Annotated in this window: 54 protein-coding genes and 1 riboswitch (1 of these 55 running past the window's edge); of the genes, 29 read left to right on the forward strand and 25 right to left on the reverse strand. The window is 68.6% G+C overall.

Features of this window, described 5'->3' with window-relative positions:
- Window positions 1–237: 237 nt before the first annotated feature.
- Window positions 238–870: a TetR/AcrR family transcriptional regulator gene (locus ACFORO_RS41555; RefSeq protein ID WP_377870412.1), complete on the reverse strand. Its 633-nt coding sequence runs from the start codon at window positions 868–870 to the stop codon at window positions 238–240.
- Window positions 871–901: 31 nt separating this feature from the next.
- Between ACFORO_RS41555 and ACFORO_RS41560 the strand changes: the two genes are divergently transcribed.
- From ACFORO_RS41560 to ACFORO_RS41575, 4 genes are all read left to right on the forward strand, one after another.
- Complete coding sequence (locus ACFORO_RS41560) at window positions 902–2,119, forward strand: erythromycin esterase family protein (RefSeq protein WP_377870411.1); 1,218 nt, start codon at window positions 902–904, stop codon at window positions 2,117–2,119.
- A 524-nt stretch (window positions 2,120–2,643) separates the two neighbouring features.
- Window positions 2,644–3,576, forward strand: a complete 933-nt coding sequence (locus ACFORO_RS41565; protein ID WP_377870410.1) for a S8 family peptidase — start codon at window positions 2,644–2,646, stop codon at window positions 3,574–3,576.
- A gap of 142 nt (window positions 3,577–3,718) precedes the next feature.
- A complete protein-coding gene (locus tag ACFORO_RS41570; protein ID WP_377870409.1) occupies window positions 3,719–7,096 on the forward strand; it encodes a pyruvate carboxylase in 3,378 nt (1,125 codons plus the stop codon).
- Window positions 7,097–7,215: 119 nt separating this feature from the next.
- Window positions 7,216–8,013 carry an arginase family protein gene (locus ACFORO_RS41575; RefSeq protein WP_354739341.1) on the forward strand — a complete coding sequence of 266 codons (798 nt, stop codon included), beginning with the start codon at window positions 7,216–7,218 and terminating at the stop codon, window positions 8,011–8,013.
- 146 nt (window positions 8,014–8,159) lie between these two features.
- Here the strand turns inward: ACFORO_RS41575 and ACFORO_RS41580 are convergent, their stop codons facing one another.
- The gene (locus ACFORO_RS41580) at window positions 8,160–8,546 is read right to left on the reverse strand and encodes a GntR family transcriptional regulator (protein WP_377870408.1); all 387 of its coding nucleotides are present in this window, start codon (window positions 8,544–8,546) and stop codon (window positions 8,160–8,162) included.
- Window positions 8,547–9,275: a hypothetical protein gene (locus ACFORO_RS41585; RefSeq protein ID WP_377870407.1), complete on the reverse strand. Its 729-nt coding sequence runs from the start codon at window positions 9,273–9,275 to the stop codon at window positions 8,547–8,549.
- A 347-nt stretch (window positions 9,276–9,622) separates the two neighbouring features.
- On the opposite strand from ACFORO_RS41585, the gene ACFORO_RS41590 reads away from it, so the two are divergent.
- On the forward strand, window positions 9,623–10,921 hold the full coding sequence (locus ACFORO_RS41590) for a PucR family transcriptional regulator (RefSeq protein WP_377870406.1): 1,299 nt from the start codon (window positions 9,623–9,625) through the stop codon (window positions 10,919–10,921).
- A 353-nt stretch (window positions 10,922–11,274) separates the two neighbouring features.
- On the opposite strand, the gene ACFORO_RS41595 is transcribed toward ACFORO_RS41590, so the two are convergent.
- Window positions 11,275–12,819, reverse strand: coding sequence for a DUF6801 domain-containing protein (locus ACFORO_RS41595; protein ID WP_377870405.1), 1,545 nt, complete (start codon window positions 12,817–12,819; stop codon window positions 11,275–11,277).
- A gap of 229 nt (window positions 12,820–13,048) precedes the next feature.
- Between ACFORO_RS41595 and ACFORO_RS41600 the strand changes: the two genes are divergently transcribed.
- Window positions 13,049–13,999 (forward strand): RCC1 domain-containing protein, encoded by a 951-nt coding sequence (locus ACFORO_RS41600; protein WP_377870404.1) that lies wholly within the window; start codon window positions 13,049–13,051, stop codon window positions 13,997–13,999.
- Between the two features lie 47 nt (window positions 14,000–14,046).
- Here the strand turns inward: ACFORO_RS41600 and ACFORO_RS41605 are convergent, their stop codons facing one another.
- The 15 genes from ACFORO_RS41605 to ACFORO_RS41675 form a co-directional block, all read right to left on the reverse strand.
- On the reverse strand, window positions 14,047–14,658 hold the full coding sequence (locus ACFORO_RS41605) for a DUF6801 domain-containing protein (protein ID WP_354739353.1): 612 nt from the start codon (window positions 14,656–14,658) through the stop codon (window positions 14,047–14,049).
- Between the two features lie 330 nt (window positions 14,659–14,988).
- On the reverse strand, window positions 14,989–15,624 hold the full coding sequence (locus ACFORO_RS41610; RefSeq protein ID WP_377870403.1) for a hypothetical protein: 636 nt from the start codon (window positions 15,622–15,624) through the stop codon (window positions 14,989–14,991).
- 34 nt (window positions 15,625–15,658) lie between these two features.
- Complete coding sequence (locus ACFORO_RS41615) at window positions 15,659–16,129, reverse strand: hypothetical protein (protein ID WP_377870402.1); 471 nt, start codon at window positions 16,127–16,129, stop codon at window positions 15,659–15,661.
- Window positions 16,130–16,902: 773 nt separating this feature from the next.
- Complete coding sequence (locus tag ACFORO_RS41620) at window positions 16,903–17,571, reverse strand: hypothetical protein (protein WP_377870401.1); 669 nt, start codon at window positions 17,569–17,571, stop codon at window positions 16,903–16,905.
- Complete coding sequence (locus ACFORO_RS41625) at window positions 17,550–18,755, reverse strand: MCE family protein (RefSeq protein WP_377870400.1); 1,206 nt, start codon at window positions 18,753–18,755, stop codon at window positions 17,550–17,552. Before ACFORO_RS41625 ends, ACFORO_RS41620 begins: the two co-directional genes overlap by 22 nt.
- Entirely contained in the window at window positions 18,755–19,807 is a 1,053-nt protein-coding gene (locus ACFORO_RS41630) for an MCE family protein (RefSeq protein WP_354739363.1), read from the reverse strand. The genes ACFORO_RS41625 and ACFORO_RS41630 overlap by 1 nt, the downstream gene beginning before the upstream one ends.
- Entirely contained in the window at window positions 19,804–20,802 is a 999-nt protein-coding gene (locus tag ACFORO_RS41635; protein ID WP_377870399.1) for an MCE family protein, read from the reverse strand. Before ACFORO_RS41635 ends, ACFORO_RS41630 begins: the two co-directional genes overlap by 4 nt.
- Complete coding sequence (locus ACFORO_RS41640; protein ID WP_377870398.1) at window positions 20,799–21,782, reverse strand: MCE family protein; 984 nt, start codon at window positions 21,780–21,782, stop codon at window positions 20,799–20,801. Before ACFORO_RS41640 ends, ACFORO_RS41635 begins: the two co-directional genes overlap by 4 nt.
- Window positions 21,779–22,780, reverse strand: coding sequence for an MCE family protein (locus ACFORO_RS41645; RefSeq protein ID WP_377870397.1), 1,002 nt, complete (start codon window positions 22,778–22,780; stop codon window positions 21,779–21,781). The genes ACFORO_RS41640 and ACFORO_RS41645 overlap by 4 nt, the downstream gene beginning before the upstream one ends.
- On the reverse strand, window positions 22,777–24,018 hold the full coding sequence (locus ACFORO_RS41650; RefSeq protein WP_377870396.1) for an MCE family protein: 1,242 nt from the start codon (window positions 24,016–24,018) through the stop codon (window positions 22,777–22,779). Before ACFORO_RS41650 ends, ACFORO_RS41645 begins: the two co-directional genes overlap by 4 nt.
- Window positions 24,015–24,857 carry an MlaE family ABC transporter permease gene (locus ACFORO_RS41655; RefSeq protein WP_377870395.1) on the reverse strand — a complete coding sequence of 281 codons (843 nt, stop codon included), beginning with the start codon at window positions 24,855–24,857 and terminating at the stop codon, window positions 24,015–24,017. The genes ACFORO_RS41650 and ACFORO_RS41655 overlap by 4 nt, the downstream gene beginning before the upstream one ends.
- Window positions 24,857–25,630 (reverse strand): MlaE family ABC transporter permease, encoded by a 774-nt coding sequence (locus ACFORO_RS41660; RefSeq protein ID WP_009074192.1) that lies wholly within the window; start codon window positions 25,628–25,630, stop codon window positions 24,857–24,859. The genes ACFORO_RS41655 and ACFORO_RS41660 overlap by 1 nt, the downstream gene beginning before the upstream one ends.
- A gap of 290 nt (window positions 25,631–25,920) precedes the next feature.
- Window positions 25,921–26,733 carry an alpha/beta fold hydrolase gene (locus tag ACFORO_RS41665; protein WP_377870394.1) on the reverse strand — a complete coding sequence of 271 codons (813 nt, stop codon included), beginning with the start codon at window positions 26,731–26,733 and terminating at the stop codon, window positions 25,921–25,923.
- The gene (locus ACFORO_RS41670; protein WP_354739377.1) at window positions 26,733–27,728 is read right to left on the reverse strand and encodes an LLM class flavin-dependent oxidoreductase; all 996 of its coding nucleotides are present in this window, start codon (window positions 27,726–27,728) and stop codon (window positions 26,733–26,735) included. The genes ACFORO_RS41665 and ACFORO_RS41670 overlap by 1 nt, the downstream gene beginning before the upstream one ends.
- 40 nt (window positions 27,729–27,768) lie before the next feature.
- Entirely contained in the window at window positions 27,769–29,892 is a 2,124-nt protein-coding gene (locus tag ACFORO_RS41675; protein ID WP_377870393.1) for a HelD family protein, read from the reverse strand.
- Between the two features lie 125 nt (window positions 29,893–30,017).
- Here ACFORO_RS41675 and rsmD point away from each other — a divergent pair, with 125 nt between their 5' ends.
- From rsmD to mutM, 8 genes are all read left to right on the forward strand, one after another.
- Window positions 30,018–30,584, forward strand: coding sequence for a 16S rRNA (guanine(966)-N(2))-methyltransferase RsmD (gene rsmD / locus ACFORO_RS41680; protein ID WP_354739381.1), 567 nt, complete (start codon window positions 30,018–30,020; stop codon window positions 30,582–30,584).
- Between the two features lie 52 nt (window positions 30,585–30,636).
- Complete coding sequence (coaD, locus tag ACFORO_RS41685) at window positions 30,637–31,119, forward strand: pantetheine-phosphate adenylyltransferase (protein ID WP_344285825.1); 483 nt, start codon at window positions 30,637–30,639, stop codon at window positions 31,117–31,119.
- 156 nt (window positions 31,120–31,275) lie between these two features.
- The gene (locus ACFORO_RS41690; protein ID WP_354739384.1) at window positions 31,276–31,995 is read left to right on the forward strand and encodes a ribonuclease domain-containing protein; all 720 of its coding nucleotides are present in this window, start codon (window positions 31,276–31,278) and stop codon (window positions 31,993–31,995) included.
- 152 nt (window positions 31,996–32,147) lie between these two features.
- Window positions 32,148–32,873, forward strand: a complete 726-nt coding sequence (locus tag ACFORO_RS41695; RefSeq protein ID WP_377870392.1) for a DivIVA domain-containing protein — start codon at window positions 32,148–32,150, stop codon at window positions 32,871–32,873.
- A 281-nt stretch (window positions 32,874–33,154) separates the two neighbouring features.
- Window positions 33,155–33,772: a YceD family protein gene (locus tag ACFORO_RS41700; protein ID WP_377870391.1), complete on the forward strand. Its 618-nt coding sequence runs from the start codon at window positions 33,155–33,157 to the stop codon at window positions 33,770–33,772.
- A 74-nt stretch (window positions 33,773–33,846) separates the two neighbouring features.
- A complete protein-coding gene (gene rpmF, locus ACFORO_RS41705) occupies window positions 33,847–34,029 on the forward strand; it encodes a 50S ribosomal protein L32 (protein ID WP_009074209.1) in 183 nt (60 codons plus the stop codon).
- A gap of 14 nt (window positions 34,030–34,043) precedes the next feature.
- Entirely contained in the window at window positions 34,044–34,784 is a 741-nt protein-coding gene (gene rnc, locus ACFORO_RS41710) for a ribonuclease III (protein ID WP_182892148.1), read from the forward strand.
- A 110-nt stretch (window positions 34,785–34,894) separates the two neighbouring features.
- On the forward strand, window positions 34,895–35,755 hold the full coding sequence (gene mutM / locus ACFORO_RS41715; protein ID WP_377870390.1) for a bifunctional DNA-formamidopyrimidine glycosylase/DNA-(apurinic or apyrimidinic site) lyase: 861 nt from the start codon (window positions 34,895–34,897) through the stop codon (window positions 35,753–35,755).
- 185 nt (window positions 35,756–35,940) lie between these two features.
- Here mutM and ACFORO_RS41720 read toward each other — a convergent pair whose 3' ends face one another.
- Complete coding sequence (locus ACFORO_RS41720; RefSeq protein WP_377870389.1) at window positions 35,941–36,903, reverse strand: ketopantoate reductase family protein; 963 nt, start codon at window positions 36,901–36,903, stop codon at window positions 35,941–35,943.
- Window positions 36,904–36,993: 90 nt separating this feature from the next.
- Here ACFORO_RS41720 and ACFORO_RS41725 point away from each other — a divergent pair, with 90 nt between their 5' ends.
- Complete coding sequence (locus tag ACFORO_RS41725) at window positions 36,994–37,563, forward strand: TetR/AcrR family transcriptional regulator (RefSeq protein WP_377870388.1); 570 nt, start codon at window positions 36,994–36,996, stop codon at window positions 37,561–37,563.
- Between the two features lie 30 nt (window positions 37,564–37,593).
- Here ACFORO_RS41725 and ACFORO_RS41730 read toward each other — a convergent pair whose 3' ends face one another.
- Together ACFORO_RS41730 and ACFORO_RS41735 are read right to left on the reverse strand one after the other, a co-directional pair.
- Complete coding sequence (locus ACFORO_RS41730; protein WP_377870387.1) at window positions 37,594–39,042, reverse strand: nitrilase-related carbon-nitrogen hydrolase; 1,449 nt, start codon at window positions 39,040–39,042, stop codon at window positions 37,594–37,596.
- Window positions 39,026–39,607 carry a TetR/AcrR family transcriptional regulator gene (locus ACFORO_RS41735; RefSeq protein WP_377870386.1) on the reverse strand — a complete coding sequence of 194 codons (582 nt, stop codon included), beginning with the start codon at window positions 39,605–39,607 and terminating at the stop codon, window positions 39,026–39,028. The genes ACFORO_RS41730 and ACFORO_RS41735 overlap by 17 nt, the downstream gene beginning before the upstream one ends.
- 159 nt (window positions 39,608–39,766) lie before the next feature.
- Here ACFORO_RS41735 and ACFORO_RS41740 point away from each other — a divergent pair, with 159 nt between their 5' ends.
- Window positions 39,767–40,090, forward strand: coding sequence for a PadR family transcriptional regulator (locus ACFORO_RS41740; RefSeq protein ID WP_354739400.1), 324 nt, complete (start codon window positions 39,767–39,769; stop codon window positions 40,088–40,090).
- Between the two features lie 46 nt (window positions 40,091–40,136).
- Window positions 40,137–41,375: an HAAS signaling domain-containing protein gene (locus ACFORO_RS41745; RefSeq protein ID WP_377870385.1), complete on the forward strand. Its 1,239-nt coding sequence runs from the start codon at window positions 40,137–40,139 to the stop codon at window positions 41,373–41,375.
- A 169-nt stretch (window positions 41,376–41,544) separates the two neighbouring features.
- Here the strand turns inward: ACFORO_RS41745 and ACFORO_RS41750 are convergent, their stop codons facing one another.
- Window positions 41,545–42,066, reverse strand: coding sequence for a general stress protein (locus ACFORO_RS41750; protein WP_377870384.1), 522 nt, complete (start codon window positions 42,064–42,066; stop codon window positions 41,545–41,547).
- 238 nt (window positions 42,067–42,304) lie between these two features.
- Between ACFORO_RS41750 and ACFORO_RS41755 the strand changes: the two genes are divergently transcribed.
- The 10 genes from ACFORO_RS41755 (at window position 42,305) to ACFORO_RS41800 (ending at window position 54,900) form a co-directional block, all read left to right on the forward strand.
- Window positions 42,305–43,669, forward strand: a complete 1,365-nt coding sequence (locus tag ACFORO_RS41755; RefSeq protein ID WP_377870383.1) for a glutamine synthetase family protein — start codon at window positions 42,305–42,307, stop codon at window positions 43,667–43,669.
- Entirely contained in the window at window positions 43,650–44,363 is a 714-nt protein-coding gene (locus ACFORO_RS41760) for a gamma-glutamyl-gamma-aminobutyrate hydrolase family protein (RefSeq protein WP_377870382.1), read from the forward strand. The genes ACFORO_RS41755 and ACFORO_RS41760 overlap by 20 nt, the downstream gene beginning before the upstream one ends.
- Window positions 44,360–45,724 carry an aldehyde dehydrogenase family protein gene (locus ACFORO_RS41765; protein ID WP_377870381.1) on the forward strand — a complete coding sequence of 455 codons (1,365 nt, stop codon included), beginning with the start codon at window positions 44,360–44,362 and terminating at the stop codon, window positions 45,722–45,724. The genes ACFORO_RS41760 and ACFORO_RS41765 overlap by 4 nt, the downstream gene beginning before the upstream one ends.
- 6 nt (window positions 45,725–45,730) lie before the next feature.
- The gene (locus ACFORO_RS41770; protein WP_377870380.1) at window positions 45,731–46,498 is read left to right on the forward strand and encodes a 3-oxoacyl-ACP reductase; all 768 of its coding nucleotides are present in this window, start codon (window positions 45,731–45,733) and stop codon (window positions 46,496–46,498) included.
- A gap of 152 nt (window positions 46,499–46,650) precedes the next feature.
- A riboswitch (glycine riboswitch) is annotated at window positions 46,651–46,743 on the forward strand.
- A 140-nt stretch (window positions 46,744–46,883) separates the two neighbouring features.
- Window positions 46,884–49,715, forward strand: a complete 2,832-nt coding sequence (gcvP, locus tag ACFORO_RS41775; protein ID WP_377920776.1) for an aminomethyl-transferring glycine dehydrogenase — start codon at window positions 46,884–46,886, stop codon at window positions 49,713–49,715.
- Between the two features lie 35 nt (window positions 49,716–49,750).
- Window positions 49,751–50,839: a glycine cleavage system aminomethyltransferase GcvT gene (gene gcvT, locus ACFORO_RS41780; protein WP_377870378.1), complete on the forward strand. Its 1,089-nt coding sequence runs from the start codon at window positions 49,751–49,753 to the stop codon at window positions 50,837–50,839.
- Window positions 50,840–50,854: 15 nt separating this feature from the next.
- A complete protein-coding gene (gcvH, locus tag ACFORO_RS41785; RefSeq protein ID WP_067589411.1) occupies window positions 50,855–51,232 on the forward strand; it encodes a glycine cleavage system protein GcvH in 378 nt (125 codons plus the stop codon).
- On the forward strand, window positions 51,232–52,509 hold the full coding sequence (gene glyA / locus ACFORO_RS41790) for a serine hydroxymethyltransferase (RefSeq protein WP_354737404.1): 1,278 nt from the start codon (window positions 51,232–51,234) through the stop codon (window positions 52,507–52,509). The genes gcvH and glyA overlap by 1 nt, the downstream gene beginning before the upstream one ends.
- Entirely contained in the window at window positions 52,506–53,510 is a 1,005-nt protein-coding gene (lipA, locus tag ACFORO_RS41795; RefSeq protein ID WP_377870377.1) for a lipoyl synthase, read from the forward strand. Before glyA ends, lipA begins: the two co-directional genes overlap by 4 nt.
- A 16-nt stretch (window positions 53,511–53,526) precedes the next feature.
- Window positions 53,527–54,900, forward strand: coding sequence for an L-serine ammonia-lyase (locus tag ACFORO_RS41800; RefSeq protein WP_377870376.1), 1,374 nt, complete (start codon window positions 53,527–53,529; stop codon window positions 54,898–54,900).
- Between the two features lie 31 nt (window positions 54,901–54,931).
- Here ACFORO_RS41800 and ACFORO_RS41805 read toward each other — a convergent pair whose 3' ends face one another.
- Window positions 54,932–55,132: a hypothetical protein gene (locus ACFORO_RS41805; RefSeq protein ID WP_377870375.1), complete on the reverse strand. Its 201-nt coding sequence runs from the start codon at window positions 55,130–55,132 to the stop codon at window positions 54,932–54,934.
- Window positions 55,132–55,716, reverse strand: a complete 585-nt coding sequence (locus ACFORO_RS41810) for a winged helix-turn-helix domain-containing protein (RefSeq protein ID WP_377870374.1) — start codon at window positions 55,714–55,716, stop codon at window positions 55,132–55,134. Before ACFORO_RS41810 ends, ACFORO_RS41805 begins: the two co-directional genes overlap by 1 nt.
- Window positions 55,717–55,787: 71 nt before the next feature.
- Here ACFORO_RS41810 and ACFORO_RS41815 point away from each other — a divergent pair, with 71 nt between their 5' ends.
- Window positions 55,788–56,510: a FadR/GntR family transcriptional regulator gene (locus tag ACFORO_RS41815; protein ID WP_354737396.1), complete on the forward strand. Its 723-nt coding sequence runs from the start codon at window positions 55,788–55,790 to the stop codon at window positions 56,508–56,510.
- A 52-nt stretch (window positions 56,511–56,562) separates the two neighbouring features.
- Window positions 56,563–56,840: the 5' portion of a transglycosylase domain-containing protein gene (locus ACFORO_RS41820; RefSeq protein WP_377870373.1), read on the forward strand. Its footprint extends 1,546 nt past the window's final position; the window shows 278 of its 1,824 coding nt (coding positions 1–278); its start codon is at window positions 56,563–56,565; the stop codon falls past the right edge of the window.

Below are 56,840 nucleotides of genomic sequence, written 5' to 3' on the forward strand. Positions count from 1 at the left end.
GCCGTCAGCGACCCGATCTTGGTCCATCCGCGGCTTACACGGTTGTCATGACACGGCCCTCCGCTGTCGTCGTTTGGCGGTGAGTGCCGAGCTGGCTCGTCTGCCAGCTTTGCTCCACTGTCGCAGTTCGCCACGCCATCGCCGTCGCGCGGCGAATGCCAAGCCAGCTCACTTATCAACCCCGACTCCACCCGTCGCCGTTTTCCGGCAACAAGCCTCCCTCACTCCAACCGGGAATCACCCCCCGTCGCCACTCCCCGGCAACCGCCTGCCCAACACTCCCGCCCGAGCCGCCGCGGCCCCCGCCTCCGCCGCGACCCCAGCCGTCTCCTCCGACACCGGTTCCCGCGACACGAACAGCCGGTAAAACACCGGCCCGCACACCGTCCGAGTCACCTCGTCCGGGTCGGTGTCGGCCGGCACCTCGCCGCGCGCCACCGCCCGCTCCACGATCACCGCGGCTCGGGCATGCCGGTCCTGGTAGAACTCGCGCAACGCCTCGGCCGCCCGTTCCGAGTGGAATGCCGCCAGCACCGCGGCCGTCGGCAGCTCCCGTTGCTCCGGCAAGGTCAACGCGCGCACCACGTCCAACGCCAGTTGCCGCAAATCGGCGACAAGCGAACCGGTGTCCGCCGGACTCCACGGTTCAGCAGTGCCGAATCGCAACGCCGCCGCGACCAGTCCTTCGCGCGACTCCCATCGCCGATAAACGGTCGTCTTGTGCACGCCCGACCGCTCGGCGACGGCCTCGACCGTCAGCTCGGTGAACCCGACCTCCGCCAGCAGATCGAGCGTCGCCCGCAAAACGGCGACGCGCGTGCGTTCCGTGCGCCCGCCCGGCCGGCTGGTCCCCGGTAACTCGGTTGTCAATCGCTACCCCTGTTGCATTAGTGTCCTCAGTATGACACCGCTGAGCACCCGTTCGCCCCTGGACGGCGACGTCGCCTCGATCACCGACCTGATCGGCGACGCGCGCATCGTCGCGATCGGCGAGAACAACCACCACATTCGCGAGTTCGGCGAACTCCGCACCCGGTTGCTCCGCCGGCTCGTCGAGGACCACGGGTTCACGGTGCTCGGTTTCGAGTCGGGATTCGCCGAGGGCGATCTGGTCCAGCAGTGGCTGAGCGGTGGTCCCGGCGATGTCGCCGATATCGGGCGAGAAGGATTTACCTTCTCCCTCGGCGAGTCGGCCGAAGTGCACGAAATGCTGACCTGGATGCGCAGCCACGGCGGCGTCCGATTCTCCGGCCTCGACCTGCCCAGTTCGGCCGGTTCGCCGCAACCAGCGTTGCGGATTGTCCGCAGCTTCGTGGAGGACGTCGATCCGGAGGTGCTTCCGCTGGTCGACGCCGCGATCACCGCATCCGAGCCGTACTCGGCAGTCAGCAGCGCGGTCGCGCCTGGCCGCTATGCGGCAATGACCACCGCAGACCAGGACGCCGCGACGGCCGCGTTGACGACTCTCGTAGCGCACCTTCGTTCCCTGTCACCAGTTTATCGGCAACGGAGCGAGCCAGCCCGGTACGCCATCGCCGAACACCACGCGGTCGGCGCGCTTCGTGTCGACACGTACCTGCGCGAACTCAGCGCGATGATGGCGGGAACAGCACCGTCGCTCCAGGGGTCGTCTCGCGACACGTACATGGCCGCCACCGTGAAGCTGCTTCGCCAGCTACACGGCGAAGGCGAGAAAATCGTGGTGATGGTCCACAACGGACACCTGCAGCGAGTGCCTTTCGCCGCTCTGCCGACCATGACGTTCCCTTCCGCCGGGACTCACCTCGCCGCGGAGTTCGGCGACGACTACTTCGCTCTTGGCCTGACCGCCGGCACCGGCACGACCACTGGCCTCGAGCCGGACGAGAGCGAACGTCTCGGCTTCCGGGTCTATGGACAGGAGCTGGAACCGCCCGTCGAAGGCAGTGTCGAAGCGGCCCTGGCAGGTTCGGATCCGTGCGTGGTCGATTTGCGGCAAGACCGAGCGCAAGGCCTGACCGGACCGTCGAGCCTGCGGCACGCGCACATGTTCACCAAGGTCGACGTCGCGCAAGCCTTCGACGCGCTGGTCTACCTGCCGACGATGTCGGTGAGCGCACACGTCCCAGCCGCGAAGTAGCCCTCGGCCGTCCAGCGGCTCGCCACCTAACGGCGAAACCTGCCGGTCTGGCCAACGCTCGCCGCTTAGTGGCGGAAATCTGCCGGTCCGCCAACGCTCGCCACCCAGCGGCGAAACCCGCCGGTCTGCCAACGCTTGCCATCCGGTGGCGAAACCTGTCGGCCTGCCAGCGGTTGGCCGCTCAGCGGCGAAACTCGTCAGTCTTCCAACGCTTGGCCGCGTAGTGGCGAAGCGTGTCGTTTGGTCAACGGTCGGCCGCCGAGCGGCGAAACCTGTCGGTCTGCCAGCAGTTGGCCGTCCAACGGCGAAACCCGCCAGCCGGTCCACGGCTGGCCACGCATCGGCGACACCTGTCGTTCGGCCACCCGTTAGCCACCCAGCGGCGAAACATCGATGGGCGCAGTTCATCGTCCCCCTTATCGGTCGCTTACTAGTGCGTCCGGCCGGGCGGACATCGGACAGGGACCAACCCATCGTGTGACGTCGAGTTGCCGCCCGGTGGCGACCGGGATACGACCGCAGGCATGCGGAACCGAGCGGCTCGTGGCCTTTTTTCGGCAACACTGACATTCCTGCTGGTCGCCGGTGTGCAACCGGCCGCGCTGGCGGCGAGCGGGACGCAGGCCAACCCGCCGAGTTGGGCGCTCGACCGGATCGACCAGCGAACCGGCCTCGACCAGAAGTACCACTACGACTCGGACGGTTCCGGAGTCACCGTCTACGTGATCGACAGCGGCGTCGACGCCAAACACCCGGATCTGCAGGGCCGGGTCATGCCGGGCAAGGATTTCCTCACCACTGGCACGGACACGTCGGACACCAACGGCCACGGCACGCGAGTCGCGGGAATCGTTGCGGGACACAGCTACGGCGTCGCCAAGGGTGCGCAGATCTTCCCGGTCCGGGTGCTCGACAAGGCTGGCGGCGGCGCGACCGACACGATCATCGCCGGCCTGAACTGGGTCGCCCAGAACGCGCACCAACCAGCGGTCGCGGTGCTGGGCATCGGCGGAGTGCCGAACGAGCAGCTCGACAACGCGGTCAAGGGTGTCGCCGCGTCGATGCCGATCGTGGTCCCGGCGGGGGAGGGCAGCACCGACGCCAGCCAGACCTCGCCCGCCCGCGTGCCCGACGCACTCACCGTGGGTGCGACGGACGTCCAGGACCAGGTCGCGCCCTTCTCGAACTTCGGCACGTCGCTCGACCTGTACGCACCGGGCGTCGACATCCCCGCGCCGATCGCCGGAACCGCCGATGTCGGGACCCTGTCCGGCACCTCGATGGCAGCGGCGGTGACCGCCGGCGCGGTGGCCCTCTACCGGTCTTCGCACCCGGATACCGCGCCCAATGCGGTCAGCGAAGCAATTGTGCAGGACGCAACGCAGAACGTGGTCAAGAATGCGCCCTCCGGAACTGCGAATCGGCTGTTGTGCACACTGCCTGCGGGAACGCCCTGACGGTTGCGGGACGACGGCTCGGCCAGCATCATGCATGCAGGTCGGCGTGCATGATGTCCATCACCTGGACTACGGCTCCCGCACCGCGGGACGAACCGGGTAACGTGCCTTCGATACCGATCCGAAAAGGGAAGGACCGGGCATGTTCCGCAAAGTGCTGGTGGCCAATCGCGGCGAAATCGCGATCCGGGCGTTCCGCGCAGGCTACGAACTGGGCGCGGGCACAGTCGCTGTGTTTCCGCACGAAGACCGCAACTCTCTGCACCGGCTGAAGGCCGACGAGGCCTACGAGATCGGCGAACCGGGCCATCCGGTCCGCGCCTACCTCTCGGTCGAGGAGATCGTCAAGGCCGCCAAGAAGGCGGGCGCGGACGCGGTCTATCCGGGCTATGGCTTTCTGTCGGAGAACCCCGACCTGGCCAAGGCCTGCGAAGAAGCGGGGATCACCTTCGTCGGCCCGAGCGCCGACATCCTCGAACTGACCGGCAACAAGGCGCGCGCGGTCAAGGCGGCGCGCGAGGCCGGCGTGCCGGTGCTCGGTTCGTCGCAGCCGTCCAGCAACGTCGACGAGCTGGTCGCGGCGGCCGACGAACTCGGCTTCCCGGTGTTCGTCAAGGCGGTCGCGGGCGGCGGCGGCCGAGGCATGCGCCGCGTCGAGGACCCGGCTTTGCTGCGCGAGTCGATCGAGGCCGCCGCGCGCGAGGCCGAGTCCGCGTTCGGCGACCCGACCGTGTTCCTGGAGAAGGCCGTGGTCGAACCGCGGCACATCGAGGTCCAGATCCTCGCCGACGGCGCGGGCAACGTGATCCACCTCTTCGAGCGCGACTGTTCCGTGCAGCGTCGCCACCAGAAGGTCGTCGAGCTGGCCCCCGCGCCGAACCTCGACCCCGAGCTGCGCGACCGCATCTGCGCCGACGCCGTGAAATTCGCCCGGCAGATCGGCTACCGCAACGCGGGCACCGTCGAATTCCTGCTGGACCGCAAGGGCAAGCACGTGTTCATCGAGATGAACCCGCGCATCCAGGTCGAGCACACGGTCACCGAAGAGGTCACCGACGTCGACCTCGTGCAGTCCCAGCTGCGGATCGCGTCCGGGGAAACCCTCGACGACCTCGGCCTGTCGCAGGACAAGATTTACCTGCGCGGCGCCGCCCTCCAGTGCCGCATCACGACCGAGGACCCGGCCAACGGTTTCCGCCCGGACATCGGCATGATCAGCGCCTACCGCTCGCCGGGCGGTTCGGGCATCCGGCTCGACGGCGGAACCGCGTTCTCCGGCACCGAGATCAGCGCCCACTTCGACTCGCTGCTGGTGAAACTCACCTGCCGCGGCCGTGATTTCCGCACCGCGGTCGGCCGCGCCCGCCGCGCGGTCGCCGAGTTCCGTATCCGCGGAGTGGCGACGAACATCCCCTTCCTTCAGGCGGTGCTGGACGATCCAGACTTCCGCGAGGGCAACGTCACTACGTCGTTCATCGAGGAACGGCCGCATCTGCTGACCGCGCGCCACTCCGCCGACCGCGGCACGCGCCTGCTCACTTACCTCGCCGACCAGACGGTGAACCGTCCGAACGGCGAGCGCCCGCGCACGCCCGAGGCTGCGGCGAAGCTGCCGAAACTGCCTGCGGATCTCACTCCTCCGGACGGCTCCAAGCAGAAGCTGACCGAACTCGGCCCGGAGGGATTCGCGCGCTGGCTGCGGGAAACGCCGCAGCTCGGCGTCACGGACACCACCTTCCGCGACGCCCACCAGTCGCTGCTCGCGACGCGCGTCCGGACGAAGGACCTGCTGGCCGTCGCCCCGGTTGTCGCCGCGACTGTGCCGCAGTTGCTGTCCCTGGAGTGCTGGGGCGGCGCGACCTACGACGTCGCGCTGCGGTTCCTTGCCGAGGACCCGTGGGAACGGCTGGAGCGGCTGCGCAAGGCCGTGCCGAACATCTGCCTGCAGATGCTTCTCCGCGGCCGCAACACCGTGGGCTACACGCCTTATCCGACCGAGGTCACCACGGCCTTTGTCGAGGAGGCCACCGCGACCGGCATCGACATCTTCCGCATCTTCGACGCGCTCAACGACGTCGAGCAGATGCGGCCGGCCATCGAAGCCGTGCGCGCCACTGGGACCGCGGTCGCCGAGGTCGCGCTCTGCTACACCTCCGATCTGTCCGACCCGAACGAGAAGCTCTACACGCTCGACTACTACCTCAAGCTCGCCGAGCAGATCGTCGGAGCCGGGGCACACGTCCTGGCCATCAAGGACATGGCCGGCCTGCTCCGCGCGCCGGCCGCGGCTCGGCTGGTGACCGCGCTGCGCAAGGAATTCGACCTTCCGGTGCACATCCACACGCACGACACCGCCGGCGGTCAGCTCGCCACCTACCTGGCCGCCATCCAGGCTGGTGCTGACGCCGTGGACGGTGCCGTGTCGTCGATGGCGGGCACCACGTCGCAGCCGTCGCTCGGCTCGATCGTCGCGGCGACCGACCACTCCGACCGCAGCACCGGCCTCGACCTGCACGCGATCGGCGACCTGGAGCCGTACTGGGAGAGCGTCCGCAAGATCTACGCCCCGTTCGAGGCTGGTCTCGCGTCGCCCACCGGCCGCGTCTACGACCACGAGATCCCCGGCGGTCAGCTCTCCAACCTGCGCACGCAGGCGATCGCGCTGGGCCTCGGCGACCGGTTCGAGGACATCGAGGCCATGTATGCCGCGGCGGACAAGATCCTCGGCCACCTCGTGAAGGTCACGCCTTCGTCGAAGGTGGTCGGCGACCTCGCGCTGCACCTCGTCGGCGCCGGCGTCTCCCCGGCGGACTTCGAGGCGGAGCCGAACAAGTTCGACATCCCCGACTCGGTGATCGGGTTCCTGCGCGGCGAACTGGGCGACCCGCCCGGCGGCTGGCCGGAGCCGTTCCGCACCAAGGCGCTCGAAGGCCGTTCGGCGGCCAAACCGGTCGGCGAACTGTCCGAAGAGGACCACAAGGAACTCGCCGACAACCGCCGCGGCGCGCTGAACCGGCTGCTGTTCCCCGGGCCCACCAAGGAATTCCTCGCGCACCGCGACGCGTACGGCGACACCAGCGTGCTCCCGAGCAAGGACTTCTTCTACGGTCTGCGCCCGGGTGAGGAGTACTCGGTGGACCTCGAACCCGGCGTCCGGCTGCTCATCGAGCTGGAAGCCATCGGCGAGGCCGACGAACGCGGCGTGCGGACCGTCATGTCCACGCTCAACGGCCAGCTGCGGCCGATCCAGATCCGCGACCGTTCCATCGCCTCGGACATCCCGGCCACCGAAAAGGCCGAGAAGGGCAACCCGAAGCAGATCGCCGCGCCGTTCGCGGGCGTGGTGACGCTGCAAGTGGCCGAGGGCGACCAGGTGGCGGCCGGAGCGACCGTGGCGACGATCGAGGCCATGAAGATGGAAGCGTCGATCACCGCTTCGGCGGCGGGCAAAGTCGGTCGGCTGGCAATCACCTCCGTTCAGCAGGTAGAGGGCGGAGACCTTCTCATCGTGCTCGAATAACCTGCTTTCGCGCCACTTTTTACCGCGCGAGGGGTCCCCTCGCTCCGAAACGGAGCGAGGGGACCCCTCGCACTATTTAAAGCTCGCCTTTTCCGGGGTGTTCGCGCTAGCGTCGATGCATGCTGATCAACGCGGTGCCGCAATGGCAGGGCGCGCTCAGCCCCGGGGCAAAGGGGCTGATCGAGGGCTGCCGCGCACTTTCCGAACTGGCCGGGCACGTGCTCGGCAAACCGGTGCACCACGTGCGCCAGGACGCGGCGACGTCCGATGTCGTGACCGGGATAGCCAACCGGGCCGTGCTCACGGGCACGAACCGGCAGCTGCAGCTCGCCGCGCTCGAAGCGCCGGAAGGCCCGGTGCTCACGATCGGCGGCGACTGCGGCGTTGAGCTCGTCCCGGTCGGCGTCGCGCGTTTCCGTTACGGCGCAACGCTTGGCGTCGCGTGGTTCGACGCGCACGCGGACTTGAACACGGCGGATTCTTCGCCGTCGGGCGCGTATCACGGCATGGTGCTGCGGTCGCTGTTCGGCGAAGGCGACAAGGATTTCGCCGCGAGCCCGGCGCTCGAACGAGGCCGGGCGGTGCTGTTCGGCACCCGTTCGCTCGATTCCGCGGAAGAGGAAGCCATTGCCGGCGGCCTCGTTGTGCGCTCCGACGATGTCGCCGGAGCGCTGAACGCGGCGGGAGCCGACCGCGTTTATCTGCATGTGGATTTGGACATTCTTGATCCCGAAGAGTTCCCCGGAGTGAATTATCCGGAGCCCGGCGGGCTCACGATCGCCGAATTGGCCGAAGCAATCGACGGACTTTCCGGAATGGACGTCGTCGGTGCGGGCATCACGGAATGCGTCGGCACGGAAGTCGCCGCGCTGGAACCCGTGCTGGCCGCGGTGGGGAGGGTGCTGATGGAGGGCTGAACCTCCGCATTGAGGCGGGATGATCCGCGCCTCGTCCGGTGGGTGGACCGCGGGAACGCACGGGCAAGAAGGAGGTGTGCCCGAGACCGTGCGGAAGACGGTTCACAATACGGCGATAACCGCGTCGGCCGGACGAACGCCCGGATTCACCGCAGCGGTGCGTCCAGGCTCGCCAGAGCCACGCGCACGGCGTCGACGGCTTCGTCCGGCGCGACCCCGAGCTCCCGGCTGTGCCGGGCGTATTCGGCGGCTGCGCTGCGAAGCAGGGTGCCCGGGTCCGGTCGTTCGGCCGGGCCGGTCACGACGGTTCCGCGTGCTCGTGCGGTGGTGACCCAGCCGGCGGCCTCAAGCTCGCGGTACACGCGGGCGACGGTCCCGGAGGCGAGCCCGAGGTCCCTCGAAAGCTGACGGATCGGCGGCAGACGGGCCTCCCTGGCAAGGGATCCGGTCGTGATCGCGCGGACGATTTGGTCGTGCACCTGACGCCAGGGCGGAATCCCGCTGTCGGCGTCGACCACTACTCGCAGCGGCATCTACCGCGCTGCCGTGGTCGTTGCGCGCTGCTTCGGCGGCGGGCCGACGATCGCGAGGAACGCGGCGACGGTGACCACGAACGCGAGGAACGTGGAGAGGTTCCCGATCGTCGTCCAGCCGAGTGTGGCAGCCGTTCCGGTGCCGAGCCCGAGAGCGACACGGGCGCTGCGGATGCGTAGTGCCAGGTCGACTTCCGGATCGCCGGCGGCCGGACGCCGCACCGCGAGGAGCACGATGATCCACGACACCGCGGCCGCGCCGACGGTCACCGCGAGCGGGCCCCATTGCCGCAAAACGGCGAGATGCACGACGGCGGCGACGGTGGCCAGCCCGGAGACGATGACCGTCCACAACGGAGCGAAATCGAGCACGCCGCGTGGTGCGAGCACGGCTTCCCTGCGGGATTCCCGTGAGGGACGCTGCGCGAGAATTTCGGCGGCGAGCCCGCCGAGCAGCACCACGAACACCAGCGAGTTCGCGTTCCGTTCGCCGACCAGATCCGTCGCGCCCGGGATGAGCGGGAGACCGAGGAACAGCCACGGGTACCAGAATCGCCGACGACGCAGGTAACGCACGGCTACCGACACCTGGTCGGCGGTCGGGTTCCGCACGCCCCATTTCGCGAGCAGCCGAGCGCCTTGCTTCTCGCCTGGCCACAACGCGACGAGGATGATCAGCCCGAACAGGCCGGTGATGCCCGCGACGGCGAGCGCCGAGTCGAGTTGCATCGTGGACCCCTCCCTCTTGTATCAAGTACATGCTACAAGAGGGCTGTCGGCTCTGCCGGGTGACGCTCCGTGGTCGTCTTCGCTGCCCGCTGGGTCGCCGCTGAAGGCAGGCGCCCAGGTTCGCCCGTTCGTACGCACGGCGTAGCGCGCCTGGTGGTGTGTTGTCGCGATGTGCCGCTATGACCTCGTGAACTTGTCACGAACGTGACAAGAAATCGGTTTCTTCGGCGACTCGTGACACATTTGGCGTTGGTTTTTCGATGTGCCGGGTGTCACCCCTCAATGGATGCGGGGCTTCTGGCGGTGCTGAGGCGCCGCCGGGGACCGGGCGGAGCGAAGGAGCTGCGATGTCGGTGGAGCGGGGACTCGATCACGCTGTGCCGCCGGCTGCGCTGCCGCGCAAGCTCGCCGAGATCCTGCGGCCCGAGCTGGCGAGCCTGTCCGCCGAGATCGTCGACGAAATACGCGCGACGATTCCCGCCTACGCACGACCGCTCGACGGTCCGTACGGGAGATCGATCCGTGCGGGTGTCGAGTACGCGATCACGCTGTTCGTCGCGCAGATCGCTGACCCGCGGGCGTCGAAGGAACAGTCGCACGAGGTGCACCATCGGCTAGGGCAGAACGAGATGAGGGAAGGACGGAGCCTCGACACCCTGCAGTCGGCCTATCGCGTGGGCGCGCGCGTCTCGTGGCGCCGGATCATGCGCGTCGGACGGCGGGCTGGTCTTTCGTCGGCAGTGATGTCGCAGTTGGCTGATGCCATGTTGGCGTTTATGGACGAATTGGCTTCTGTGGCGCTGGATGGCTACTTAGAGGCGAAAGCCCGCACTGCCGGCGCGTTGGACACTTGGCGGCGACGGCTGCTCGGCGTCTTGCTGGAGGTGCCAGCTGCTCCGCCGAAGGCGATTGCGGAGCTGGCGCAGCTCACCGGTTGGGCTGTGCCGGAGCAGGCGTCGCCGATTGCCGTCCATTCGCCACTGAACGGCAGGGCCCGCCGGCATGCGACGTTGGACTCCGACGTCCTGGCGGAACTGGACTCCGCCGAGCCGTGCATCGTCGTTCCCGGCGCGGTTAATGGTGCGCGCCTGGCGACACTTCAGGCAGCGCTGCCGAATTACCGGTTGTCCGTCGGGCCGTGTGTGCCGTTGGCCAGCCTCGCCGATTCCCTGCGCTGGGCGCGCCGGACACTGGTTCTCGCCGATAGGGGGCGAATCCCGACCGAACGAGTACTCCGCGCCGAGGACCACCTTGCCGCGCTGCTGGTGCATTCGGACGGTGCGCTGACGGAGCTCCTTCGTGCCCGGCTGTTCGCTCCCCTGGCGGACATGACCGACAAGCAACAGGATCGTTTGCTCGAAACGTTGCGTGCGTGGCTCGACAGTCAGGGGAACGTCGTCGAGATCGCCGAGCGTCTGAAAGTGCATCCGCAGACGGTGCGGTATCGCATGCGCCAGTTGCAGGCGACGTTCGGCGAGCTGTTGCGCGATCCGGCTGCGCGGTTCGAGATGGAGCTGGTCTTGCGTGCGGCCGCGTCCGAGAACCTGCGGGCAGAACTGCTTTGGCCGACACCGCTCAAGAGCGCGAGCGTGGTGCCGGCCAGTCGACGGCCCAGCTCGTACGAGGATGCGAAAAGTCACCGGTGACCAGCGGATACGGGCTGTTGCCGAAAAATGGCGAAACGTCGGCGAGCGCCTTTCGAAGCCGAGTTGACGTGCTTCGGACCGGCCGTGGCTGAGTTGGTGTAATGCGGACTGGCTGCGGCTGAGTTGGCGGCAGTTGGTTATGTCGCTGGTTCGCCGACGGTGCGGTGGATAGCGATTAGCCAGGTCTGCGCAGGGAGAGGGTGTCGCTGGTTTGGCGGTTCAGCGTCGAATGGGCGAGCGGCCGAACCAGCGTTGTGTGAGGTGTTGTCTGTTGGCGGCGAGGATTCGCCGTTCCGCGGCCAAAGCCCGTCAGATCATTGTGGTGACGCGGCGCTGGATTAAGGCGGTGTTTGTCAGTTCGGTCGGGTAGACGGGGAGACGGCCGTAGCGGGATGGTTCGTCGTGGGGCCGGGGGTTGGCGAGATTGTCTCTGGCCCGGTGTTGAGCGTCCGCCCGGTGTTTGGCGCGGTGTTCGGTTTGGGGGTCGAGCCCGGCGGGGTCGGGGGTGGCGGGCACTGGGTGTGGTTCGGCTTGGTGCATTCGCCGAAGTTGACGGCGACGACCTTGGCCTGGTTGATGTTCGTCGTGGTGGAGGCCATGCCGGTCAACAGGGGGTTGAGCGGTTCGGCGACGCCGCAGTGGACGAACGGGGGCAACGTGAAACCGCGGTAGTCGGGATCCGGCGCGTTCGGGTCGGTACCGACGGTGCCGCCTTGCAGTGCGTTGTACGGGCCGAAAAGATTGAGGGAAATCGGCGAGGCGGAGACGCAGTCCGGGCCGAGGTCCAGGGGGACGCCGTTGACCGTGGCGTTGCTCATCCTGGCCATGACCTTGACGTGAGTGGTCAGGATGGTCTCGCCGGGCGGTGCGCTGAGCTGCGCGTTGAGTTCGATCAGCTTGGCGTTGTGGTAGTCGGCGGGGAGGAACTCGACCGTGGCGCTCACCGGCACGAAGCCGAAACCCAGGAAGGTCGCCGTGACCGGCTTGAAGCCGACGGACCCCGTGATCGTGCTCGGATCGTGCTGGATGCCGTTGTCGTCCAGCACAATCGTCCAGACTCCGTTGAGCAGGCCGGTCGGTTTGCTGGTGACGGTCGCGCCCACCCGGTAGATCGACGAATTGGCGACGATCTGCACCAGGTTCAGCGGCGTCACGATGGTGAACCCGCCGCTGTCCTGCGGGGCGGCTTCACCGCGCGGCGCGGCGGGCGGCGGAGTGTCCGGGTTGCTTGCGCTTGGTTTGGCGGGAGCTGGGGCGACGAGGATCGAGGCCAGCGCGGTCTTCTGGTTCGGGGCCAGGGTGCACCGGACTGGCGTAGCCTCGGTGGTGGCTTCGGTCGCCGGTTTCAGGGCGATGGCCGGGGCACCGACGTCGAAGGTGACTTCGCCGGGGACGGTGATCGCCTGGTCCGGCAAGTCCGCGGTCGCGGTGAACTGGACGTCGCCGTTTTCCGGCAACGGCGTGGGGGCAATCGTGAACGGCGCGGGGATCGCGGTGCTCTTGTCGCCTTGATGTGCGGTCAGGTCCAGGGTCAAGCCGCCGCGGAGGCTGGTGGTGGGGGCCGGTGCCAGCTGGGTCGCGACGGCCCGGGGAAGCGTGAACGACGCGGTCAAGGAACGGAATTTGACTGCGGAGCCGACTGTCGCCGTCGCGGGCAGGGTGGCGGTCGTCTTGAGAGTGATCCGCTGGGGGCCGGCAGGGGCGGCGAACGGGCAGTCGAGGGCGACGTCCGCGGATGCTTGTTGTTCGCCGGACGAAGGCGGGGCGGCCGGGGGTGTCGCGTCGGTCGCGGCGGAGCTGATGCCGGTCAGGCCGCCGGTCCCGATCGACAGGGCGGCGAGGATCGCCAGCGCGGTCAAGGTCGTGCGGCGGGGAGTCAGCCTGCGGAGTGCTGGCATTGAGACGCCCTCCTCGCCCGCGGGAAATCGTTCTCCGGCGAAGTTACCGGTGGGTTTACCGGGCGGGCAAGAGGGTTGGCCACAGGGGAGAATTTCCCTTGGCGGAGAAGGGTTTTCTTATGCTCGCGGGCTAGTTTGGGGCGGTGTTTTCATCGGAATCTGACAAAGAATCCGCGCGCCCGCCGACGGCTGCGAGTATCGCCGGAAAAGTGCGGAGAAAGGGGCTGCGATGGCGACCGGATACAGACAGTGGGGCAGGGCTGCGGCATTCGTTGCCGCGGTCGTCGCGCTCGGGACGGGCGAGGTGACTGCGGCTGCCGCGAGCGAGCCGCAGTTGACGGCGGCGAACGGGGTCTACGCGTGGGGGGTGACGAACGCGATTCTCCGGACGCCGGCGACAGTCTCGTCCGGCGTGTCCGCGGTGTCGGCTGGGGGACTGGTCGCGCTGGCGCTCAAGAACGGCGCCGTGATCGCCTGGGGGGACAACAACTTCGGCGAGACCGAGGTGCCCGCGGACCTCGCGTCCGGGACGAGTCAGATCGCCGCTGGCTGGACGCACGGGCTCGGCCTCAAGGGCGGCAAGGTGTACGCGTGGGGGAACGACTGGTACGGCCAGACTGATCTTCCGGCAACGGTGTCCAGCGGCGTGACCGCGATTTCCACCAGTTCGGTGCACAGCCTCGCGTTGCTTCAGAACGGCCAGGTCGTGAGCTGGGGCAGCCGGTCGGATGTGCCGGACTTCGCGCAGTCGGGCGTCGCCGCGATCTCTGCGGGCGGGGACCACAATCTCGTGCTGAAGAACGGCGGCGTGCTCGCGTGGGGCAACAATACGTATGGCCAGGCAACGGTTCCGGCGGCGGCGCAATCCGGGGTGACGGCGATTTCGACCGGGTTCGAGCATAGTCTCGCGCTCAAAAACGGCGGCGTGCTCGCGTGGGGGCGCGACAACGTCGGCCAGACTGACGTGCCGCCGGCGGCGACGAGCGGGGTGGTCGCGATCGACGCGGGATGGAACCACAATCTCGCGTTCAAGGCGGACGGGTCCGTCGTCGGCTGGGGCAACAACACCTACGGCCAGGCGACCGTGCCTCGGCCGCCGATCTGCGGGCCGGTTGTCAGCGGGTCCGCGGGCGACGAGTTCAGCCTGGTGGTGACGGATCGTTCGATTCCCTGCCGCTGAACCGAAAACGGAGGGGCGGCACTCGGCCGCCCCTCCGCCGGGATGGGTCAGGAAATGGTGCCCGACGGGCTGAAGCTGGTGCCCGACGCGGCGGTGCACTGCATGGTCCAAGGAGTCCAGCTGCCGTCGGACGCCTTGTGGAACTCGAGTTGCGCGGAGAGCGCCGTGTCGAGGCCGAACGTCACCGTGCCGGGGCTGGCCGGCGCGGTGTAGGTCGGGATCGACGACGTCGACGTCTGCGCGATGTTCACCGTGATCGGGCCGCCCGCCGGGTAGATCTGCTCCGGGATCTGCAGGCCGGAGGCGTCCGACGGGGAGAGCGAACCGTTGTCGACGGTGATCGGGACGTCGGCGGTGCCGCGGATTCCGTCGTAACCCGCGGCGGTGAGCAGCGCGTGGACCAGCGCGGTGATGGTCGCGGTGCCGGAAACGTTGGTCGGGGTCGTGGTGCCGTTCACGGGGATCGTGTCCGGGCCGTTGAACTGCGCGGTGACCGCCACGTTCTGCGCCGGGATGGCCGGGAATGTGCAGCTGTAGGTCGCGGGGCCGGCCTGGTAGGTCGCGGTGGCGGCCGAGGCCGTGCCCGCGGTCAGGACCGCGATCGCGCCTACGGCGACGCCGGTCATCACGCCGGTGGACAGTTTGCTGAGCCGGGGCATACCATTCTCCTTAGATCGGACTGCAGTTTTCGCGGCGATCCTGCGCAGTGGGGACGGAGGTTTCCGCGGATTCCGTTCCGGGACATTCGCCGGGAACGGGGATCGGCTCGGTAGGGAATCCCGGCCGCGAGCCCAAGGTTACCCGTGAGTTCAGTCGACAACAACCCTGCTCCGCGCCTGGTCCGCAGGTCGGCAACTGGACCGATTCTTTTGTCAGCGGCAGCGTAAACAGTATCGGCGTTTCGTGCGGGGGTGACAATTAATTCAAGATCAGGTATGCGAAAAAGGAGTACCGGAAAGGTATCCGGTACTCCTTTTTCATGGGGTTGATCAGTTCTTCGAGGTCAGGGTCAGGGATATCGTGTTGTCCGGTCCGGACACCAGTGCGCCGAGTGCGAGATCGGCGATGAAGCAGTTCTTGAAGTCCGGAATGGTGTAGTTGCCGGTCAGCGTGATCGGCTTGGTGATGTCGACGTTCGCCGCGCTCAGGGTCAGGTCGATCGGCTTGACGGTCGTGCAGCTGCCGGGCACGGTCGGCACCGGGAAGACCGGCACGATCGGGCCCGCCCAGATGTCGCTGATCTCCATGTTCGCGGTTTCGTGGGTGGTGAGGGTGCCGTTCGCGAGGCTGCCGGTCGCGGGCGCGGTCGGGGTGACGGTGACCGTCGCCTTGATCTTGAAACCGCCGGCGAGCAGCGAAATGTGCGCGGTGGACGGCGGCAATTGCAGATTGGCGTTGAGTCCGACGGCTCCGGTTTGGTCGTCGACCAGGAGATTTCCGGCGAGAGTTCCGGGGCCGAGGTCGAGCGTGCTGCCGGTCTTCTTCACGACCGTGCTTCCCGCCACCGAGTAAGAGATCGGAATGGGTATTTCGGTCGCCGACGCGGGAACGGCGGAGGCGAGGCTGACCGCGGTCGCGGCGGTCGCGGCGAGCACGCCGATTCGGGCGATCCGGGAAATGGGCATGACGGTACTCCTTCGGCGGTGAGGAAACAGAATTTCATCGGGGCGCGAGATCCGTGACGTACCAGTTTCCGTCAATGCGCTGAGCGGTGACGGACAGTTGTGCCGCAGCGGTTTCCGGAGTGGCGGAATTCCCCCTCGTAGCGGACTGGTCGAGGAAAACGAGCAACTGTGCGTTGTTTTCGGTGAGTTGCTGGACGGACGTGGCGGAGACTCGCGAGGCGAGAGTCAGTCGTTGGCCCGGGGCCATGGTGCGGACCTGGGCGAAGAGCTTCTCGTAGGACTCGCGGGCGTGGCCGCGCAGCAGGGTGGCGGCGGCGTTCTCGGTGACGCCGGTTTTGTCGTAGGTGTAGGAGAAGATCTTGTTGAGGGTGAGGCTGATGGCGGAGGTGACTTCGGCGGTGGCGGGTTGATCGGTCAGCGCGTGGTTTGAGGCGGCGGCGGACGCGGAGGTGGAGCGGGCTTCGACGGTGCACCAGACGCCGACGGCGGTGAGGAGGACGGTCAAGGCCAGGAGGAGTGCGGGGAGGCGGCGGGTGTTCGCGGGTTCGGGGTCTGGGGGAGGTGGGGTGGTTGGCTCGGCGTCGAGTGGGTCGGCGGTCGAGGGCTGAGTGAATTTGGATTCGGAGAGGGGAGTTTGGACCGGTTCGGTGGCGGTGGGTGGTTGATGGGGATTGGAGGTTGGTGCGGACTGCTCGGGAGTTGAGCCGGTGGGTGACGGGGCGGCTTCCGCGGTGGTGGGCGGGTGAGCGGCTGTGTTGGCTGGCTGGGCGGTTTCGGCTGAGGTAAACGCCTCGCCAGTATTGGCTGGCTGGGTGGCTTCTGCCGTGGCAGGCGCGTGGCCGGTGTTGGGTGGTTGGGTTGCTTCGGCTGCGGTAGGTGCCTGGCCGGTGTTGGGTGGTTGGGTGGCTTCTGCCGTGGCAGGCGCGTGGCCGGTGTTGGGTGGTTGGGTTGCTTCGGCTGCGGTAGGTGCCTGGCCGGTGTTGGGTGGTTGGGTTGCTTCGGCTGCGGTAGGTGCCTGGCCGGTGTCGGGTGGTTGGATGGCTCCGGCAGCGGTAGACGCGTGGCCGATGTTGGCTGGCTGCGCGGCTTTTGCTGCGGCGCACGCCCGGCCCGTCTGGGCTGGCCGGGCCGTTTCGGCCGCGGCAGGCATCTCACCAGTACTGGCTGCACCCGGCTGAGTGGCCTCGGCGGAAGCGGCGAGCGGGTCTTCGGATGAGGTTGTGTCAGCGGGGAAATCGGCAGGTCCAGTGCGTGACTTCGACCGGCGCGGAGTGAGTTTCATGATCCGGCGACCCCCAGCTGCTCCAGGGTGCTGAGTTTCCAGCCTGACGCCGTGCGGGTCAGGGTCGCGGCCAGGCGGGTCCGGCGGATGGGCTGGGCGGCGCCGTCCTTGGACACGGTGATTTCCACTGACGCGAGGAGTTTCGCGGTACCGGCTTCGGAGTCCAGGTCGGAGAGTCCGGCGTCTAGGACGTGGCCGGTCGTCGCGGAGCCGTCGGGTGGGACGTTGCCGGGCAGGGTTGTTTGGAGGGCACCGGTTGTCGCGGCTTGCCAGCGGGCCAGGTCCTGATCTCGGTGGTGGGGGTCGAAGGTAGTGACGGTGGCGATCAGGGTTCGGCCAGCCGCCACAGCTTCGTCTCGGGTCGCGCCAGCGGTTGAGGTCGGGGCGGTTGCGGCGTCGTGCCACGACCAGGCTGACCAAGCGGCGAAAGCGGTGGCTGCGGTCAGGGCGATTCCGGCGACCCACGTCATGGTGCGGCGGGACTTGGCGGTCGAGCTGTCTTCGTCGACGGGTGGGCTGTCGGCAACTGAGTCGACGGCGGGGGAAATGGCGGTGGGACGCTCGGAGTCGTCGATGGGACGGGAATCGTCAACCTCAGCACCAGAAGCGGCATTACCGGAAGAAGCCACCTCCGGCGACACCTTCAGTTTCCCCGGCGTAGCCACAGCATCTCCTCCAGATCAGTCGACGTCGGAAGCCCGCCAGCCACCCCGGAGAGACCCCCGGGCTTGGCAGGTTCCGGTACCCCGGCATGCTGTGCGTTCTGCGAACCGCGCACCGAGGACGGGTCTCCGGCGGGCAGGGTGCAGGCGGCGGCGGTGTTGAACGGGAGCACCGGCAGGTCCACGCTGCTGCGGTACTTCGTGCTCTCGTAACCCTTCCGGCACGGAGGCGGGTCGAAGAACGTCAAGGCCAACGACAGTTTCCCGCCGTCGGGGGTGATCGCCGACGACGTCGCGGCCACGGTTTTCGGCAGAGTCACCAGCAGTTGCTCCAGACCGTCGGTTCTGGCGCTGAAGACGTCGGCCGTCGTGAGCAGGTTTGCCATCAGGATGGGCAGGCCTGGGCTGGTGTCCCGCAGCAAGCCCGTCACCTGGGTAGCGGCGGGCGGGGCGGTCGCGATCAGTTTCCGCAGGTCGCCGTCGGAGGACGCTAGCTGCGAGGCGAACAGGCGGGCGTTTCGGCTGAAGTCTCGCCACGCGGTCGAGGAGGCGGCTTGGGTTTTCAGGACCGTCGAGCCGTCATCGATGAGTTTCACCGTCGAGGGCAGATGGCTGGAGGCGGAGTTGGTGAAGGACCTCGCGGTGTCCATCAGCAGTTGCAGATCCGGGCCGCTGCCTTGCAACGCGTTGTCCAGTTCGTTCACCACGGTGCGCAGGTCCTCTGTCGGGACCGAAGCGGTCAGGGAGTCCACATCGGACAGGAAAGTCTGCACGGGAAGCGGCAGAGCGGTTGCGCTGCGGGGGATTACGCTGCCGTCCTCCAGAAAAGGCCCCTGGTCGGTTGAAGGTTGCAGGTCGACGTATTGCTCGCCCACCGCGGAACGGTTCGCGACGATTGCGCGGGAGCGTGAAGGGATCGGCGGAGAGGAGGTGTCCAGCAGCAGGTCCGCTTCCATGCCGTGGTCGGTCAGGCGCAGTTGACCGATCCGGCCGACGGCCACGCCTCGATAGGTGACCTCGCCGTTGGTGAAGATGCCGCCGCCTTCCGAAAGCTCCAGGCGGACGGTGTAGGTACCGGCACCGAGAAGGCGGGCGATTCCGGCGTATTTCGCGCCAACGAAGGAAGTCGCGGCCAACGCGACGATCACGAAGGCGATGACCTGGATCCGGATCCGTCTGGTGAGCATCAGTGGCCCCCAGGCGAGAGCGGCAGGGTCGGGAGCCCTGGTGGGACGCCTTGGCCAGGTGGGGGCAGCGGGACGCCGGGGCCGGGAACCATCGAGGCGTAGACGTTCACGTAGTCGCCCTTGATCGCGTCCAGCACGGGGTCGGTGAACGGGAACGAGGGCAGGATTTCCAACGCCTTGGGCAGGTTTTGCCCGGCATCGGCCAGCCGGCGCAGGATGGGGGCGAGCGCGCGCAGGTCGGCGGCCAGGTCGTCGCGGCTCTTGTTCGTGACGTCGGTGGCCACTGTGGACAGTTGGTCCAGCGATTGCAGCATCGTCACCAGCTGCGGCCGCTGGTCGGTGAGGGTCTTCAATCCTGGCGTCAGGTCGGTGAGGGCATCGGCGATCTGCGAGTTGCGGTCGGCCAGCGTCGCGGAGAGGTGGTTGAGGCCGTCCAGCGCGGCGGTGATGTCGTGGCGGTGGGCGTCGAGGTTCGTCATCAGCTGGTCGACTCCGGCGAGGAAGCTGCGGATCTCTTCCTCGTTGCCGTCCATGGCTTTCGTCAGTTCGCGGTTGATCGTCTGCAGCTGGCCGATTCCGCCGCCGTTGAGCAGCAGCGACAGTGCGCCGAAGATCTCCTCGAACTCCGGGTTGCGGTTGGTTCGCGACACCGGGATGACGGCTTTGTCGCCCAACTGGCCGGAGGGGGACGTGACCGGTGCGGCCAGTTCGACGAATTTCTCGCCCAGCAGTGAAGATTGCCGCAACCGCGCGACGGCGTTCGCGGGCAGGCGGACGTCGCCGTTGACGGCCAGGACGGTTTCGGCGGTCCAGCCGTCGGAGCCCAGCCGGATCGATTGGACGCGGCCGACGGGGACGTCGTCCACCTTCACCGCGGCCTGCGGGACCAGGTCCAGGACGTCGGCGAACTGGACGGTGATCTCGTACGGATGCGCGCCGAGGTCCGCGCCGCCGGGCAGCGGGAGGTCGTAGACGCCGTGGAAACCGCTGGGTGCCGCGCAGCCGGCGAGCGTGCTCACCGCCAGTGCGAGGAAAAGCCGTCGCGCCTTCATCGGCCGCCTCCCGTCACGGCCGCGTCCGTCGTCGGCAGCGGCAGGTACTCCAGCAGATCGGAGCGGCCCTGTAGACGTCCGGTGGCGGGGTCGACCGCGTTCAGTACGTTCTGGGCGGCCAGCGGGGCGACGTCCAGCGCTTCGGCCAGCGAGGCGCGTTGGTCGACCAGGATCTGCGTCGTCTTGGCCAGTTTGTCTACATTGGACTTGATGGCAGCCCGGTTGTCCCGGATGAAGCCCTGGACGGAGGCGAGCGCGCCGGCCAGCGAGCGCAGCGCGTCAGAGAGTTCGAAGCGGTTCGCGGCGAGGGTGTCGGACACTTTGGCCAGCTGCTGGTTCACGTCCGCGACCTGGTGATCGTTCGTGGCGAGCATGGTGGTGAACTTCTGCAGCTCGTCGACCGTGCCGAACAGGTCCGAGGAGTTGCCCGCCAGCGTGCGCGCGAGGCGGGCGAAGTCGCGGACGGAGGTGTTGAACGCCTTGCCGTTGCCGTCCAGGTTCGCCGCGCCCGTCCGCAGAAGATCCGACAACGCGCCGTTGGAGTTCGCGCCGTTCGGGCCGAGTGCTTTGCTCAGCGTGTCCAGGCTCGAGTACAGCTGGTCCAGCTCCACCGGCGTGCCCGTGCGGTCGGTGCCGATCACCGCGCCGTCGGCAAGGCGCGGGCCGCCCCGGGCGAGTTTGCCCAGTTGGACGTAGCGGTCCGCGACCACGCTTGGCGCGATGACCAGCGCGGTGGTGTCTGCGGCGACCGGGATGTGCGGATCTACCGATAAGTCGACACGGACCTGCTCGCCCTGCGGGAGCACTGCGGTGACCTCGCCGACCTTGACCCCGAGCACCCGGACGTCGGATCCGCTGTAGACACCGACGGCCCGCGAAAAGTACGCCGTGACGCGGTATCGGCCCGATCCGGAGAACACCCACCACAGCACGCCGCAGACCACCAAGGCCATCACCAGCAGGAAGACGACGAAACGGTATGCGCGCGTGGTCATTTCGCGCCTCCTCTCGGCGGGATGCACGGATCGCGGTTCTCCGGGATGAGGCCGCACAGGTAGCTGTCGAGCCAGCGGCCGTTGCCCGCGGTGTTGTTCAGCACGCGGAAGTACGGCCCGGCGAGTTTGAGGCTTTGCGTGAGGTTCGCGTCTTGGCGTTGCAGCAGGTCGGTCACCTGGTCGAGCTGCTTCAACGCTGGCGCGAGCTGCGCGGTGTTGTCCGAAACCAAGCCGGACAGCTGCTTCGCGAGCTGCTGGGTTCCGACGAGCAGCTGGTGGATCGCCTCGCGGCGGTGGTCCAGTTCGGTGAGCAGCAGGTCGCCGTCCTTGACGAGCTTCTCGAAGTCGTCATTCGAATTGGCGAGCGTGGTGGTGAGTTTGCGCGCGTTGGCCAGCAGTTCGGCGATCTCGTTGTCGCGCGACGAGACCGTCTTCGACAACGCGCTGAGCCCGTCGAGCGCGGTGCGGACGTGCTGCGGCGAATTGCGGAAGGTGTCGCTGATCGTGGAGAAGCTGGTCGCGAGCTGTTTCGTGTCGATCGCGCCCGCGGTGTCGGCGAGGCCGTTGAACGCGTCGGTCACGTCATACGGGGTCACTGTGCGGTCGCGCGGGATGGGCTGGTCCGGGTTCTGTTCCGCGCGGCCGGACGGGTCGAGGGCGAGGAATTTCCGGCCCAGCAACGTTTTGATCTTGATCTGCGCCGACGTCCGGTCGCCGATCCAGGCGTTCTTCACCCGGAAGCTGACCAGCACGTGGTCGTCGTCGAGGTCCACTTGGGACACCTCGCCGACCTTGATCCCGGCGATCCGCACCTCGTCGTCCGCCTGCAGCCCGGCGGCCTCGCCGAATTCGGCCTGGTAGGTGGTGCCGCCGAGGAACGGCAGGTTGTGGTAGTTCAGCGTGCCGGTGAGGATCGCGGCCAGCGCGACGCTGCCGACGATTCCCAGCACGAGCGGATTGCGCTCCCGGAACGACTTCACGCGCCACACCTCGCCGCGGTCGCCGCCACTCCGCGCGGCGGCGAAGTTTCCAGGACGGCCTTGCACAAGTAGAAGTTCATCCACGAGCCGTACGACCCGAGCGTGCCGATGCGGTCCAGCTTCTTCGGCAGCGTGGTCAGGGCCTTGTCCACGTCGGCTTCCCCCTTGTTCAAGTTCTGGGTCAGCGCGTCGAGACCGGAGACGCTGTCCTTCAGCCCCGGCCGGATTTCGGTGAGCAGCCCGCTGGTGGACTGCGTCAGCTCGGCCAGGCCGGACACCGCGTCGCCGATCGCCGTGCGGTCCTCGGCGAGGCCGGACACGAGCTGGCGCAGGGTCGACACCAGCGTCGCGAGCGAATCCCCCTTGCCGTTCACGGTTTTCAGCACCGAGTTCAGGTTGCCGATCACCTCGCCGATCACGCGGTCCCGGCTGGCGAGGGTGCTGGTGAGCGATCCGGTGTGCTGCAGCAGTTCGGTCACTGTGCCGCCTTCTCCCTGCAGCACTTGGACAATCTCGCCGGAGAGGTCGTTGACGTCCTTGGGCGACAGGGCTTGGAAGAGCGGTTTGAAGCCGTTGAACAGGTCGGTCAAGTCGAGTGCCGGAGTTGTGCGGTCGAGGGGGATTTCGCCGTCCGGAGGCAACACCCCGGCGGCGGCGCGGGGGCGTTCCAGCGCGAGGTAGCGCTGGCCGACCATGTTGCGGTACTTGATCACCGCGGTCACGTTGGCGGGCACCGTGCGGCCGTTCTCGAGCGAGAAGCTGACGTGCGCGCGGTTGTGATCGATCACCCCGAGGTCTTCGATCTGCCCGACCTTCACTCCGGAAATTCGCACGTCATCGCCGACATTCAACGCGGTGGCATCGAGGAAAGTGGCCCCGTACCGCTGGCTTCCGCCGACCGAACCGCCGGTGATCGACAACGCGAGAACGACTGTCGCGAGGACCGTGACCAGGATGAAGATCAGGCTTTTGACCAGGGGAGCGGCAAGGTTTCTCACTTCGCCGTCACCTCCGTTCCGCGGTAGAGCGGGCCGACGAGCACGCTGCTCCAGGTCGGCACGTCAGCGGTCGACATGCCCAGCGACGGCGCGATCAGCGGGGCCAGGAACTGCTGCTCCTGCGGGGAATTCGCGATGCCGAGGTCGCCGGTCGAGGGCGTGGTCGCCGGAGTTCCGGCGCTCGGCACGACCCCGCTCGGGTAGCAGCGCGGGCCGGTCTTTTCGGTGTAGGCGGGCGCGTCCTTGCCCGGCACGTATTTCCCGCGCGACTGCGACACGGTGACCTCGACGTGCAGGCCAGGTTCCTTCGATCCGGCGCCGAGGATCCGGTCCATCGACGGTTTCATGTCGGTGAGCGCCTGTAGAGTGCAAGGGAAGCTGGGGGAGTACTTAGCGCCGATTTCGAGCGGACGGCGGCTGTCCGCGGACAACGCGATGATGTTGTTCCGGTTCTGCCGCAGGAACGTCGTGAGGTCTCGCGACGACGTCGTGACCTGCTGATACAGCGAGCCGAGGTCCGTGCGCTTCGCGTCGACCGTGCCGAGGGTGACCGACGAATCGGTGAGCGCGTCGAGCAGATCGGGTGCGATGTCGCCGTACATCCGGGTGACGGTGGCGAGGTCGCGCACGTTGCGGTCCAACTGCGGCAGGTTCGGGTTGAACCGTCGCAGATAGTCCGACGCGGTCGCCAACGTCTGGCCCAGTTGCGCACCGCGGCCTTGCAACGCCGTCGAAACCGCGGTCAGCGTGGTCGCGAGTTTCTGCGGCTGGACGGCCTTCAGCACCGGCAGCAGGTTGTCGAAGACCCGCTCCAGTTCGATCGCGTTCGCCGACCGGTCCTGCGAGATTACGTCTCCGGCCCGCAGGGGGCGCTTCCGGCCAGTGTCCGGAATGGACAGTTGGACGTACCGTTCGCCGAAGAGGGTCTTGGGCACCAGCAACGCGGAAACGTTGACCGGCAGCCATTTCACCTGCTCCGGGTCCAGCGCCAGCGAGATCTCCGCGCCCCCGCGGATCGCGTGCACACCCCGGATCTCGCCGACCACGACGCCGCGCGCCTTCACCTGCCCGCCCGCGCGCAGCTGGTTGCCGACGCGGTCGGCCTGCAGCGTCACCGGGACCGTGGTGGTGAAGTCCTTGTTGTAGATCTTCACCGTGAGCAGCACGAACGCCGACAGCGCCGCCAGGAACAGCACCCCGGCGGTGCGGACTCGGGTCTTGTGCCAGCGCCGGTTCATCCGGCCACCTGGACGGTCGTCGTGGCACCCCAGATGGCGAGGCTGAGGAAGAAGTCCAGGACGCTGATCGCGACGATCGCCGTCCGCACCGCCCGCCCCACCGCGACGCCGACGCCTGCCGGACCGCCGCTCGCGCGGAAGCCGTAATAGCAGTGCGCGAGCACCACGACGACGCTGAAGATCAGCACTTTCCCGAACGACCACAGCACGTCGCCAGGCGGCAGGAACAGCAGGAAGTAATGGTCGTACGTGCCCGCCGATTGCCCGAAGCCCCACACCGTGACCTGCCGCGACGCGAGATACGACGACAACAGCCCCACGGCGTACAGCGGAATCACCGCGACGAACCCGGCGATCACCCGCGTGGTCACCAGATACGGCACGCTCGGGATGCCCATCACCTCGAGCGCGTCGATCTCCTCCGAGATCCGCATCGCGCCCAGTTGCGCGGTGAACCCGCAGCCGACCGTCGCCGACAACGCCAGCCCAGCCACCAGCGGCGCGATCTCGCGCGTGTTGAAGTACGCCGAAATGAACCCGGCGAACGCCGACGTGCCCACCTGGTTCAGCGCCGAATACCCTTGCAGCCCCACGACAGTCCCGGTCGCGACGGTCATCCCGACCATCACGCCGATCGTCCCGCCGATCACCGCCAGCGCGCCGCTGCCGAAGCTCACCTCGGCCAGCAGCCGGACGATCTCGCGCAGGTACCGGCGCACCGCGCGCGGCACCCAGCCGAGCGCGCGCAGGAAGAACAGGATCTGGTCGCCGAGAGTGTCGAGGAAGCCGAGTCTGCGGTCGATGGCTTCGAGCACGCGCGTTGGGGTCGGGGTGGCCATCAGCTTCCCTTCGGCGGCACGAGCTGGAGGTACACCGTGGTGAGGATCAGGTTCAGCACGAACAGCAGCAGGAACGTGATGACGACGGACTGGTTCACCGCGTCGCCCACGCCCTTCGGCCCGCCGCGCGGGTTCAGCCCGCGATAGGACGCGACGACCGCGGCGACGAACCCGAACAGCAGCGCCTTGATCTCGCTGATCCACAGGTCGGGAAGCTGTGCCAGCGCGGAGAAACTCGCCAGGTACGCGCCCGGCGTGCCGCCCTGCATGATCACGTTGAAGAAGTAGCCGCCGAGCACGCCGACCACGCTGACCATGCCGTTGAGGAACACCGCCACGCCCATCGCGGCCAGCACGCGCGGCACGATCAGGCGCTGGATCGGCGAGACTCCCAGCACCTCCATCGCGTCGATTTCCTCGCGGATGGTGCGCGAACCGAGGTCCGCGCACATCGCGCTGCCGCCCGCGCCCGCGATGAGCAGCGCGGTCACGATCGGGCTGGCCTGCTGGATGATCGCCAGCACGCTCGCCGCGCCGGTGAACGACTGCGCGCCGATCTGCGTGGTCAGCGACCCGATGTGCAGCGCGATCACGGCGCCGAACGGGATCGACACCAGCGCGGTCGGCAGGATCGACACGCTCGCGATGAACCAGAACTGCTGCACGAGTTCACGGAACTGGAACGGACGGCGGAACGTCAGCCGGACGACGTCGAGCCCCAGTGCGTAAAGCCGGCCGGTCTGGTGCAGTGCCGCGGCGCCGGGAAACGCCATCGCCCGACCTCCCAGCAATTTCCGGGCACGGCGGAATGCCCGCCGAACGCCCGTTCCGGTGCTGATCCGTTTGGCGGACCGGGACGGAAGCGAAAGCGTCGGCGGGGTTACCGTGCGGTTTCGTTACTGGTCAGTACGCTAACGAGGGCCTTGCCCGCAGACAAGAACTTGCCCCGTCCTGCGGGGTCACGGCGTCGTAACCGCCGAATTCTTGTGCGGTTGTGACAACTGCGGGGAATGCGGTTGTCAGTGCCGGAAAATAAATACCGGTGCGGCGGTTTCCGGATATTTCAGCGGGCGAGCCAGCGGTGCAGCGAAGCGGTCAGCGCCTCGGGTGCGTCGAGCTGGATGAGGTGTCCGGCCGAACGGACCAATTCCAGCCCGGCACCCGGGATCATCCCGGCGAGCCGGTGCGCGCGGTCGACCGGGATCCAGGTGTCCTCGGTGCCCCACACGACGAGCGTGGGCACGCTGACGTCGCGGTAGCGCGGCTCGATTTCGTCGGTGTACCGCTGATCGGCCTGCGCGATCTGCCGGTAGAAGGCCGCCTGTCCAGACGAACCGAGCCACGGCGTGACAAGCATGTCGTGCGCTTCGGCGGACAACGGACGGTGGGCGGCACCGGCGATGTACTCCCGCACCAGTGCCTCGTGCAGGTTCGGCGGCAACTGTGCGAACACGTCCGCGTTCTCCGCCACCAAACGGAAGAATTCCGAACCCCACGGTGCCAGCGCGACGACGTCCACCAGCGCCAGCGACCGATAAGCCGCGCCGTGCAACAGAAACGCGCGCAGGCTGACCGCGCCGCCGTAGTCGTGCGCCACGACGTCCGGCTCTTCGAGACCCCAATGGTCTAACAGCGCGGCGAACGTCTCGCCCTGCGCGGCCAGTGAGACGTCCTGGCCGTCCGCCATCGTGGAACTGCCGTAGCCGGGCATGTCCCACAGGTACACGGTGAAGTCCTGCGCGAACGTCGAAGCGATCGGCTCCCACAGCTTCGACGACCACGGCGTCCCGTGACAGAACACGAGCGGCGGCCCCGCACCCTGTCGGGACCACCGCACCTGTTGCCCGTGCTTGCCCTGCCAGTCGAAGACCTCCATCAGCGCTTCAAGTCCGCGACGATCTCGTACGAACGCACGCGGTCCTCGTGACCGTGCACCATCGTGGTGATCATCAGCTCGTTGGCGTCGGTGTCGGCCAGCAACTGGTCCAGTCCCTTCCGGACGCTCTCCGGCCCGCCGACGATGCTCGACCCGAACCTCTCGGCGAGGAACGCGCGGTCCATTTCGGTGTACGGGTACTCGGCGGCGTCCTCCGGCGTCGGCAGCGCGATCGGGCGGCCGCGGCGGAGGCTGAGGAAGGTCAGCCCGCTCGGCCCGGCCAGATACTCCGCGCGCTCGTCGGTCTCGGCGGCGATCACCTGCACGCCCAGCATCACGTACGGCTCCGAAAGCACCTCGGACGGGCGGAAGTTCTCGCGGTACAGGCGCACCGCCGGAATCGTGTTCTCGGCCGCGAAGTGGTGCGCGAAGGAGAACGGGAGCCCCAGCCGTCCGGCCAGCTGCGCGCTGAAGCCGGACGAACCCAGCAGCCACACCGGCGGCTTGTTGCCCTCGGCGGTGACCGCGTTCACGCCGCGCGCCGCGTCCGGCTCGAAGTAGCTGATGAGCTCCATCAGGTGCTCGGGGAAGTTCTCCGCGGACAGCCCGCCCGGCCCGCGCAGCGCGAGCGCGGTGCGCTGGTCCGTGCCCGGCGCGCGGCCGATGCCCAGGTCGATCCGGCCCGGGTGGAACGCCTCCAGCGTGCCGAACTGCTCGGCCACCACGAGCGGCGCGTGGTTCGGCAGCATGATCCCGCCGGAGCCGACGCGGATGCTCTCGGTGGCGTCCGCGACGTGCCCGATCAGCACCGCCGTGGCCGAGCTGGCGATGCCGGGCATGTTGTGGTGCTCGGCGAGCCAGTACCGGTGATAGCCCAGCCGCTCGGCGTTGCGGGCGAGATCGAGCGTGTTGCGCAGCGCCTCGCCGACCCCCTTCCCTTCGGAAACGGGGGAGAGGTCGAGCACGGACAGCGGCACGTCAGGCAGGGAGGTCACGTACAGCCGTAACGCGCGCGGCCGCGATTCCCTTCCCGCCTCACGCGTGCGGCAGCCAGTCCGGGTTCGAGGCGAGCACGATCAGCTGCTGCGTCGCCCGGGTGAGCGCGACGTACAGCACGCGCCGCCCGGTCGAGGACTCGGTGACCAGGTCCATCGGCTCGACCAGCACGACCGCGTCGTATTCGAGGCCCTTCGAATCGAGGGACCCGACGACCTTGAGCCGCTCGTCGGTCTGCCCGGCGAGCCAGCCCTCGACCTCTTCGACGCGGTCCATGGCGGTGATCACACCGACCGTGCCCTCGACCGCGCCGAGCAGTTCCTTCGCCGCGGACTGCGTCGCGGTGACCAAAGCGGCCTGATCGACCGGACGGACCTCCGGCTCGATCCCGGTGGTGCGCACGGCCTTGGGCAGCTCGTCGGCCTGTGCGTGGCCGGCCACGACCTTCGCCGCCAGGTCGAAGATCTCCGCCGAGTTCCGGTAGTTCGTGCGCAGCGTGAAGCGCCGCCGCGTGGTCTTCACGCCGAACGCCTGGTCGCGCGCCTGCGCCGCCTCGTCCGGATCCGGCCACGAGCTCTGCACCGGGTCGCCCACGACGGTCCAGCTCGCGTACTTGCCGCGACGGCCGACCATCCGCCACTGCATCGGCGAAAGGTCCTGCGATTCGTCGACGACCACGTGCGAGTACTCGTCGTAGTGCTCCGGGCGGTGCGGTGCGCCTCCGGAACTGCCGCGCTCCGGGGCCACCTCGACCACGGTCTGGCGACGGCGCCGCTTCGGCTCCGGCCCGACCAGCACGCGCAGTTCGTCCAGCAACGCGATGTCGGCCACCGACCAGCCGCGCGAACGGTCCGCGAAGTCGGCCGCCAGCAAGCTGATCTCGGTCCGGTTCAGGATGCCCTTCGACGCCGCGGCCAGCCGTTTCTCGGCGCCAAGCCACTTGAGCACCTGCGCCGGGTACAGCGTCGGCCACCACACCACGAGGAAACGGTGGAAGTCGATGCGCTCGCCGAGATCGTTGATCAGCTCCGCGCGGTCGCTCTCCTTGCCGTCCGCCTTCGCGTACTCCTCGGCCTTGTCCGCGAGCGCGGCGAGAAGCAGCTCTGCCACGCGTACGCGCGACCGGTTCGGCGGCGCGCCCTGCGTGTGTGCCTTGCGCCGTACCTTCTCCAGCTCGCGCGCGGTGAGCTTCAGGACTTCGCCGCGGTAGACGATCTTCAGCTCCGTCGGCGCTTCGGGCGGGGTGTCGCGCAACGCGCGCAGAAGCACCTTCCGCATCCGCAGCGAACCCTTGATCGCGGCCAGCGCGGCTGTGTCCTGTCGCGTCGCTTCGAGACCGTCGAGCACTTCGCCGAGCGCGCGCAGTTCGACGTTCGTTTCGCCCATCGACGGCAACACACGCGAGATGTACGTGGTGAAGACGCCCGAAGGGCCGATCACCAGCACTCCCGCGCCGCCGAGCTGACGGCGGTGCCGGTACAGCAGGTACGCCGCGCGGTGCAGCGCGACAGCCGTCTTGCCGGTGCCCGGACCGCCGGTGATCTCGGTGACCCCGCGCCACGGCGCGCGGATGACGTCGTCCTGTTCCTTTTGGATCGTGGCGACGATGTCGCGCATCTTCTCGCCGCGCGAGCGGCCGAGCGCGGCCATCAGGGCGCCCTCGCCGACGATCTGCATGTCCTCGGGCACGGCGTCGGCGATCAGCACGTCGTCGTCCACGTCCAGCACCGTCTGCCCGGAGCAGCGGATGACGCGGCGGCGCACGACGTCCATCGGCTCTTCGGCGGTGGCCTGGTAGAACGCGGCGGCGGCGGGCGCTCGCCAGTCGGTGACCAGGTTGTCGAACTCGGTGTCGCGGATGCCGAGGCGGCCCACGTAGATGTGCTCGCGGTCGAGGTGGTCGAGCCTGCCGAAGACCAGGCCCTCGTACTCGGCGTCGAGCGTCTGCAGGGTCTGGTTCGCGTGGTAGACCATCATGTCGCGTTCGAACAGCATCGACGCCTGCTCGAAGATCGCTTCGCGCTGGGCGCCTTGGCCCAGCTCGTAGCCCTTGGCCCGCATCGCCTCGGCCTGGGTCCGCAGCTCGGCGAGCCGCGTGTAGACCCGGTCGACGTGTGCCTGCTCGACGGCGATCTCAGCCCGTCTCACCCGGGGTTCCGACACGCAACGCTCCCTTGAACACCATGACTTCGCCTCTGGAGGGCGAAGAACGACTCTACGCGCCCGCGCGCGAGGGTTCGGCAAGTCCTGCCCAACGCCACATCGCGACCTTGGGCGAAGATGGCCGGGTGACGAGGATCGTGGCCGGGAAGGCGGGCGGGCGGCGGCTGAAGGTGCCGCCCAAAGGCACCCGCCCGACGTCGGAGCGGGTGCGGGAAGCGCTGTTCAACGCCCTAGAAGTGGCCGGTGAGCTGGACGGAGCCCGCGTGCTCGACCTCTACGCCGGCTCGGGCGCGCTCGGTCTCGAAGCGCTTTCGCGAGGTGCAGCGGACGCGTGGTTCGTCGAAGCCGACCGTAAGGCGGCAGACGTGCTTCGCGGCAACGTCGCCGATTTACGGCTAGGCGGCACAGTGCGCGCGGGCCAGGTCGAGACGGTCGTCGCTGCTCCTGCGTCGGTGCAGTTCGACGTTGTGCTCGCAGACCCGCCGTACGCGGTCGATGCTGCTTCGCTGGGCACAGTGCTCGCTTCGTTGCACAGTGGTGGCTGGCTCGCGGACGGCGCGTTGACGGTGATTGAACGGGCTGCGCGCGACGGTGCTCCAGACTGGCCGTCGACGTTTAAGCCGCTTCGCGACAAGCGCTACGGCGACACCGCGCTGTACTGGGCGGAGTACGACAGCTCATCTGAGGTGTGACGCAGTCGTCACGAGTGCGCGCGCGACCGCGTGGCTTGATAGCGTCCGCGCCATGCGGCGTGCGGTCTGTCCCGGTTCTTACGATCCGGCCACCAACGGACATCTCGACATCATCGAGCGTGCTTCGGCGCTCTTCGACGAGGTTGTCGTCGCGGTGGGGGTGAACAAGAGCAAGAAGGGCCTCTTCAGCGTCGAGGAACGCATGGAGATCCTGCGCGAGATCACCGCGAAGCTGCCGAACGTACGGGTCGATTCGTGGCAGGGCCTGCTCGTGGACTACTGCCGCGACAACGACATCGCCGCGGTCGCGAAGGGCCTTCGCTCGGTCAGCGACTTCGACTACGAGCTGCAGATGGCTCAGATGAACCGCGAGCTCACCGGCCTCGAAACGCTGCTGATGGCCAACAACCCCGCATACGGCTTCGTGTCCAGTTCGCTGGTCAAGGAGATCGCGGCGCTCGGCGGCGACATCGAGAACCTGGTGCCGCCGGTGGTGTACGAACGCCTCGTCGCGGTCTACGCCAAACAGGACTGAGCACCCCGGGACTGAGCACCGCCTCCGGCCGAAACGCCAGCCCGGCGGCCGATTTAGCCTGAACGGATTACAGCCTTCGTCGGGACTTCGGCCGCGTCCCGAAGCTGTTCACCTCACGTCATTCTGCGGACTACCCGACCGGGTTACCGTCCGAAAATGACCAACAACCGCAGCCGCATAGTCGGTGTCCTTTTCGCACTGCTGGTCGGTTTCCTGGGGTTCGGCACGGCCGCGGAGGCCGTTCCGATGTCCCCGGCGGCGCCGGCGTCCGTGCAGCCGAAGCAGAACTCCTGTGGGGATCTGTCCGGGTTCACGCACGTCAAGCTGTCCGCGTTGCCCGCGCAGGCGACTGACACCTACAAGCTCATCCAGACGAACGGCCCGTTCCCGTACCCGAAGAACGACGGCGTCGTGTTCACCAACCGCGAGGGGATCCTGCCCTCCTGCGCGTCGAGCTACTACCACGAGTACACCGTGCCCACGCCCGGTTCGAGCAACCGCGGCACCCGCCGGATCGTGACCGGCCAGGGCGGCGAGTACTTCTACACCGGCGACCACTACGAGTCCTTCCAGGTCATCGACATCGACGGCGGCAGCACCCCGACGAAGTGCGGCGACCTGTCGAAGCTGAGCCCGGTCGGCTACTCGACACTTTCCGACGAGGCCAAGAAGGTCGTCGACGGCGTGCGTGCGGGCACCCTCAGCGACGGCACGACCTACGAGAACCGCGAGGGCGTCCTGCCCGCGTGCGACGCCGGCTACTACACGCTGTACGACGTCGGCTCGGAGGACCGCGTGATCTCGGGCGACGGCGGCGAGCTGGTCTACACGCCGGACCACTACGCGACTTTCCAGAAGATCGACCTCAACGGCTGACCCAGGTCCGGAAGGGGCGGTTTCACCAGCGGGTGAAGCCGCCCCTTCTGTTAGGTGAGGACACGCCCGGTCGGGTGCTCGTTCACCGGTTCAGGCTGCGAAGCGGGCAGACTGGAAGCCAGTGATCGGGGAAACTGCTTGAGGGAGTGGCCGTGTACCGGGTTTTCGAGGCACTCGACGAGCTCGTCACGATCGTCGAAGAGGCCCGTGGGGTTCCCATGACGTCCAGCTGCGTGGTGCCCCGCGGCGACGTTCTCGAGCTGCTCGACGACGTCCGCGACGCGCTTCCCGGCGAAGTGGACGACGCGCAGGACGTTCTCGACAAACGAGACGACCTGCTGCTGGCCGCGCGCAAGGAGGCGGGGGAGACCGTCGCCGGCGCGAACGAGGAAGCCGAGCGGACGGTGTCGGACGCCACGTCCGAGGCCGAGCGCATCCTCGCCGACGCGCGCGCCCGCGCGGAGCAGATGCTGGGCGACGCGCACAACGAGGCCGAGCGCATGGTCGCGGGCGGACAGGCCGAGTACCAGAACCTCACCGAACGGTCCCGCGCCGAGTCGGAGCGGATGATCCAGGCCGGCCGCGACGCCTACGACCGCGCGATCGAGGACGCCCGCGCCGAACAGGCCCGGCTCGTCTCGCAGACCGAGGTCGTGCAGGCCGCGCACGCCGAATCCGCGCGCATCGTCGACGAGGCGCACTCCGAAGCCGACCGCCAGCGCGCCGACTGCGACGCGTACGTGGACGGCAAGCTGGCCGAGTTCTCCGAACTGCTGGCCACCACGCTGCGCACCGTCGACTCGGGCCGCAACCACCTGCGTTCGCCCTCGACCGGCCACGGCAACGGCCGCTCGACGCTGTACGACTACCAGGTCTGAGTTCCCGCCGCGTGGATGTTCCGGGCCGGGTGGTACCGGATGCGCGGCGGTCACGCGCCCCAATGTGGCATTGGGTGCATGCGACGCACCGAACGCCACATTGGGTGCATCTGACGCACCCAATGCCACATTGGGGCGCTTGCCCCGCCGCCAGCCTCGGCATCCGGTACCACCCGGCGCTGTGGCCTCGTGCGTGCCGGTCCCGGTTCCGGCCGCGATCGGCACTCGTCAGGTCCGGCCACCTCCAATGCGGTTGCGGGGCCTGCGTACGCTGGTAGGCGATGTCCGAAAACCCTGCCCAGAACCCCCGCCCCGCGCAGCTCGACGACCGCAGCCCGTGGGTGGTCGACACCCGTGAGCTCGGCCGCCGCGCGGGACTCAGCCGGGAGCTGCGCCGCGCCGCGCCCGTGCCGACCGCGCTCGGCGTCCCCGGCGTGCTCGAAATCCGCGAAGGCGAGCCCGTCGAGCTCGACCTGATGCTCGAATCCGTCGTCGAAGGCGTCCTCGTCACCGGCACCGCCACGGCGGTCGCCGCCGGCGAGTGCTCGCGCTGCCTCGACCCGGTCACCGAGAACATCGAGGTGGACCTCACCGAGCTGTTCGCCTACCCGGGATCGGCCACCGAGGAGACCACCGACGAGGACGAGATCCCCCGCCTGGTCGACGACCGGATCGACCTCGAGCCGACCGTCCGCGACGCCGTGGTGCTGGCGCTTCCGCTCGCCCCGCTGTGCCGCGAGGACTGCCCCGGTCTGTGCATCGAATGCGGCGTCAAGTGGGCCGATCTCGAGCCCGGACACGGGCATGAGAAGATAGACCCTCGGTGGGCCGCGCTGGTCGAGCGATTCGACGAGAACGCGGGCGAAAAGCCTGCGCACGGCTCCGGAGAGCAAGCCTGACGAGCGTCCAGCTCGATCCGGGAGAAGTAAGTTCGCTCGCATCCGCGAGCAGACCGTTTGAAGGAGATCTACTCGTGGCCGTCCCGAAGCGGAAGATGTCGCGATCCAACACGCGCTCCCGCCGCAGCCAGTGGAAGGCGGCTCCGGTTCAGCTGGTGCCCTGCTCCAACCGCGCCTGCCGCCAGCCGAAAATCCAGCACGTCGCTTGCCCGGCTTGCGGCCAGCACAACGGCCGCCAGGTCGTCGAGCCCGCCTGAGCGGGCAGCCGATCATGGGGGGTAAGCCCGTCGGAGGACCCGCGGCCGATCCCGCATCGTTGCTCGAGGCGCTCGGGGTCGTTCTCGACCCCGAGCTGCTCCGTCTTTCGCTCACGCACCGCTCGTACGCGTACGAGCACGGCGGCCTGCCGCCGAACGAGCGACTGGAGTTCCTCGGAGACGCGGTGCTCGGCCTCGTCGTCACCGACCACCTCTACACCACCCACCCCGACCTGCCCGAGGGCCAGCTCGCGAAGCTGCGCGCCAGCGTCGTCAACATGCACGCGCTGGCGGGCGTCGCACGCGGGCTCGGCGAGGGCGGGCTCGGGGCGCATCTGCTGCTGGGCAAGGGCGAAGAGCTCACCGGCGGCCGGGACAAGGCGAGCATCCTCGCCGACGGTCTCGAAGCCGTCATCGGCGCCACGTACCTCGCGCACGGCATCGAGGTCGCGCGCAAGCTCGTGCACCACCTCTTCGACGGGTTGCTGGCCGAGGCTCCGCTGCGCGGGGCAGGCCTCGACTGGAAGACCAGCCTGCAGGAGCTGACCGCCTCCGGGGGACTCGGCGTGCCCGAGTACCGCGTCGAGGACAGCGGTCCCGACCACCGCAAGGAATTCACCGCCACCGTGCTGGTGGCGGGCCGCGCGCTGGGCGAAGGCAACGGCACCACGAAGAAGGAAGCCGAGCAGAAGGCCGCGGAGACCGCCTGGCGGGCGCTGTCGGAGGAACTCGGCACCGGCGACGACGCGAGCTGAGTCGTTTTTTCTTCCCGGGGCCGGCCGACTTGACGTCGGCCGGCCCCGGTTTTTTGTTGCTGGGCACGGGCCCGCCGTTTTTTGTCGGGGGCGCCGGGCAGAATGAGCGCATGCCCGAACTACCCGAGGTCGAGACCGTCCGCGCCGGTCTCGAAGCGCACGTCGCCGGCCGTACCGTCCGGGCCGTCGAGGTGCTGCACGACCGCGCCATCCGGCGGCACGCCCAAGGAGCCGCCGACTTCACCGGACGGCTCGCCGGAGTCACGATCGAGGCGGCCTGGCGGCGCGGCAAATACCTGTGGCTGGAACTGTCCGACGGCGAGGCGGTGCTGGCGCATCTCGGCATGAGCGGCCAGATGCTGGTGCAGCCCGAGGGCTCGGCGGACGAGAAACACCTGCGCGTCCGGGTCCGATTCGCCGACGGCGGACCGGAGCTGCGGTTCGTCGACCAGCGCACGTTCGGCGGCCTGGCCCTGGACGAACTGGTCGAGGTCGACGGCGACAGCCTGCCCGGCACCATCGCGCACATCGCCCGGGACCCGATGGACCCGAAGTTCGACCCGGAGGCCGCCGTGCGCGCGTTGCGTTCGCGGCGTACCGAGGTGAAACGGGCGCTGCTCGACCAGACACTGGTGTCCGGGGTGGGCAACATTTACGCCGACGAGGCGTTGTGGCGCTGCAAACTGCATTGGTCGCGGCCGACCGAGAAACTCACTGCCGCACAAGGGCGAACGCTGGTGTCCGCGGCCAGCGACGTGATGTCGGCGGCGCTGCTCGCGGGCGGGACGTCGTTCGACGCGCTTTATGTGAACGTGAACGGAGAATCGGGGTATTTCGAGCGCTCGCTCGACGCGTACGGTCAGGAAGGAATGCCGTGCCGCCGCTGCGGTTCGCCGATCCGGCGGGAGCCGTTCATGAACCGGTCCTCGTTTTCGTGTCCCAGGTGTCAGCGGCGGGCTCGGGTGGCTTAGCCGCGCGGGGTGGTCGCCTGGCAGTGGACGTGGGGCTGGGCGGCCAGTTGTGGCTGCGGTCGGTCGAGAACGCGAGGTCGCTGAGGCCAGGTGGTGAGACCGAACCGCGCGAACCAGCGGCGTTTCCTTCCATGCCACGGACACTCGACAGCGAAAAGCCTTGTGCGACCGGGACATCGGTGAGTTCAGGCTCGACCCGTCTCCTCGCGGGCGAAGAGCGGTTCCGCCGCTTCCAGCCGCGGTGCCGAGATGCCTAATCGTCGTGCTTCGGCCAGCGTGTCCCGGCAGACCTCGCGTGGCTCCTCCGCGTCGGGGTTGTTGTGTGCGGCGAAACTCGCGCGCACGGGCGCGAAATGAGCAGTCAGCCAGGCGAGCACGGGGGCCGTCAGCCAGGTGGGCGCTCGGAACAGCAGCAGACCGCCCCGGTGCCGTCGCAGGTCGATACCGCGCGCTTCGAGGAGCGGCACGAGTTCGCGCCCGGCCAGCAGGCCCTCGCGCACGTCGCGCGTCGACCCGGCCAGCTGGGACAGGGAACCCAGCCGCAGGCCTTGGGAGAACAGGCCCGCGTCCGAGACGAAATGGACCCACAGCCAGCCGCGGAAGTCGGGCCGCTCCTTGATCTGGAGCCCGGCCTCGCGAAACGCTTGGCGCACAGCCAGTTCCCGGTCGGTCGGGGGCTGGCCGAGAGTGCCGAAGACGACCGACCGCAGCAGGAATCCGCGGAGCACGCCGTCCGCGCCGAAACCTCCGCCGCCTTGGGGAAAGCCCCAGGCGACCTGGTCGACGGGGAGTGCGCCGATCGCGTCCAACGGCTCGGTCCAGACGTTGCCGAAGATCAGCACCGTGGCCCGGCCGACGCGCGGAGCCAGGAAAGCCGTCGCCTCCGCGAGGCGGTGGTGCCCCACGCTGAGCACGATCAGGTCGAAGTCATGGTCTGGTTCCACCTCCTCGCGGAGGCGCACCGGCCACTTCTCGACGCGCTGCCCACGCCGCCAGTGCCGCGGATCGAACAGGTCGAGGTCGACGGTGTCTCCGTACGTCGCCGCGCGGCCCGGCCGGACGTAGAACTCGACGTCGTGGCCCGCCCGTTGCAGGGTCCAGCCGTAGACGGTGGCGATCACGCCCCGGCCGAACATCAGGATCTTCACGTGCACCTCGTGGGGTAGCATTCGATGTGGAGACAATCTCCACTTTTCAAAATATGGAGACTGTCTCCACTTGTCAACGCGAGGGAGCACATGACCGCCGACAAGCCGCTGCGGGCCGACGCCCGGCGCAACCGCGATGTCCTGGTCGCCAAGGCGCGAGAGATCTTCGACGCCGGTGAGTTCTTCGACCTGCGCTTCGACGACTTCGCCCGCCTGGCGGGGGTCGGCACCGGCACGCTGTACCGGCATTTCCCCACCCGGGAGGCGCTGGCCGAGGCGGTCTACCACGGAGAAGTCGCCGCGCTGTGCGACCGCGCGCGCGAGCTGCGGGCCACGCTGCCCGCGGCGGAGGCTTTGGCGACTTTCCTGCGCGGCATGGTCGACCATATCGACGCCCACGAGGGCCTGGCCCGCACGCTGGCCACGCTCATGGCCGAACGCTCAGGCGACCTCGCCGAGGGCAGCCAGGCGCTGGAGCAGGCTGTCGCCGATCTGGTGGCCGCCGCCGTGCGGGAGGGCAGCGTTCGCGACGACGTGGATTCCGGTGCGGTGATGATGGTGCTGCACGGCATCGGTGCGGCTCACGACCGTCCACATTGGCGTGCCGAGGCTGACGACGTCATCACCCTCCTGCTGGACGGGCTGCGCCGACCGCAGTGACACGGCGCGGCGGGGTGGATCCGTGAATTTTCAGGATGGTCGCGTAGCCGTGCGGAGGCGGGTGAAAACCAAGCCAGCAACGGTAATCGCGATCGCGAGCCAAGCGAACCAATCACCGAAGCGCGTGTGGAACGTCTGGCCGGGACCTGCGGGAACATCGGCAACGACTGTCGTGAACGGAGCTGGTCCGCCGGTACGGGCGTCACCGAGGACGCGGCCGTAGCCGTCGGACAGCATCAGGCTGCCGTTCGCGTCGGAGAGCGCGATCGACTGTCCACTTTCGACACCTCGGAGCAGTGCGTTGCGGGTGTGCTGCCAGCCGCCCTCGTCGTTGTTGCCCGGCGGCACTGCCAGTTCGGCCGGGATCGCGAGGATCCGCGAACCGGCGGCGGCGTAGTCGCGGCTGGGGGAGGTGAACGTCGTGTCGCCGCAGATCACCAATCCGGTCGGGACCTCGGCACCCGGGACGAACACCAGATCCCGGCCCGGCGGGCTCACCAGGTCGTGGTGCTTCAGGTACCGAACAGGTGAGGCACCGTCGGCGGGGAAGGCCAGCGCGTAGTCGTAGTTGTGCTTGCCTGGCCGGTCGTAGTACTCGAAGCCGACCACGATCGCCGCGCCCCGGGCCTTGGCCGCGCGCCGCATCGGCTCGACCAACGCCGCTGGCCATTCCTCCTCGGCGCTGAAAGCCGCTTCGGGCAACACGATGAGCTTCACGCCGTCTGGCATGGCTGAGATCTGCTGGATGTATTCGTCGACCAAGGCGCGGCCTTGAGCGGTGCCGAGCGCGGGACCCCAGTGGTAGCCGGCATTTTGCGTGATAGCGGCCATTCGCACCGTCGGACCGCCAGTGCCGGAAAGCCGTAGTGCGCCGCCGCCAAGGGACAAAGCCACAATGACCGCGGCGACAACGCCAATGCGCACCCGGGAAGCTCCGGGCGCGCACATCGCGGCGACCGCGAAAGCGGGCAGCAGCACCAGGAACTCGACGCCCCACATCCCGGCCCAGGAAGCGGTTTGCAGCACGAGCGGCGCGTCGCCCTGGGCGTTGGCGAGGGAACCCATCATCCCCATCGGGTTCAGCGTGGCGATCAGGTACAAGAGGGCGGTCCACGCCGCCGGCGCGGCGAGGCTGGCCAGCAGTGTCCGGCGGCGGCGCGCCAAGGCCCAGAACAGCCACACCGCGAACGTGAACACCAGCGACATCCCGACATCGATGGCGGCGCCGAACGGCCACAACGGTTCGTCGCCGGAATGTGTTTGGTAGGCCCACATATTCGCGGTGCCGAGCAGGAACGCGCCGAACGCGGTGCTCACCGTGGTCCAGCCGCTGGCTCGGGTTGCCAGCAGCAGCACCGGAAACGGCGCGAGCCAGGTGAGCGCGGCGATCGGGCCCAGTCCGGTGCCGAAGTAGAAGAGCGCCGCTGAAGAAAGCAGCGCGACCGGGACCTGCCAGCGGGCATTACGTTCTGAGGCCATCGAAAATCCTCCGGGAAGTACGTCGGCACAGCGCACGGAACTCGGGTTCCGCCGCCCCCATCCGGCCGGCGAGGTAGTGCAGCACCATGCCTTGCGTTTGCGTGCTGACGGTCAGCGCGGCTTCCAGCGGATCGTCGTCGCGCAGCACGCCGTCGCGGATGCCTTCTTCGATCAGCCGGACCAGCGCGGTGAACGGCGGCGAGCCGGGTTCGCGGTAGCCGTCGGGATAGATCCGGGCCCGCGCCCAGCCGTCGGTCATCAGGAAGCGGTACAGATGCGGCTGGCCGAGGGCGAAATCCAGGAACCGGTCCAGCAGCGCGTCGAAGCGGTCGAGCCATTCGCCCTCCGGCGCCGGGTCTTTCCACGCCGCGCCCAGTTCCCGGCCGGTGGCGTCGGCGACCGCGCGCAGCAGGACCTCGCGGTTTTCGTAATGCCGGTAGATCGCCATCGCGGTGACTCCGGCGGCTTCGGCGACCCGGCGCATGCTGACCGCCGCCGCGCCCTCGGCGGCGATGATCTCGCGCGCCGCCGCCGCGAGCCGTTCGGCTGTCGGGATCTCGACCATGTCTACACTGTATACCTTGATGTCTACGCTGTATACCTGACCGTTCGTCTCTCGCTGACCTGGCCGGATGGGCAGCGATACCGCCGAACGGCCGCTCGCCGCGCACACTACTGCGCTATGCGTGGTAGCTTCTCTCGCGCAGGACCGGGAAGGAACGCAGTGGAGATCAGTCAGCTGCTCAAGGGAGTGCTGGACCTCGCGGTCCTCGCGGTGCTGCGCGACGACGACGGGTACGGCTACGACGTGCTGCGAAGACTGCGCGCCGCCGGCCTGGAGGAGGTCGGGGACGCGTCGGTGTACGGCACGCTGCGGCGGCTGTACAAGGCGGGATTGCTGACGTCGTACGTGGTTCCGAGCGAAGAAGGCCCGCACCGCAAGTACTACAGCTTGAACGACCGGGGCAGGGCGCGGCTCGCCGAATCGGCGCGCACGTGGGGCAGCTTCGCGTCCATTATGGACAGTTTGGTGAAAGAGCGGGCCTGACCGCGCGGACAGGCGAAACCGCGGGCACGAATCGGGGAGAGGCAGCATGAGCACGGACAAGCCGACGGCCGCGCGGGTGTACCTGTCGAGGGTGCGCACCGCGCTCGCGGACCTGCCCGCGAACGAGATCGAGGAACTGCTCGAGGACGTCCGGCCGCAGCTGGCCGAGATGGAGTCGGAAGCAGGCGCCGCGGCGCGGGTCGAGGACCTCGTCGCGCGGCTCGGCACCCCGGAGAGCTACGCGGCCGAACTGCGGGCTTCCGGCGGCTACCCGCCCGCTCCGGCTCCGGAAGCGGCGACCGAGGTCCTGCCGACGGCGGCGACGGCGAAGCCGGGCCGGGCCGGAGCGCGGCTTGCCTTGTGGGGCTTGGTGTTCTGCGCGGCGGGCACCGCGATGATCGCGTTCTACACCGCGGTGCGCTTCAATGCCGAGGCGCTGGCCGGGATGGTCTTGCTGGCCCCGGTGTTCGCGGTGAGCGTGGCGTTCCTGCTGCTGCGCGGGCTCGACGCGATGCGGGAGCTGCCGGAGGTGGTCCGCGCGCGGGCGATGGTGAAGTCGATGCGGGAGGACCGGTCGGCCGACCGCGCGCTCGCGTATCTCGATTCGCTGAAGCCGGCGTGGTGGGTGGTCTGCGGGTTCGCGCTGCTGGCGTTCGGGCTGCTGCTGATGATCCGGGACCTGCACGCGGTCCTGCTGCTGCCGGTGCTGCTCGTCGGCGCGGGCCTGGTGATGTGGGCGGGCCCGCGGATCAAGGTCGACGGCCGGATGCTGTGGATCGCGGTGCCGGTGTCGGCGTTCGTGGTGGGCAGCGCGTTCGGCGGCCTCGGCGCGGCGGTCAACCTCGTCCGGGACCGCACGTATTCGTCGAGTTCCACCCCGTCGTACGCCTCGCCGATGTACGAGGACGTCCACGGCAACGAAGCGCTGCGCTACGGCCAGCACGAACTGAGCAACCTGTACGTGTTCGACGCGAACGGCAAACCGCTTGAGAACGTCTACCTGTACGACGACCGCGGCCGCCCGCTCGCGATCTCCCGCTACGGCTGCGAGAAGGACACCGGCACGAGCCAGCTGACCGGGCAGGACAACCAGTTCCCGCGTCCGAAGGTCGTCGAGGGAGTGCAGGACGACCGCGGGAACGTCAACGGGTACAACGGTCATCGCGCATATTGCCGGGAGGACGCGGGGGTGCCGTTCGCGGCGGTGATCCCGAAGGCTTCGGCGACATCCGGGACGCCGGTCCCGCCGAGCACTCCGACGAAGGCCGCTCCGCCGACGAGGTAAGGGGCATCGGGGTGGGTGGCTCGTGAGTGTTGATTCCGGTGAGAACCGGCATAGGCGCGCACGAGACCCGACCAGCACGGCAGCCCGCCTCTCGGCAAGGCCCGGAACGCGAAACCGGGCGCCCAGGCCGCGAACGGCCCGGGGCGCCCGGGAGGCGAGTCGGCGAAACTCAGTGGTTGAACGCCGAGCGCGCGGCCAGGTCCGCCAGCAGCTGGCGGCCCTTCTCGGCGTTGCGCGGCTGCGTCAGCACGTCGTAGCGCTGCGCGACCAGCTGGCTCTGCGAGATGAACCCGCGCTTGTTGCGGTTCGCCGCGTAGCCCAGTGCGCCGAAGGCCACGTTGAACACGACACCCGCGGCGAGGCCGAGCACGATCGACAGCAGCCCGGCGGCCGGGTTGAGCATGCTCAGCACCAGGCCCAGGAACAGGCCGAACACCGCGCCGGACATGGCCGCGCTGCTGAGCATCCGGCTCCAGCTCATCTTGCCCGCGATGCGCTCGACGAGCATCGGCTGGACGCCGACGATGGTGACGTCGGCGACCGGGAAGTCAGCGTGCGCGAGGTGGTCGACGGCCTGCTGCGCCTGCTCGTAGGACTCGTACGACCCGATCGGCCACCCGGTGGGCAGCGTCGGGAGCTGCGGCCGCGCCTGCTGCTGGCTGAACGTGGTCTGCGTGAATGCTTCAGTCATCCCTCTCACCTCTCTTGCCCGGTCCAACGCACGAGGCGGCGGATTTGGTCCCGGACGCACCCGATTCACAGTATCTTCTCAGCCGGGCAACCCGGACATAGCAGGCGCCGCCTGGGTGAGCCGCGCTGAACCCTCGTTTAAAGGTCTATGAAAATACCTTTCAGTGGATTGACCCTGGCAGGACCGCCCGGTAAGAAGAAGCCGCAAAGGACCTGATCCGAACCTTTGGGGCGATGCGATGGCGGCCAGGCGAGGAATGCTCACGCTCGAAGATCTCCGCGAACGGGTGACGGCGGGCACCATCGACACGGTGCTCGTCGCGCTCACCGACATGCAGGGGCGGCTCCAGGGCAAGCGCTGCTCGGCGGAGTACTTCCTCGAAGAGGTGGTCGGCCACGCGACCGAGGCGTGCAACTACCTGCTCGCGGTGGACGTCGACATGAACACCGTCGACGGCTACGACATCTCGTCCTGGCAGAGCGGCTACGGCGACTTCGTGCTCCGGCCGGATTTCGCGACGCTGCGGGAGATTCCGTGGCAGGAGGGCACCGCGCTGGTGCTCGCGGACGTCGAGCGCGTGCAGGGCGGCCCGGTTTCCGTTTCGCCGCGCCAGGTGCTGCGCCGCCAGCTCGACCGGCTCGCCGGGCACGACCTGAAGGCGTACGTCGGCACCGAACTCGAGTTCATCGTGTTCGACGACTCCTACGAATCCGCGTGGGACAAGCGCTACCAGGACCTCAAACCGTCCAATCAGTACAACGTCGACTACTCCATGCTCGGCACCGCGCGCATCGAGCCGCTGCTGCGCCGGATCCGCAACGGAATGGCGGGCGCGGGCCTGTATCCGGAGTCGGCGAAGGGCGAGTGCAACCCGGGCCAGCACGAGATCGCCTTCCGCTACGCCGAAGCACTCGCGACGTGCGACAACCACGGCATCTACAAGAACGGTGCGAAGGAGATCGCCGCGCAGGAGGGCAAGAGCCTCACGTTCATGGCGAAGTACAACGAACGCGAGGGCAACTCCTGCCACATCCACCTGAGCCTTCGCAGCAAGTCCGGCGAAGCGGTGCTTCCCGGCGACGGCGACCACGGCTTCTCGAAGCTGATGCAGCACTTCCTCGCCGGACAGCTGGAAGCGTTGCGCGAGATGACGTACTTCTTCGCCCCGAACATCAACTCGTACAAGCGTTACGTCCCTGGCAGCTTCGCGCCGACAGCGATCGCGTGGGGCACGGACAACCGTACGTGCGCGTTGCGCGTAGTCGGGCACGGCGACGGGTTGCGCGTCGAGAACCGCGTACCCGGCGGAGACGTGAACCCGTACCTCGCAGTCGCCGCGATGATCGCTGCTGGGCTGCACGGCATCGAGAACGAACTGCCGCTGGAGCCTGAGTTCGTAGGCAACGCGTACGCGTCCGACAAGCCCACTGTGCCCGTCACGCTCGCTGAAGCCGCTGAAGTCCTCGAAGGCAGCCGTATCGCGCGAGATGCCTTCGGCGCTGATGTAGTCGACCATTACCTCAACGCCGCGCGAATCGAGCGCGAAGCGTACGAGCGAGCTGTGACCGATTGGGAGCGCATCCGTGGTTTTGAACGACTCTGACCCACCCGTCATCGGACTCAGCACCTACTCGGAACAGGCGAAGTTCCTGGCTTGGGACACCGAAGCGATGCTGCTGCACCGGGTGTACGCGGACTGCGTGGTCAAGGCGGGCGGGGTTCCGGTGCTGCTGCCGCCAGTAAGCACGAAGTACGACGCGCTCGTGGGACGCATCGACGGCCTGGTTCTCACCGGCGGCGCGGACGTCGAACCCAGCCGTTACGGCCAGGAGCCGCACGAGAAGACGTACATCCGACCGGAGCGCGATGCGTTCGAGTTCGGCCTGTTCGAGGCGGCGCGCGCGGCCGGAAAGCCGGTGCTCGGCGTGTGCCGCGGGCTGCAGGTGATGAGTGTCGCGCTCGGCGGCACGCTCTCGCAGCACCTCCCGGAAACCCTCGGCGACGCAACGCATCAGCCGGCTCCGGCGACGTTCGGCACCAGCACTGTCAGCCTGGTCGACGGCACGCGGGCGGCAGCGATTCTCGGCCAGGAAACGAAAGTCCAGTGTTACCACCATCAGGCGATTGACCGGCTGGGCTCCGGCTTGATCGCGTCCGGCCACGCGGCGGACGGGACGGTCGAGGCCGCGGAGGTGCCGGGCGAGTTCGTGCTCGGCGTGCAGTGGCATCCGGAGCAGGACAGCGACGACGTCCGGCTGTTCGCCGCGCTTGTGAACGCCGTGCGGGAGGCGAAATGACGACGTTCGAGGTGCGCAATCCGGCGACTGCGGAGGTGGTGCGCCAGGTCGAGTTGACCAGCGAGGCGGAGACCGACGCCGCGATCGCCCGCGCGCACGCCGCGTTCCCGGCCTGGCGGGCGCTCGCCCCGGGCGACCGGGCGAGGCTGCTGCGCCGGTTCGCGGACGCGGTCGACGCCGACCGGGAGAACCTCGCCCGGCTGGAGGTCGAGAACTCCGGCCACACCATCGGCAACGCCCGCTGGGAGGCGGGCAACGTGCGCGACCTGCTCGAATACTCCGCCGGCGCGCCGGAACGGTTGTTGGGCAAGCAAATCCCGGTCGACGGCGGCGTCAACGTCACGTTCCACGAGCCGCTGGGCGTGGTCGGCGTGATCGTGCCGTGGAACTTCCCGATGCCGATCGCGGGCTGGGGCTTCGCGCCCGCGCTCGCGGCGGGCAACACGGTCGTGCTCAAACCGGCCGAGCTGACCCCGCTCACCGCGCTGCGCCTGGCCGAACTCGCGCGTGAAGCGGGAATCCCCGAGGACGTCTTCCAGGTGCTCCCGGGCAAGGGATCGGTTGTCGGGCAACGGTTTGTCACGCATCCGGCGGTGCGCAAGGTCGTGTTCACCGGCTCCACCGAGGTCGGCAAGCAGGTCATGGCGGGCTGCGCGGCGCAGGTGAAACGGGTGACGCTGGAGCTGGGCGGCAAGAACGCCAACATCGTGTTCGCCGACGCCGACCTGGAGAAAGCCGCGGCGACCGCGCCGTACGGGGTGTTCGACAACGCCGGCCAGGACTGCTGCGCGCGCTCGCTGATCCTGGTGCAGGACAACGTTTGCGACCGGTTCCTCGAACTGCTCGAACCCGCGGTGCGGGGCGTGGTCGTCGGCGATCCGGGCGACGAGTCGACCGAGATGGGCCCGCTGATTTCCGCGGACCACCACGCGAAAGTCTCGTCCTACGTCACCGAGCGGACGCCGGTCGCTTTCCGCGGCAGCGCGCCGTCCGGGCCGGGCTACTGGTTCGCGCCGACCGTCGTGCTGCCGCCGGGCCTGGACGATCCGCTGGCCCGTGACGAGATCTTCGGCCCGGTCGTCGCGGTGGTCCGATTCCGCGACGAAGCCGACGCGGTGCGGATGGCCAACGACACCGAGTACGGCCTGTCCGGCTCGATCTGGACCCGCGACGTCGGCCGTGCCTTCCGAGTTGCGCGCGGCGTCGATTCTGGGAACCTGTCGGTGAATTCGCATTCGTCGGTCCGCTACTGGACGCCCTTCGGCGGCTTCAAGCAGTCCGGCCTCGGCCGTGAGCTGGGCCCGGACGCCGCCGCCGCTTTCACCGAAACCAAGAACGTTTTCCTGAGCACAGAGGAATGACCCACGATGGTGCAGCGTTTTGACGGCCGCGTCGCGGTGATCACCGGCGGAGCGAGCGGCATCGGCCTCGCCACCGCCCAACGGCTGGCGAGCGAGGGCGCGAAGGTCGTGATCGGCGACGTCGAGCCGGGGCAGGGCAAGGCGGCCGCCGACACCGTGGGCGGGGCCTTCGTCCAGGTCGACGTCACCGACGCGGACCAGGTCGAGGCCCTCTTCCAGACGACGGTCGACGAGTTCGGCGCGGTCGACGTCGCCTTCAACAACGCGGGCATCTCGCCGCCCGAGGACGATTCGATCCTCACCACCGGCATCGAAGCGTGGGAGAAGGTGCAGCGGGTCAACCTGACCTCGGTGTACCTGTGCTGCAAGGCCGTGTTGCCGCACATGCAGCGCCAGGGCCGGGGTTCGATCGTGAATACCGCTTCGTTCGTGGCCGTGATGGGAGCCGCGACGTCGCAGATTTCGTACACCGCTTCGAAGGGCGGCGTGCTGGCCATGACGCGCGAGCTGGGCGTGCAGTTCGCGCGCGAGAACATCCGGGTCAACGCGCTGTGCCCGGGGCCGGTCAACACGCCGCTGCTGAAGGAACTCTTCGCGAAGGACCCGGAGCGCGCGGCCCGCCGTCTGGTGCACGTTCCCGTCGGCCGGTTCGCCGAGCCGGAGGAAATCGCCGCCGCGGTGGCCTTCCTGGCGAGCGACGACGCCAGCTTCATCACCGCCGCACAGTTCCTGGTAGACGGCGGCATCTCGGGTGCCTACGTAACCCCGCTGTGACCGTACGTGAGGGGAACCCTGAGGGAATCAGAGTCAATCAGGGTTCCCCTCACGTACCTCCGGCGAGGGGTGTGGCGTAAGCCGGGCGCAGTAGACTGAGGGGTGAAGCGGCAGGTAGGGTGGCCGCAACCACAATTGAACACAGGGCCGTTCGAGCCGGAGCGGGAGAGTCCCATGCGAGCAGTGGGACACCGAAGGAGCAAACTCCCCGGAATCTCTCAGGTAACCGCTACCGCTTTTGGCGAGGCCACTCTGGAAAGCAGGCGCACCCGCGCCTCACCCAAGGTGAAAGCCGCGTCGAGCGCGGTGAAACTCTCAGGTGCCCATGACAGAGGGGGAGTTCCCAGTGCACCGCCGCGCCCGGTGCCCGTCCCGAGGAGCTCCCATCACCTCCACCCCCTTCGACACCCGCCACATCGGTCCCGGCGAGGCCGAGCGGGCGAAGATGCTCGCCGAATGCGGTTACGGAAGCCTGGACGCCCTCGTGGAAGCGGCGGTGCCCACTGCCATCCGCACCGCGGGCGACCTGGCGCTGCCGGAGCCGGCGTCCGAGGAAGAGGCCACTGCTGAGCTGCGCGCGCTCGCCGCGCGCAACCGGCCGATGACGCAGATGATCGGCCTCGGCTACTCCGACACCGTCACCCCGGGCGTGATCCGCCGCAACGTGCTCGAGAACCCGGCCTGGTACACCGCGTACACGCCGTACCAGCCGGAGATCTCGCAGGGCAGGCTCGAAGCGCTGCTGAACTTCCAGACCGCGGTGTCCGACCTGACCGGGCTGGCGATCGCCAACGCCTCGATGCTCGACGAGTCCACCGCCGTGGCCGAGGCGATGACGCTGATGCGCCGGGCTTCCAAGTCGAAGTCCAATGTGGTCGTTCTCGACTCCGAGTGCCTTCCGCAGACCGTCGAGGTCGTGCGGACGCGCGCCGCCGGTCTCGGCATCGATGTGCAGGTGCGCGACCTGCTCACCGGTCTGCCCGAGGAGTTCTTCGGCGTCGTCGTGCAGTACCCCGGCGCGTCCGGCGTGCTGCGCGGCCGCGGTTTCTACCACGCGGTTTCCGAAGCGGCGAAGGCCGCGGGCGCGCTGTACACGGTCGCTGCCGACCTGCTCGCGCTCACCTTGATCGCCGCGCCCGGCGAGTTCGGCGCGGACGTCGCCGTCGGTTCTACGCAGCGCTTCGGCGTGCCGCTGGGCTACGGCGGTCCGCACGCCGGGTACATGGCGGTGCGCGCCGGCCTGGAGCGGTCGCTGCCCGGCCGTCTCGTGGGCGTGTCCGTGGACGCGGACGGGAACACTGCGTACCGCCTCGCGCTGCAGACGCGCGAGCAGCACATCCGTCGCGAGAAGGCGACCTCCAACATCTGTACCGCGCAGGTGCTGCCCGCAGTGCTTGCCGCGATGTACGCGGTCTACCACGGTCCCGAGGGCCTGAAGGCGATCGCGACGCGGGTTCACGAACTCGCGGCCGGTCTCGCGAACGCGCTGCGCGCCGGTGGTGTCGAGGTCGCTCACGAGGCCTTCTTCGACACTGTCGTCGCGAAGGTGCCTGGCCGTGCCGCTGAAGTGCACGCCGCCGCGCGCGAGGCGGGGATCAACCTCGGCCACATCGACGCCGACCACGTCCGCATCGCCTCCGACGAGGTCACGCGTCCCGACACGCTCGCGAAGGTGCTTCGCGCCTTCGGTGTCGACAGCGCGTGGGAAGCCGCGCAGGCGCTCCCGAACGGCCTCGCCCGCGAGAGCGGCTACCTGACGCACGAGGTGTTCAGCTCGCACCGGTCCGAGACGTCGATGCTGCGTTACCTGCGCCGTCTCGCCGACCAGGACTTCGCGCTCGACCGCGGGATGATCCCGCTCGGCTCCTGCACGATGAAGCTCAACGCCACCGCCGAAATGGAGCCGATCAGCTGGCGCGAGTTCGCGGGCATCCACCCGTTCGCGCCCGCTGAGGACGCCGAGGGCTACCACGAGCTGGTCCGCCAGCTGTCCGGCTGGCTGGCCGAGGTCACCGGCTACGACCAGGTGTCGCTGCAGCCGAACGCGGGCAGCCAGGGCGAGCTCGCCGGGCTGCTGGCGATCCGCGCCTACCACCAGGCGAACGGCCAGCCCGAGCGCGACGTCTGCCTGATCCCGTCGTCCGCGCACGGCACCAACGCCGCCTCCGCGGTGCTCGCCGGGATGCGCGTGGTCGTGGTCAAGTGCACCGACGAGGGCAACGTCGACCTCGAAGACCTGCAGTCCAAAGTGGACAGCCACAGCGCCGACCTCGCCGCGATCATGGTCACCTACCCGTCCACGCACGGCGTCTACGAGCACGGCATCGAGCGGCTCGCCAAGATCGTGCACGACGGCGGCGGCCAGGTGTACGTCGACGGCGCGAACCTCAACGCGCTGCTGGGCCTGGCGAAGCCGGGCGAGTTCGGCGGCGACGTCTCGCACCTGAACCTGCACAAGACGTTCTGCATCCCGCACGGCGGCGGCGGCCCCGGCGTCGGCCCGGTCGCGGCGCGCGAACACCTCGCGCCGTACCTGCCGAACCACCCGCTGCTCGCGCAGGCCGGACCGGACACCGGCGTCGGCCCGATCAGCGGCGCGCCCTACGGCTCGGCGTCGATCCTGCCGATCTCCTGGGCGTACGTGCGGATGATGGGCGCGCCCGGGCTCACCGAGGCCACCAAGGTCGCGGTGCTCGCGGCCAACTACATCGCCGCCCGGCTCGCGCCGCACTACCCGGTGCTCTACACCGGCCAGGACGGCCTGGTCGCGCACGAGTGCATCCTCGACCTGCGCGGCATCACCAAGGAAACCGGCGTGACCGTGGACGACGTCGCGAAGCGGCTCATCGACTACGGCTTCCACGCGCCGACCATGTCGTTCCCGGTCGCGGGCACGCTCATGGTCGAGCCCACCGAGAGCGAGGACCTCGCCGAGATCGACCGGTTCTGCGAGGCGATGATCGCCATCCGCCGCGAGATCGACGAGGTCGCGGCCGGCCGCTGGACCGCCGAGACGAGCCCGCTGCGCGGCGCGCCGCACACCGCTTCGTCGGTCATTGGCGAGTGGACCGCGGACTACGACCGCGAGCTGGCGGCGTACCCGGTCGGCGTGGCGCGCAAGACCAAGTACTGGCCGCCGGTGCGGCGGATCGACGGCGCGCGCGGCGACCGCAACCTCGTCTGCTCCTGCCCGCCCCTCGACGCGTACGACGCGTGAGCGTGTCCTCCGCTCGCGACAACGAAAGGCTTCCTGTGACGGAAACCCCCCTGCACCAGGTCCACCAGGACCTCGGCGCGCTCTTCACCGATTTCGCCGGCTGGTCGATGCCGGTGCGCTACGCCAGCGAGCTGGCCGAGCACAAGGCCGTGCGCGAGGCGGCCGGGCTGTTCGACCTGTCGCACATGGCCGAGATCCACGTCCGCGGCGCGCAGGCCGCCGACGTGCTCGACTACGCGCTGGTCGGCAACCTGACCGGCGTGAAGCCGGGCCGCGCCCGCTACACGATGATCTGCGACGCCGACGGCGGCGTGCTGGACGACCTGGTCGTCTACCGGCTCGCCGACGAGGAATACCTGGTCGTCGCCAACGCGGGCAACGCCGCCGTGGTCGCGGACGCGCTGGCCGAGCGCGTCGCCGGGTTCGACGCGGTGGTGGAGAACCGGTCCGCGGACACCGCGCTGATCGCGGTCCAGGGCCCGAAGGCGGTCGACGTGCTCGCCGCGGTGACCGACGCGGACCTCGCTTCGCTGAAGTACTACGCGAGCGTGCCCGCGGTCGTGAAGGGCCACGAGGTCCTGCTGGCCCGCACCGGCTACACCGGCGAGGACGGCTTCGAGCTGTTCGTGCCCGCGGCCGAGGCTCCGGCGTTGTGGGCGCTGCTGACCGAGGCGGGCCAGGAGCACGGTCTGGTCCCGTGTGGACTCGCGTGCCGCGACACGTTGCGCCTGGAAGCCGGAATGCCGTTGTACGGCAACGAACTCAGCCGCGAGCTGAACCCGTTCGCGGCTGGTCTCGGCCGGGTCGTGAAGTTCGAGAAGCCGGGCGACTTCGTGGGCCGCGCGGCCCTGGAGGAGCTGAAGAAGGCCGACGTCCCGCGCGTGCGGGTCGGCCTGCGCGGCACCGGCCGCCGCGCCCCGCGGCACGGGTACGCCGTGCTGTCCGGGGATGCCACTATCGGGGAGATCACCAGCGGCGCGCTGTCGCCGACGCTGGGCTACCCGATCGCCATGGCGTATGTAGACCGGGAGCACGCCGAGCCCGGCACCGCGCTGTCCGTCGACATCCGGGGCCGCGTCGAGCCGGTCGAGGTCGTCGCCCTGCCCTTCTACTCCCGAGCCTGAAAGGCCCTCCGAACAATGAGCATCCCCCAGAACCTGTCCTACACGAAGGAACACGAGTGGCTGTCGGTCTCCGACGGCGTCGCGACGGTGGGCATCACCGCGTTCGCGGCCGGCTCGCTCGGCGACATCGTGTTCGTGCAGTTGCCCGGCGTCGGCGACACCGTCACCGCGGGCGAGGTGTTCGGCGAGGTCGAGTCGACGAAATCGGTCAGCGAGCTGTACTCGCCGGTCAGCGGCGAGGTGGTGGCGGTGAACGAGGCCACATCGGACACCCCCGAGGTCATCAACTCCGACCCCTACACCGAAGGATGGCTGCTGCAGGTGCGGCTCTCGGGCGACGTCCCGGAGCTGCTCGACGCGTCCGCGTACGCCGAGCTGACCCAGGAGAACTGATGACCGCCCCGTTCGACGCCCGCCTGTCCGAGGTCGACCCCGAGGTCGCCGCCGCGGTGGCCGCGGAGCTGGACCGCCAGCAGTCGACGCTCGAGATGATCGCCTCGGAGAACTTCGCGCCGGTCGGCGTGCTCGAGGCGCAGGGCTCGGTGCTGACCAACAAGTACGCCGAGGGCTACCCGGGCCGCCGCTACTACGGCGGCTGCGAGCACGTCGACGTCGTCGAGCAGCTCGCGATCGACCGGGCCAAGGCGCTGTTCGGCGCGGAGCACGCGAACGTGCAGCCGCACTCGGGCGCGCAGGCCAACGCGGCGGCGATGTTCGCGGTGCTGAAGCCGGGCGACACCATCCTCGGCCTCGACCTCGCGCACGGCGGCCACCTGACGCACGGGATGAAGATCAACTTCTCCGGCAAGCTGTACAACGTGGTCGCCTACCACGTCGACAAGGAGACCGGGATCGTCGACGTCGCCGAGATCGAGCGGCTAGCGGTCGAGCACAAGCCGAAGCTGATCGTCGCCGGCTGGTCGGCCTACCCCCGCCAGCTCGACTTCGCCGAGTTCCGCCGGATCGCCGACCTGGTCGACGCGAAGCTGATGGTCGACATGGCGCACTTCGCCGGTCTCGTGGCCGCCGGGCTGCACCCGTCGCCGGTGCCGCACGCGGACATCGTCACGACCACCACGCACAAGACCCTCGGCGGTCCGCGCGGCGGCCTGATCCTGTCCCGCCAGGAGCTGGCGAAGAAGATCAACTCGGCGGTGTTCCCCGGCCAGCAGGGCGGGCCGCTGGAGCACGTGATCGCGGCCAAGGCCGTAGCGCTGAAGATCGCCGCGACCGACGAGTTCCGCGAGCGCCAGGAGCGCACGCTGGAAGGCGCGAAGATCCTCGCCGACCGGCTGTCGCGCACCGACTGCGCCGAGGCGGGCGTCCGCGTCCTCACCGGCGGCACCGACGTGCACCTGGTGCTTGTCGACCTGGTGAACTCGCAGCTCAACGGCCAGGAGGCGGAGGACCGGCTGCACTCGGTCGGGATCACGGTCAACCGCAACGCGGTGCCGTTCGACCCGCGTCCGCCGATGGTGACCTCAGGTCTGCGGATCGGCACCCCGGCGCTGGCCACCCGCGGTTTCAGCGCGGAGGACTTCACCGAGGTCGCCGACATCATCGCCGAGACGCTGAAGCCGGACTTCGACGAAGCCGCTCAGCAGGCGCTGCGCACCCGCGTCGAGCTGCTGGCCAAGAAGCACCCGCTGTACGCGGACCTGAGCCGATGAGCGCGCAGCCCGAGGGGCGGAAGCTGTTGCGGCTTGAGGTGCGCAACAGCGAGACGCCGATCGAGAAGAAGCCGTCGTGGATCAAGACGCGCGTGCGGATGGGCCCGGAGTTCACTGAGCTGAAGGGCTTGGTGAAGCGCGAGGGTCTGCACACCGTCTGTGAAGAGGCGGGTTGTCCCAACATTTACGAATGCTGGGAAGACCGCGAGGCCACCTTCCTGATCGGCGGTGACCAGTGCACGCGGCGCTGCGATTTCTGCCAGATCGACACGGGCAAGCCTGCTGCTTTGGACCGCACTGAGCCGCGGAAGGTCGCGGAATCGGTGCAGGCCATGGGTTTGCGGTACTCGACGATCACCGGCGTCGCCCGTGACGACCTGGCCGACGGTGGTGCGTGGCTGTACGCGGAAACCGTCCGGCAGATCCACGCGTTGAACCCGGGTACCGGTGTCGAGCTGTTGATCCCGGACTTCAACGCGGAGCCGGATCAGCTGGCCGAGGTGTTCGGATCGCGTCCGGAAGTGTTGGCGCACAACGTGGAGACGGTGCCGCGGATCTTCAAGCGGATTCGCCCCGGCTTCCGCTACGCGCGGTCGCTGGATGTGATCACGCAGGCTCGTGCGGCGGGTTTGGTGACGAAGTCGAACCTGATCCTCGGGATGGGCGAAACCCCGGACGAGGTCAGCGTCGCGCTGCGGGAGCTCTTCGACGCGGGCTGCGAGATCATCACGATCACCCAGTACCTGCGGCCTTCCGCGCGACACCACCCGGTCGACCGCTGGGTCAAGCCGGAGGAGTTCGTGGAGCACGCGAAAACCGCTGAAGCTATCGGGTTCCCTGGGGTGATGGCGGGGCCGCTGGTGCGGTCGTCGTATCGCGCGGGCCGGTTGTACGCGCAGACCAAGGCCCATCGGGGCGAGGAACTGCCGGAGAACCTCGCCCACCTGACCGCCGAAGGACCGGCGGCGCAAGAAGCCAGCAGCGTGCTGGCGAGGAACTAAGAGAAGGGGCGGATCAATGGCGATCAGCGTCTTCGACCTGTTTTCGATCGGCATCGGGCCGTCGAGTTCGCACACGGTCGGCCCGATGCGGGCGGCCAAGACCTTTGTGGACGGTCTGGTCGAGGACGGCGTGCTGGAGACGGTCGCGCGGGTGCAGGCCGAGTTGTTCGGCTCCCTCGGCGCGACCGGTTTCGGGCACGGCAGCGACAAAGCAGTGCTGCTAGGGCTTTCCGGGGAGCTGCCGGAGGCGATCGACACCGACACGGTGCCCGCGAAGGTGGCGGCGATCCGGGAATCCGGGCGGCTGGCTGTCGGCGGGACGCATTCGGTGGTGTTCACCGAGGACACCGACCTGACGATGCACCGGCGGAAGTCCCTGCCCGCGCATCCGAACGGGATGGTGTTCCGGGCGTTCGCCGCGGACGGTTCTTTGCTGCGGGAGCGGACGTATTACTCCGTCGGCGGCGGTTTCGTGCGGGACGAGTCGTACGAGACCGACACGGTTTTCGTCGAGGATTCCACGCCGGTGCCTTATCCGTTCCGTACTGGGGCGGACCTGCTGAAGCATTGTGCGGACACCGGGCTGCCGATCAGCGAGATCATGCTGCGGAACGAGCTTTCCTGGCGCAGTCGCGAGGAGGTTCGGGCTGGGCTGCTGGAGATCTGGCAGGTGATGGTCGAGTGCGTGCGGAACGGGTACACGCACGAGGGCGTGCTGCCTGGTGGGTTGAAGGTGCCTCGGCGAGCGAAGTCGTTGCACGACAAGCTGCTCGCCGAAGACGGTGCTGACGATCCGTTGTACGCCATGGACTGGGTGAGCCTGTACGCGCTTGCGGTCAACGAAGAAAACGCAGCGGGCGGTCGGGTGGTCACTGCCCCGACGAATGGCGCGGCCGGGATCATTCCGGCGGTTTTGCACTACTACCAGCGGTTTGTGCGCGGCGCGTCGGACGACGGCATCGTCACGTTCCTGCTCACCGCGGGCGCGATCGGCTCGATCCTCAAGCAGACCGGCTCGATCTCGGGCGCCGAGGTCGGCTGCCAGGGCGAGGTCGGTTCGGCCTCGGCGATGGCGGCCGCCGGGTTGACCGAGGTGCAGGGCGGATCGCCCGCGCAGGTGGAGAACGCGGCTGAGATCGGGGTCGAGCACCACCTCGGGCTCACGTGCGATCCGGTGGGCGGGCTGGTGCAGATTCCGTGCATCGAGCGGAATGCCGTGGGTGCGTCGAAGGCGATCCATGCCGCGCGGATGGCGTTGCGCGGCGACGGCAGCCACGTGGTGACGCTGGACAAGGCGATCAAGACCATGCGCGAGACCGGCGCGGACATGTCGGTGAAGTACAAGGAGACCGCGCGCGGCGGACTCGCCGTGAACGTCATCGAGTGCTGATTTTCGGTCCGTGAAGGACTCCTTGAGGGAATCACATTCCTTCAAGGAGCCCTTCACGGCGTTTCGGGGCGGCGAGGCGCAAGCCCAGGCTCATGAGCCACCAGCCGAGTCGTTGCCGGGCCGAATCCTTCGGCGCGGGCGTCGGCTTCCGCGCGCCGAGACGGCGCTGGTCCGCCTCGGCACGCAGTGCGTCCTGGTGCTGGGCGACGAGGGCCCACAGGTCTGGGTTCATCAGTCTTGTTCCTCGGCTTCCGGTCGGGGCGAGTAGGGAAACACGGACCACTGGGCGAACACCGTGGTGTCGCCGGGGCGGGTTTCCCGGCGGTAGCTCTCGATCAGTTCTTGGATCTGCTTGCTCAACTGCCCGGCTTCCTCCGCGGTGAGCTGGAGTCCGGTGTCGCTCAGCGTCGAGTTGCGCTGCCAGGTCTTGCCCCACCGGGGCAAATCGGCGACGAACCGGAGCGTTTCGCGATAGCGCTGGTTGACGACGTGGTGCAGGAACGCGGTCACCGGGCCCGCCAGGTCAGGGTCTTCCAGGAACTCGCTGGTCTTGAGCGAGGTGCCCTGCTGTGCCGCCTTCCACCACCGTTCGCGCTTCGAGCCGCGTTCGGCGTCCTCGACCACCAGCCCGGCGTCCGCGAGCTGCCGCAGGTGCCACGACGTGGTGCCGGAGCTTTCGCCGACCCGTTTGCCGAGCCCGGTCGCGGTGGCCGGGCCGTCGATCGTCAGCAGATCCAGCAGCTCCATCCGCAGCGGATGCGCCAGTGCGCGCAGGGCGCGGGCGTCGATCTGCCGGTCGTGGTGTTTCGAGGGCATGTCCCCACCTTAGACCGCAGAGAAAGCTTTGCAAAGAGTTCTCTGCGATCGGGCAGCATAGAATCGGGCAGGTGGAGTCGACCTCGGTGGTGAGCGCGAACGCGGCACTGTTCCGGCCGGTGCGTGTCGGGAACGCCTTCGAGGAGACAGTCGAGCGGCTGTTGCAGGCGATCCGGCTCGGGGTCGTCGGCGCGGGGGACCGGTTGCCCTCCGAGCGCGAGCTGGCTGAGCGGCTCGGCGTAAGCCGGGTGACGTTGCGAGAAGCGATTCGCGCGCTGTCCGACGCGGGGTACGTCGAGTCGAGGCGCGGGCGGTACGGCGGCACGTTCGTGAACGAGAAGCTGCCCGAGCCCGCGGAGCGCGCGGTCGGCGAGGTGGACGCGGCGGGGCTGGAAGACGCGCTCTGTCTGCGGCACGTGCTGGAAACCGGCGCGGCGGAGGCGGCTGCGGCACGGACGCTGAGCCCGGCTGATCGGCAGCATCTCACCGGCACGCTCGCGGAAGCGTCGGCGGCCAGTCTCGCCGATTACCGGCGCAAGGATTCGCGGCTGCATCTGGCGATCGCCGAGGTCACCGCGTCCGCGTCGCTGACCAGCACGGTCGCGGACGCGCGGACGCGGGTCAACGAGCTGCTCGACCGGATTCCGCTCCTCGAACCGAATCTGGAGCATTCGAACGCGCAGCACGAGGCGATCGTCGACGCGATCCTGGCCGGCGATCCGGTGGCCGCGCGGCAGGCGATGGCCGAGCACATCGAGGGCACCTCGTCGTTGCTGCGCGCGTTCCTCTCGTGATCAATTCACGGACCCGGCAGAACCTTGTCACTGGTTCAGTCGTCCTTCATTCGTGGAGCCAGCCCCGGAGAGTGACCAATCCGCTGTTGTCCGTCGCCAGTGGCGCCGCATCCGCAAGGGTGCCTACTACCTGACCGGGTTCGCGGTCGGCGTGCCGCTGATCGCGTTCTGGATCGCCTACCTGCTGCTGGACGTCCGCAGCCCGCAGGACGTCCTCGCCTCGCTCGGCAAAACCGTCACGCTGAGGTACTCCGACGGCAGCGAACTGCTGCGCGTCGTGCCCCCGGGCGGCGACCGGCGGTTCGTGCCGTTCGACCAGATCCCGCAGAA

The sequence above is a fragment of the Amycolatopsis halotolerans genome (assembly GCF_042647905.1).
Classification (GTDB): domain Bacteria; phylum Actinomycetota; class Actinomycetes; order Mycobacteriales; family Pseudonocardiaceae; genus Amycolatopsis; species Amycolatopsis halotolerans.

Coding starts and splice junctions, on each gene's coding strand:
- ACFORO_RS41665 (WP_377870394.1), bottom strand. CDS start 26,733: ATGGAGGTCTTCGACTGGCAGGGCAAGCACGGGCAACAGGTGCGGTGG.
- rnc (WP_182892148.1), top strand. CDS start 34,044: ATGGGGGGTAAGCCCGTCGGAGGACCCGCGGCCGATCCCGCATCGTTG.
- ACFORO_RS41805 (WP_377870375.1), bottom strand. CDS start 55,132: ATGAACCCAGACCTGTGGGCCCTCGTCGCCCAGCACCAGGACGCACTG.
- ACFORO_RS41735 (WP_377870386.1), bottom strand. CDS start 39,607: ATGGTCGAGATCCCGACAGCCGAACGGCTCGCGGCGGCGGCGCGCGAG.
- ACFORO_RS41560 (WP_377870411.1), top strand. CDS start 902: ATGACACCGCTGAGCACCCGTTCGCCCCTGGACGGCGACGTCGCCTCG.
- ACFORO_RS41590 (WP_377870406.1), top strand. CDS start 9,623: ATGTCGGTGGAGCGGGGACTCGATCACGCTGTGCCGCCGGCTGCGCTG.
- ACFORO_RS41700 (WP_377870391.1), top strand. CDS start 33,155: ATGTCCGAAAACCCTGCCCAGAACCCCCGCCCCGCGCAGCTCGACGAC.
- ACFORO_RS41610 (WP_377870403.1), bottom strand. CDS start 15,624: ATGCCCATTTCCCGGATCGCCCGAATCGGCGTGCTCGCCGCGACCGCC.
- ACFORO_RS41630 (WP_354739363.1), bottom strand. CDS start 19,807: ATGAAGGCGCGACGGCTTTTCCTCGCACTGGCGGTGAGCACGCTCGCC.
- ACFORO_RS41585 (WP_377870407.1), bottom strand. CDS start 9,275: ATGCAACTCGACTCGGCGCTCGCCGTCGCGGGCATCACCGGCCTGTTC.
- ACFORO_RS41660 (WP_009074192.1), bottom strand. CDS start 25,630: ATGGCGTTTCCCGGCGCCGCGGCACTGCACCAGACCGGCCGGCTTTAC.
- ACFORO_RS41580 (WP_377870408.1), bottom strand. CDS start 8,546: ATGCCGCTGCGAGTAGTGGTCGACGCCGACAGCGGGATTCCGCCCTGG.
- ACFORO_RS41730 (WP_377870387.1), bottom strand. CDS start 39,042: ATGGCCTCAGAACGTAATGCCCGCTGGCAGGTCCCGGTCGCGCTGCTT.
- ACFORO_RS41750 (WP_377870384.1), bottom strand. CDS start 42,066: ATGACTGAAGCATTCACGCAGACCACGTTCAGCCAGCAGCAGGCGCGG.
- ACFORO_RS41600 (WP_377870404.1), top strand. CDS start 13,049: ATGGCGACCGGATACAGACAGTGGGGCAGGGCTGCGGCATTCGTTGCC.
- ACFORO_RS41745 (WP_377870385.1), top strand. CDS start 40,137: ATGAGCACGGACAAGCCGACGGCCGCGCGGGTGTACCTGTCGAGGGTG.
- mutM (WP_377870390.1), top strand. CDS start 34,895: ATGCCCGAACTACCCGAGGTCGAGACCGTCCGCGCCGGTCTCGAAGCG.
- ACFORO_RS41770 (WP_377870380.1), top strand. CDS start 45,731: ATGGTGCAGCGTTTTGACGGCCGCGTCGCGGTGATCACCGGCGGAGCG.
- ACFORO_RS41690 (WP_354739384.1), top strand. CDS start 31,276: ATGACCAACAACCGCAGCCGCATAGTCGGTGTCCTTTTCGCACTGCTG.
- ACFORO_RS41650 (WP_377870396.1), bottom strand. CDS start 24,018: ATGAACCGGCGCTGGCACAAGACCCGAGTCCGCACCGCCGGGGTGCTG.
- ACFORO_RS41810 (WP_377870374.1), bottom strand. CDS start 55,716: ATGCCCTCGAAACACCACGACCGGCAGATCGACGCCCGCGCCCTGCGC.
- ACFORO_RS41595 (WP_377870405.1), bottom strand. CDS start 12,819: ATGCCAGCACTCCGCAGGCTGACTCCCCGCCGCACGACCTTGACCGCG.
- glyA (WP_354737404.1), top strand. CDS start 51,232: ATGACCGCCCCGTTCGACGCCCGCCTGTCCGAGGTCGACCCCGAGGTC.
- ACFORO_RS41575 (WP_354739341.1), top strand. CDS start 7,216: ATGCTGATCAACGCGGTGCCGCAATGGCAGGGCGCGCTCAGCCCCGGG.
- ACFORO_RS41800 (WP_377870376.1), top strand. CDS start 53,527: ATGGCGATCAGCGTCTTCGACCTGTTTTCGATCGGCATCGGGCCGTCG.
- ACFORO_RS41565 (WP_377870410.1), top strand. CDS start 2,644: ATGCGGAACCGAGCGGCTCGTGGCCTTTTTTCGGCAACACTGACATTC.
- gcvH (WP_067589411.1), top strand. CDS start 50,855: ATGAGCATCCCCCAGAACCTGTCCTACACGAAGGAACACGAGTGGCTG.
- ACFORO_RS41725 (WP_377870388.1), top strand. CDS start 36,994: ATGACCGCCGACAAGCCGCTGCGGGCCGACGCCCGGCGCAACCGCGAT.
- lipA (WP_377870377.1), top strand. CDS start 52,506: ATGAGCGCGCAGCCCGAGGGGCGGAAGCTGTTGCGGCTTGAGGTGCGC.
- ACFORO_RS41605 (WP_354739353.1), bottom strand. CDS start 14,658: ATGCCCCGGCTCAGCAAACTGTCCACCGGCGTGATGACCGGCGTCGCC.
- ACFORO_RS41570 (WP_377870409.1), top strand. CDS start 3,719: ATGTTCCGCAAAGTGCTGGTGGCCAATCGCGGCGAAATCGCGATCCGG.
- ACFORO_RS41635 (WP_377870399.1), bottom strand. CDS start 20,802: ATGACCACGCGCGCATACCGTTTCGTCGTCTTCCTGCTGGTGATGGCC.
- ACFORO_RS41625 (WP_377870400.1), bottom strand. CDS start 18,755: ATGCTCACCAGACGGATCCGGATCCAGGTCATCGCCTTCGTGATCGTC.
- ACFORO_RS41765 (WP_377870381.1), top strand. CDS start 44,360: ATGACGACGTTCGAGGTGCGCAATCCGGCGACTGCGGAGGTGGTGCGC.
- coaD (WP_344285825.1), top strand. CDS start 30,637: ATGCGGCGTGCGGTCTGTCCCGGTTCTTACGATCCGGCCACCAACGGA.
- ACFORO_RS41655 (WP_377870395.1), bottom strand. CDS start 24,857: ATGGCCACCCCGACCCCAACGCGCGTGCTCGAAGCCATCGACCGCAGA.
- ACFORO_RS41755 (WP_377870383.1), top strand. CDS start 42,305: ATGGCGGCCAGGCGAGGAATGCTCACGCTCGAAGATCTCCGCGAACGG.